This is a genomic window from Acetobacter senegalensis (assembly GCF_001499615.1).
Taxonomy (GTDB): domain Bacteria; phylum Pseudomonadota; class Alphaproteobacteria; order Acetobacterales; family Acetobacteraceae; genus Acetobacter; species Acetobacter senegalensis.
In genome coordinates this window covers 57,672-115,342 of sequence record NZ_LN606600.1, presented here as the reverse complement: position 1 = coordinate 115,342, position 57,671 = coordinate 57,672, and the positions used below count along the sequence as shown (strand labels likewise).

Annotated in this window: 48 protein-coding genes (1 of these 48 only partly in view); 20 read left to right on the top strand and 28 right to left on the bottom strand. The window is 58.5% G+C overall.

All coding sequences use genetic code 11. The annotated features are described in order from the left end of the window. From ASN_RS00485 to ASN_RS00470, 4 genes are all read left to right on the top strand, one after another. On the top strand, positions 1-517 hold the end of the coding sequence (locus ASN_RS00485; protein ID WP_058986912.1) for a CCA tRNA nucleotidyltransferase. It extends 707 nt beyond the left edge of the window; 517 of the gene's 1,224 nt are visible here — the last part of the coding sequence; its start codon lies beyond the left edge, outside the window; its stop codon occupies positions 515-517. Between the two features lie 66 nt (positions 518-583). Then, on the top strand, positions 584-2,455 hold the full coding sequence (locus ASN_RS00480; protein ID WP_231948311.1) for an ABC transporter ATP-binding protein: 1,872 nt from the start codon (positions 584-586) through the stop codon (positions 2,453-2,455). Positions 2,456-2,901: 446 nt separating this feature from the next. Further along, positions 2,902-4,077 carry an HlyD family secretion protein gene (locus tag ASN_RS00475; RefSeq protein WP_058986911.1) on the top strand — a complete coding sequence of 392 codons (1,176 nt, stop codon included), beginning with the start codon at positions 2,902-2,904 and terminating at the stop codon, positions 4,075-4,077. After that, a complete protein-coding gene (locus ASN_RS00470) occupies positions 4,074-5,651 on the top strand; it encodes a DHA2 family efflux MFS transporter permease subunit (protein ID WP_006559285.1) in 1,578 nt (525 codons plus the stop codon). Before ASN_RS00475 ends, ASN_RS00470 begins: the two co-directional genes overlap by 4 nt. Before the next feature lie 73 nt (positions 5,652-5,724). Here the strand turns inward: ASN_RS00470 and ASN_RS00465 are convergent, their stop codons facing one another. From ASN_RS00465 to gpmI, 5 genes are all read right to left on the bottom strand, one after another. Beyond that, positions 5,725-6,234 carry an RNA pyrophosphohydrolase gene (locus ASN_RS00465; RefSeq protein WP_058986910.1) on the bottom strand — a complete coding sequence of 170 codons (510 nt, stop codon included), beginning with the start codon at positions 6,232-6,234 and terminating at the stop codon, positions 5,725-5,727. A 3-nt stretch (positions 6,235-6,237) separates the two neighbouring features. Continuing rightward, positions 6,238-7,377 carry a divergent polysaccharide deacetylase family protein gene (locus ASN_RS00460; protein WP_058986909.1) on the bottom strand — a complete coding sequence of 380 codons (1,140 nt, stop codon included), beginning with the start codon at positions 7,375-7,377 and terminating at the stop codon, positions 6,238-6,240. A gap of 21 nt (positions 7,378-7,398) precedes the next feature. Then, entirely contained in the window at positions 7,399-8,841 is a 1,443-nt protein-coding gene (locus ASN_RS00455; protein WP_006559288.1) for a S41 family peptidase, read from the bottom strand. 167 nt (positions 8,842-9,008) lie between these two features. Beyond that, positions 9,009-10,517 carry a murein hydrolase activator EnvC family protein gene (locus ASN_RS00450; protein ID WP_058986908.1) on the bottom strand — a complete coding sequence of 503 codons (1,509 nt, stop codon included), beginning with the start codon at positions 10,515-10,517 and terminating at the stop codon, positions 9,009-9,011. Continuing rightward, a complete protein-coding gene (gpmI, locus tag ASN_RS00445) occupies positions 10,518-12,056 on the bottom strand; it encodes a 2,3-bisphosphoglycerate-independent phosphoglycerate mutase (protein ID WP_058989027.1) in 1,539 nt (512 codons plus the stop codon). A 6-nt stretch (positions 12,057-12,062) separates the two neighbouring features. Between gpmI and ASN_RS19365 the strand changes: the two genes are divergently transcribed. Continuing rightward, positions 12,063-12,443, top strand: coding sequence for a hypothetical protein (locus ASN_RS19365; protein WP_157765067.1), 381 nt, complete (start codon positions 12,063-12,065; stop codon positions 12,441-12,443). On the opposite strand, the gene ASN_RS00440 is transcribed toward ASN_RS19365, so the two are convergent. The 4 genes from ASN_RS00440 to carA all read right to left on the bottom strand — a co-directional run bounded on the left by ASN_RS00440 (position 12,440) and on the right by carA (position 19,022). After that, positions 12,440-13,636 carry a threonine ammonia-lyase gene (locus tag ASN_RS00440; RefSeq protein ID WP_058986907.1) on the bottom strand — a complete coding sequence of 399 codons (1,197 nt, stop codon included), beginning with the start codon at positions 13,634-13,636 and terminating at the stop codon, positions 12,440-12,442. The two genes, ASN_RS19365 and ASN_RS00440, sit on opposite strands and share 4 nt — an antisense overlap. 1 nt (position 13,637) lies before the next feature. Further along, positions 13,638-14,111, bottom strand: coding sequence for a transcription elongation factor GreA (gene greA / locus ASN_RS00435; protein ID WP_039903066.1), 474 nt, complete (start codon positions 14,109-14,111; stop codon positions 13,638-13,640). A gap of 142 nt (positions 14,112-14,253) precedes the next feature. After that, the gene (gene carB / locus ASN_RS00430) at positions 14,254-17,508 is read right to left on the bottom strand and encodes a carbamoyl-phosphate synthase large subunit (protein ID WP_058986906.1); all 3,255 of its coding nucleotides are present in this window, start codon (positions 17,506-17,508) and stop codon (positions 14,254-14,256) included. A gap of 107 nt (positions 17,509-17,615) precedes the next feature. Beyond that, a complete protein-coding gene (carA, locus tag ASN_RS00425) occupies positions 17,616-19,022 on the bottom strand; it encodes a glutamine-hydrolyzing carbamoyl-phosphate synthase small subunit (RefSeq protein WP_058986905.1) in 1,407 nt (468 codons plus the stop codon). Positions 19,023-19,202: 180 nt separating this feature from the next. On the opposite strand from carA, the gene ASN_RS00420 reads away from it, so the two are divergent. From ASN_RS00420 to ASN_RS00385, 8 genes are all read left to right on the top strand, one after another. Continuing rightward, positions 19,203-19,658 carry a GatB/YqeY domain-containing protein gene (locus ASN_RS00420; protein WP_058986904.1) on the top strand — a complete coding sequence of 152 codons (456 nt, stop codon included), beginning with the start codon at positions 19,203-19,205 and terminating at the stop codon, positions 19,656-19,658. 62 nt (positions 19,659-19,720) lie between these two features. After that, a complete protein-coding gene (dnaG, locus tag ASN_RS00415; RefSeq protein ID WP_058986903.1) occupies positions 19,721-21,553 on the top strand; it encodes a DNA primase in 1,833 nt (610 codons plus the stop codon). A gap of 149 nt (positions 21,554-21,702) precedes the next feature. After that, positions 21,703-23,673, top strand: a complete 1,971-nt coding sequence (gene rpoD / locus ASN_RS00410) for an RNA polymerase sigma factor RpoD (RefSeq protein ID WP_058986902.1) — start codon at positions 21,703-21,705, stop codon at positions 23,671-23,673. Next, a complete protein-coding gene (locus ASN_RS00405; RefSeq protein WP_058986901.1) occupies positions 23,663-24,247 on the top strand; it encodes a GNAT family N-acetyltransferase in 585 nt (194 codons plus the stop codon). Before rpoD ends, ASN_RS00405 begins: the two co-directional genes overlap by 11 nt. A gap of 156 nt (positions 24,248-24,403) precedes the next feature. Beyond that, positions 24,404-24,877, top strand: a complete 474-nt coding sequence (rpsF, locus tag ASN_RS00400; protein WP_006557019.1) for a 30S ribosomal protein S6 — start codon at positions 24,404-24,406, stop codon at positions 24,875-24,877. Between the two features lie 6 nt (positions 24,878-24,883). Continuing rightward, complete coding sequence (gene rpsR / locus ASN_RS00395; RefSeq protein ID WP_006557020.1) at positions 24,884-25,159, top strand: 30S ribosomal protein S18; 276 nt, start codon at positions 24,884-24,886, stop codon at positions 25,157-25,159. Between the two features lie 13 nt (positions 25,160-25,172). Further along, a complete protein-coding gene (gene rplI / locus ASN_RS00390; RefSeq protein ID WP_006557021.1) occupies positions 25,173-25,769 on the top strand; it encodes a 50S ribosomal protein L9 in 597 nt (198 codons plus the stop codon). A gap of 108 nt (positions 25,770-25,877) precedes the next feature. Beyond that, positions 25,878-27,092, top strand: coding sequence for an SAM-dependent methyltransferase (locus ASN_RS00385; protein ID WP_058986900.1), 1,215 nt, complete (start codon positions 25,878-25,880; stop codon positions 27,090-27,092). A gap of 455 nt (positions 27,093-27,547) precedes the next feature. Here the strand turns inward: ASN_RS00385 and rsmA are convergent, their stop codons facing one another. The 8 genes from rsmA to cysG form a co-directional block, all read right to left on the bottom strand. Then, complete coding sequence (gene rsmA, locus ASN_RS00380; protein ID WP_058986899.1) at positions 27,548-28,414, bottom strand: 16S rRNA (adenine(1518)-N(6)/adenine(1519)-N(6))-dimethyltransferase RsmA; 867 nt, start codon at positions 28,412-28,414, stop codon at positions 27,548-27,550. Next, positions 28,386-29,747, bottom strand: a complete 1,362-nt coding sequence (locus ASN_RS00375; protein ID WP_039903107.1) for a peptidylprolyl isomerase — start codon at positions 29,745-29,747, stop codon at positions 28,386-28,388. Before ASN_RS00375 ends, rsmA begins: the two co-directional genes overlap by 29 nt. A gap of 80 nt (positions 29,748-29,827) precedes the next feature. Continuing rightward, entirely contained in the window at positions 29,828-32,155 is a 2,328-nt protein-coding gene (locus ASN_RS00370; protein ID WP_058989026.1) for an LPS-assembly protein LptD, read from the bottom strand. A 6-nt stretch (positions 32,156-32,161) separates the two neighbouring features. Further along, positions 32,162-33,277 carry an LPS export ABC transporter permease LptG gene (lptG, locus tag ASN_RS00365; protein ID WP_006557026.1) on the bottom strand — a complete coding sequence of 372 codons (1,116 nt, stop codon included), beginning with the start codon at positions 33,275-33,277 and terminating at the stop codon, positions 32,162-32,164. Between the two features lie 17 nt (positions 33,278-33,294). Beyond that, complete coding sequence (gene lptF, locus ASN_RS00360) at positions 33,295-34,443, bottom strand: LPS export ABC transporter permease LptF (protein ID WP_006557027.1); 1,149 nt, start codon at positions 34,441-34,443, stop codon at positions 33,295-33,297. Positions 34,444-34,641: 198 nt separating this feature from the next. After that, positions 34,642-35,469: an aldo/keto reductase gene (locus ASN_RS00355; protein WP_006557028.1), complete on the bottom strand. Its 828-nt coding sequence runs from the start codon at positions 35,467-35,469 to the stop codon at positions 34,642-34,644. A gap of 172 nt (positions 35,470-35,641) precedes the next feature. Then, the gene (locus ASN_RS00350; RefSeq protein ID WP_099048270.1) at positions 35,642-37,300 is read right to left on the bottom strand and encodes a porin; all 1,659 of its coding nucleotides are present in this window, start codon (positions 37,298-37,300) and stop codon (positions 35,642-35,644) included. Between the two features lie 431 nt (positions 37,301-37,731). Beyond that, complete coding sequence (cysG, locus tag ASN_RS00345; RefSeq protein WP_058986898.1) at positions 37,732-39,129, bottom strand: siroheme synthase CysG; 1,398 nt, start codon at positions 39,127-39,129, stop codon at positions 37,732-37,734. 246 nt (positions 39,130-39,375) lie between these two features. Here cysG and ASN_RS00340 point away from each other — a divergent pair, with 246 nt between their 5' ends. Together ASN_RS00340 and ASN_RS00335 are read left to right on the top strand one after the other, a co-directional pair. Beyond that, entirely contained in the window at positions 39,376-41,166 is a 1,791-nt protein-coding gene (locus ASN_RS00340; protein ID WP_058986897.1) for an ABC transporter ATP-binding protein, read from the top strand. Then, positions 41,163-41,852 carry a GntR family transcriptional regulator gene (locus tag ASN_RS00335; protein ID WP_006557034.1) on the top strand — a complete coding sequence of 230 codons (690 nt, stop codon included), beginning with the start codon at positions 41,163-41,165 and terminating at the stop codon, positions 41,850-41,852. The genes ASN_RS00340 and ASN_RS00335 overlap by 4 nt, the downstream gene beginning before the upstream one ends. Positions 41,853-42,063: 211 nt before the next feature. On the opposite strand, the gene minE is transcribed toward ASN_RS00335, so the two are convergent. From minE to minC, 3 genes are all read right to left on the bottom strand, one after another. Then, positions 42,064-42,384 carry a cell division topological specificity factor MinE gene (gene minE / locus ASN_RS00330; protein ID WP_006557036.1) on the bottom strand — a complete coding sequence of 107 codons (321 nt, stop codon included), beginning with the start codon at positions 42,382-42,384 and terminating at the stop codon, positions 42,064-42,066. Continuing rightward, positions 42,381-43,196: a septum site-determining protein MinD gene (minD, locus tag ASN_RS00325; protein WP_006557037.1), complete on the bottom strand. Its 816-nt coding sequence runs from the start codon at positions 43,194-43,196 to the stop codon at positions 42,381-42,383. Before minD ends, minE begins: the two co-directional genes overlap by 4 nt. A gap of 146 nt (positions 43,197-43,342) precedes the next feature. Then, on the bottom strand, positions 43,343-44,041 hold the full coding sequence (gene minC / locus ASN_RS00320) for a septum site-determining protein MinC (RefSeq protein WP_058986896.1): 699 nt from the start codon (positions 44,039-44,041) through the stop codon (positions 43,343-43,345). A 169-nt stretch (positions 44,042-44,210) separates the two neighbouring features. On the opposite strand from minC, the gene ASN_RS00315 reads away from it, so the two are divergent. Further along, positions 44,211-44,879 (top strand): glutathione S-transferase family protein, encoded by a 669-nt coding sequence (locus tag ASN_RS00315; protein WP_058986895.1) that lies wholly within the window; start codon positions 44,211-44,213, stop codon positions 44,877-44,879. Between the two features lie 85 nt (positions 44,880-44,964). Continuing rightward, positions 44,965-46,104 (top strand): BaiN/RdsA family NAD(P)/FAD-dependent oxidoreductase, encoded by a 1,140-nt coding sequence (locus tag ASN_RS00310; RefSeq protein WP_231948529.1) that lies wholly within the window; start codon positions 44,965-44,967, stop codon positions 46,102-46,104. An 82-nt stretch (positions 46,105-46,186) separates the two neighbouring features. Here the strand turns inward: ASN_RS00310 and rsmI are convergent, their stop codons facing one another. Next, positions 46,187-47,152 (bottom strand): 16S rRNA (cytidine(1402)-2'-O)-methyltransferase, encoded by a 966-nt coding sequence (gene rsmI, locus ASN_RS00305; protein ID WP_058989023.1) that lies wholly within the window; start codon positions 47,150-47,152, stop codon positions 46,187-46,189. Here rsmI and ASN_RS00300 point away from each other — a divergent pair. Continuing rightward, a complete protein-coding gene (locus ASN_RS00300) occupies positions 47,121-48,551 on the top strand; it encodes a penicillin-binding protein activator (RefSeq protein ID WP_231948310.1) in 1,431 nt (476 codons plus the stop codon). The two genes, rsmI and ASN_RS00300, sit on opposite strands and share 32 nt — an antisense overlap. Before the next feature lie 101 nt (positions 48,552-48,652). Here ASN_RS00300 and ASN_RS00295 read toward each other — a convergent pair whose 3' ends face one another. The 3 genes from ASN_RS00295 to ASN_RS00285 all read right to left on the bottom strand — a co-directional run bounded on the left by ASN_RS00295 (position 48,653) and on the right by ASN_RS00285 (position 51,945). Then, a complete protein-coding gene (locus ASN_RS00295; protein ID WP_058986894.1) occupies positions 48,653-50,272 on the bottom strand; it encodes a tetratricopeptide repeat protein in 1,620 nt (539 codons plus the stop codon). Between the two features lie 117 nt (positions 50,273-50,389). Beyond that, a complete protein-coding gene (locus ASN_RS00290; RefSeq protein WP_039903072.1) occupies positions 50,390-50,980 on the bottom strand; it encodes a CarD family transcriptional regulator in 591 nt (196 codons plus the stop codon). A gap of 89 nt (positions 50,981-51,069) precedes the next feature. Beyond that, positions 51,070-51,945 carry a bestrophin family protein gene (locus tag ASN_RS00285; protein WP_039903074.1) on the bottom strand — a complete coding sequence of 292 codons (876 nt, stop codon included), beginning with the start codon at positions 51,943-51,945 and terminating at the stop codon, positions 51,070-51,072. A gap of 318 nt (positions 51,946-52,263) precedes the next feature. Between ASN_RS00285 and fghA the strand changes: the two genes are divergently transcribed. Further along, entirely contained in the window at positions 52,264-53,118 is an 855-nt protein-coding gene (gene fghA / locus ASN_RS00280) for an S-formylglutathione hydrolase (RefSeq protein ID WP_058986893.1), read from the top strand. A gap of 47 nt (positions 53,119-53,165) precedes the next feature. Here fghA and ASN_RS00275 read toward each other — a convergent pair whose 3' ends face one another. The 3 genes from ASN_RS00275 to ASN_RS00265 are packed head-to-tail and all read right to left on the bottom strand — an operon-like array spanning position 53,166 to position 55,444. Next, complete coding sequence (locus ASN_RS00275) at positions 53,166-53,729, bottom strand: YdcF family protein (protein WP_058986892.1); 564 nt, start codon at positions 53,727-53,729, stop codon at positions 53,166-53,168. Positions 53,730-53,785: 56 nt separating this feature from the next. Then, positions 53,786-54,769 (bottom strand): cell division protein FtsX, encoded by a 984-nt coding sequence (locus tag ASN_RS00270; RefSeq protein WP_058986891.1) that lies wholly within the window; start codon positions 54,767-54,769, stop codon positions 53,786-53,788. Between the two features lie 3 nt (positions 54,770-54,772). Beyond that, positions 54,773-55,444, bottom strand: coding sequence for a cell division ATP-binding protein FtsE (locus ASN_RS00265; protein ID WP_006557051.1), 672 nt, complete (start codon positions 55,442-55,444; stop codon positions 54,773-54,775). 274 nt (positions 55,445-55,718) lie between these two features. On the opposite strand from ASN_RS00265, the gene ASN_RS00260 reads away from it, so the two are divergent. Next, positions 55,719-56,999 (top strand): zinc ribbon domain-containing protein, encoded by a 1,281-nt coding sequence (locus ASN_RS00260; RefSeq protein ID WP_058986890.1) that lies wholly within the window; start codon positions 55,719-55,721, stop codon positions 56,997-56,999. 118 nt (positions 57,000-57,117) lie between these two features. On the opposite strand, the gene ASN_RS00255 is transcribed toward ASN_RS00260, so the two are convergent. Next, on the bottom strand, positions 57,118-57,528 hold the full coding sequence (locus ASN_RS00255; RefSeq protein ID WP_039903077.1) for a hypothetical protein: 411 nt from the start codon (positions 57,526-57,528) through the stop codon (positions 57,118-57,120). Positions 57,529-57,671: the final 143 nt, after the last annotated feature.

The following is a 57,671-nucleotide window of genomic DNA, read 5'->3' as shown; positions in this document are numbered from 1 at the left end:
TGCGCTCGGCCGATTTATACATCTTGTTCAGGCAGGGGCACCGGCAGATGCCGTGCTCCGGCTGGCGGCGTTGGTGGAGGGCAGCAAGCTTGATGTGGCGCAACACCTCAAGCTTTCCCGAGCGGATACGGCGTTTCTGCTGGCTGTATCGGAAGGTCCCGTGCCGGAAACAGATGCCACGGATGCGGCTTTGCGGCGTTTTCTGGCAGATGAGCCAGCACGCCCTCTGATCGGGCGGACATGGCTGCGGCAGGCCACGCTTCTGGCGCATGCTGAGGCCCGGCAGACAAAAACCGCGCGGCCTGATGCTCGGGCATTTGAAGCCTTGCGTAAACGCCTTGAGGGAATGCCGCGTCCCGTTTTTCCGGTGGCGGGGCGGGATATTGTGGCTGCTGGCCATGCACCGGGCCCCGCAGTGGGGCAGATACTTGCGCGTGTGCGGAACTGGTGGATGGCGGAAGGGTGCACGGCATCACGAGAGGCCTGTCTGGACCGTCTGCGGCATGGGTTTGAGTGACCTTCAGCAGGGAAAAGACGGCCTCTCTCTTTTACGTGGCGGCAGGAGGCTGGTAGAGGGACGGGCATGACGTCATCTCATCCGGCTTCCGTTCGGCCTGCTCAGGCCCCCATTCCAGCGGCTTCATCCAAGACCACGGCTCCTGTCAGTGTGCAGGAAGCCGGGCAGACGACTGGTGGCAAGAAACCGCGTGGTGGTCTTGTGCCGGATGATACGCGCGTGCTGCTGAAACGCCTGTGGCGGGATCAGGTGCGCAAACATCCGGGCCGGATTGTTGCGGTTATTGGGCTGACGGTGCTGACAGCCGCATTGACGGCTCTCTACCCGCTGGTGATCCAGCGCGCGCTGGACATGTTTTCAGCGCATGATTCCCGCATTCTGTATCAGGTGCCGCTGCTGGTGGTGATGATTACGGTCTCCAAGGCGTTGGCTCAGTATGCGCAGACACTGGCCGCCCAAGGGTTGGTGCTTGTGGTGATTCGCGGCTTGCAGGGTGAGATGTTTGACCATCTGGTGCAGACAGACATCACCCGGATTGAACGTGAACCTCCGGCCAAACTGGCGGCCCGCTTCACCACCGATGCTGTTTCCATCCGTGAAGCCATGATCCGCGCGGTCAATTCGCTGGGGGATGTGGTGACGGTCGTGGGGCTGATTGCGTCCATGTTCTACATGGATTGGGAACTCAGCCTGATTGCGGGCCTGCTGTATCCTATTGCGGCGGTTCCCATTCAGAAATTGGGCAAGCGGGTACGTCGCGCTTCTGGCGGGATGCAGGAGAGAATCGGGGAGACCGCAGCGTTTCTGACCGAGAGTTTTGCGCAGGCCCGCACCGTGCGTGTTTATCGTATGGAGCAGCGGGAACAGGCGCGGGCAGCACTTTCTTTTGATCATCTGTATCAGGCCATGCTGCGTATTACGCGGGGCCGCGCGCGTGTTGATCCGCTGCTGGAGGCTCTGGGTGGGTCTGCGGTCGCCGCCGTTCTGGGGTTTGCAGGGTGGCGTGCCGCCATGGGCGGTGCCACGCTGGGCGACTTCTCCGGTTTTGTGGCGGCCCTTCTGCTGGCAGCCCGACCGTTGCGGGCGCTGGGCGCGCTGAATGCGGCTTTGCAGGAAGGCCTGGCGGGCCTTGTGCGCGTATTTGACGTAATTGATGAAAAACCCGCCGTAACGGAACAGGCCGATGCCGTGCCTCTGCCGCCGGGCCATGGGGAACTGGTGTTTGAGAATGTGGGGTTTGTGTATCCCGATGGCCGCGTTGGGTTGGACGGGCTGAGCTTCAAGGTAAAGCCCGGGCAGACGGTTGCGCTGGTCGGTCTTTCAGGGGCGGGTAAATCCACAGCGCTCTCGCTTATCCCGCGCCTGCATGATGTGACATCGGGCCGTATTCTGCTGGATGGGGAAGACCTGCGGACTCTGACACTGGATAGCCTGCGGGATGCCATTGCCTATGTGAGTCAGGACCCATTGCTGTTTGATTTTTCCGTGCGCGATAACATTCAGATCGGTAAACCGGGCGCACCGGATGAGGCTGTAGAGGCAGCGGCGCGCGCGGCAGCGGCGGAACCCTTTATTCTGGCCTTGCCCAATGGGTATAAAACGGGTGTGGGGCCGGGTGGGCAGCGTCTTTCCGGTGGTCAACGGCAAAGGGTGGCTCTGGCGCGGGCTCTGCTGCGAGACCCTCGGCTACTGCTGCTGGATGAAGCAACCAGTGCGCTGGATAGCGAAAATGAAGCCGCCGTGCAGGATGCTCTGGCCCAGATGCGGCATTCCCGCACCACGATTATTGTAGCGCATCGCCTCTCCACCGTTCGGTCAGCAGATCTTGTGGTTGTCATGAAGGACGGCCGCGCCGTGGAATGTGGTACGCATGATGATCTGATTACGCAGGACGGATTGTACGCCCGCCTTGTGCGCACGCAGGGGCTTGAGCGCTAAAAAGTGGTTCCAGCAAGGTATTCAAAGGGCGCGCCTTCGGACGTCTGACAATGTTGTCTCTTCGCTTTTTAGATTGCCGGACTGTCTGCCATAGGGGACGCAGCCCTTTCGGCTATAAAAACGCGTGATCCGCTCTCAATACCCGATTTTAGAAATGGTCTCGAAGGCCGCTCTGCTGATCGTTCTGGAAGTTTAAAATCAGTTTTAAACAGGCTTTGTGGAGCGGGGCCGTCCGTGCTGCATGGCCTTGTGATGTGGCCGGGAATTTCTTTTTCTCTGATGATCCTCTCATCCGGTTTTTTGCTCAAAGGCTCTTCCTCTGCGTGAAGTCCGCTTGATGCTGTCTCATGATCGTGTCACATACTGACCGAACCGATCGGTCAGCCGATACCCCTGCGGGTGAAGTGGCTGCTGAATGAGTATGCGTTTGATGGACAGGGAACAGGATGGCCGACGACCATAACGAACAGGCTGAAGCCGCATCTGAAACCGGCGCCAAGCCATCCGAGAAAAAGAAAAGCGCGCGCGGCAAGATTATTCTGACAATCGTGATTGTGGTTCTGGCGATTGCTGCGGGCGTGTACTGGTTTTTGACCCGTAACGAGGTGGAAACTGACGATGCCTTTACCGCTGGCCGTTCCATTTCCGTAGCGCCCCATGTGGCTGGATACGTGACCGAACTGCTGGTGAACGATAACCAGTTTGTCCGCAAAGGCCAGTTGCTGGCCCGGATTGACCCGCGTGACTGGAAAGCCGCACGGGACAAGGCTGCGGCGTCCCTTATCCGGGCGCAGGCCGCCAAGCAGGGTGCGGACATGCTGCATCAGGTGGCCACGCTGGAATTCCCCGGCAGGTTGATTGAGGCACAGGGTAATCTTGCCGCCGCCAAGGCTCAGGTGTTCAAGGCGGAAGCTGATTACAAGCGTCAGCGCTCCGTTGAACGGGCAGCAACGTCCCAGCAGGATATTGATTACGCCCGTGCAGCGCTGGATGCGGCCAAGGCGCAGGTTATGGAAGCACAGGGTGCGGTGCAGACCGCCACACCGGTTCTGCCAAACGTTGAAAACACAAAAATTCAGGTCAGCCAGCAGGAAGGGCAGGTGCGCTACGCTCAGGCCGAACTGGACAGTGCTGACCTGAACCTTGAATGGACGGAAATTCGCGCGCCGCATGATGGCTGGATCTCCCAGCGTAATGTGGAGCAGGGAAATTACGTTTCAGCCGGTCAGCACATTTTCTCCATTGTGGAGCCTGAAGTGTGGGTGGTGGCCAACTACAAGGAAACGCAGATCACCCGCATGCGGCCTGGCCAGAAGGTTGATATCAAGGTGGATGCCTATTCCTCCATCAAGCTGCATGGCCATATTGATTCCCTGCAAAAGGGAACTGGTGCCACGTTCAGTGCCTTCCCGCCTGAAAACGCGACGGGCAACTACGTGAAAATTGTGCAGCGCGTGCCGGTGAAGATTGTGATTGATGATGGGCTGGACCCTAACCATCAGCTTGCTCTGGGGCTTTCCGTTGTGCCTGTTGTGCATGTGGACACGGCCGGACAGCCGGATGGCGTGCCGCACGATAACGCAGCCACCCGTACGCCAGAGCATGAGCCCGCCGCACAATGAGCGGACAGGCCGACGCCGCAGCCGCGGGGTGGAAACCCACCCATAATCCATGGACAGTCGCTTTTGTGGTGACAATGGCGGCGTTCATGGAAATTCTGGACACCACCATCGTCAACGTCTCGCTGCCGCATATCGCGGGTAGCCTGTCCAGCACGTATGATGATGCAACGTGGACGCTGACGGCCTATCTTGTTGCCAATGGCATTGTGCTCACCATTTCCGGGTGGTTAGGAAAAGTCTTCGGGCGCAAGCGCTACTTCATGATCTGTATCGTGATGTTCACGGTCTCCTCCTTCCTGTGCGGTATGGCGACCAGTCTGGTGGAACTGATCCTGTTCCGCATGATGCAGGGCTTTTTTGGGGGCGGCCTTCAGCCCAATCAGCAGTCCATCATTCTGGACAGTTTTCCGCCTGAAAAACGGGCGGCTGCGTTTGGCCTGACCGCCATTGCCGCCGTGGTGGGGCCGGTTATCGGCCCGACGCTGGGCGGCTGGATTACGGATAATTTCTCCTGGCGCTGGATTTTCTTTATCAACGTGCCCTTCGGTTTTCTGACAACAGTTGGGGTTGCGACCGTTGTGGAAGATCCACCCTGGGCACAAAAGCGCAAAGCGCCGATTGATATTATCGGTATCAGCCTGATCACCCTGGGGTTCAGTTGCCTTGAAGTGATGGTGGACCGTGGTGAAGATGCTGACTGGTTTGGCTCCAACTTCATTCGTGTCATGGGCGTTCTGGCGGTTGTCGGGCTGGTGGGTGCGGTCTTGTGGCTTTTGCACACAGACCGGCCTGCGGTGGATCTGCGCGTGTTCAAGGATCGCAATTTTGCAGTCGGCACGGCGCTGATGGGGGCCATGGGGGCATTGCTTTATGCCTCCGCCATTATTGTTCCGCAGTTTGCTCAGCAGGTGATGGGATACACCGCCACGCTCTCCGGCCTGATTCTCTCGCCCGGTGGTATTGCGGTGATTGTCCTCATTCCCATTGTAGGCAAGCTCATGACGTTGATGAGCGTGCGTAGTGTGATTGCCCTGGGGTTTGGCTTGATGGGGCTGGCGCTGTTCAGTTCCGCCAATCTGGTGCCCATGCTGGACTTCAAGCATCTGGTGCTGTTCCGCATGAGCCAGACGGCCTGCCTGGCCTTTCTGTTCGTGCCGCTTTCAACCATTGCGTATTCAACCATTCCGGAACGCCTGAATGCGGATGCATCGGCTCTTTTCAGTATGTCCCGAAATGTGTTGGGGTCTCTGGCTATTTCGGGCGCCACAGCCTTGCTGATGGAGCGGAAGCAGGCACATCAGGCCCATATGGTCCAGTGGATGACCCCGTATCATCAGCCCTATAATGATTACTTTGATCAGGCAAAAACAGTGGCGCAGGCGCGTGGTGCAACCGAGCATGCGGCAGAAGGCATTGCCCAGCATGTGCAATATCTGGAATTCAGCCGTCAGGTCGCGATGCTGACCTACAATGAAGTGTTCATGATTCTAGGGATTGGCGCGTTCTTGTGCATCCCCTTCTGCTTCCTGTTCACCCCGATCAGGGGTGGAGGCAAACCCGGAGCCGCGCACTAAGTGCTGTTTTGAAAAACCCGTCAGATCAAGTCTGGCGGGTTTTTTTATAGACGCACGAGAAGGAGAGAGTGCCTCAAATCGCGTGTGTGAAACACGCGAAGTCCCGCACCAGTTTTTCATAAATAGGCTTTTTGAAGCCCACGTTCCGTTGGGGCAGGGACGCGAGGTCTGCCCACTGGAAGGCATCAAATTCCGGCGGGTTTTGCAGGTTCAGATTGATGTCCTGATCTGTGCCGGTAAAGGCAAGCGCAAACCATTTCTGTGTTTGCCCGCGATACTTGCCACCCAGCGCCTTGCCAATCAGATTTTCAGGCAGATCATAGGCAATCCATTCTGGATGTTCTTTCAGAATGTGCAGTTTGTCCGTGCCAATTTCTTCCTGCACTTCACGCAGCACAGCAGCTTCAGGTGTTTCGCCTTCGTCTATGCCGCCCTGCGGGCATTGCCATACGCCTTCTGAAAGGGGACCGCCCACGCCGGGCATATCCGTGCGGCGGGCGATAAAGACTTTGCCGTCTGCACGGAAAATAAGGGCTCCTACATTTGGACGGTAGGGCAGGGTATCAGGAGAAAGGGTTGTCATGGCTCAGAATCGGGGCTGCTGGGAGTTCTGCTGGTTCCAGTTGGGCGCGGACAGGTGAACATGCATGCCACCATCGGCCTGAGCAGGACCTGTAGAGGGTGCTGGCGTGGTAGAGGACGGTGCCGCAGCCGGTTGGGGCGCAACAAGCATGCTGACAGGCACCAGTGTAATGCCCACATCTTTCAGGTGCGGAATCCACGCACGCAGGCAGGCCAGAGCCACAGGGCGCAAAGGCCCCATCACCCCAATGGCACGGCCATTCCGGCGCGCCGCCTGCTGAAGTTTCAGCAACTGGATATCAATATTGACGATATCTGTATCGGTATTGATGCTGACATCCGCTGTGCCAATGGCACCCGGCCCCTGCACGGCTGTTCCCGGCGTTGCGTTCAGGTAGAGAAGGCCGCGCTTATCAATATCAGTCAGAATAGGCGTGAAAGCAGGAGAATGAGGGAACGCCCCACCATTCTGGCCGGAAAAGGCGTTGGTTACACCTGCATAGCCCGCAAGGCTTGAAAGCGCCCAGCTATAGTTTTCCATATTTTTAGATGCGGAAAGCCCAGCCCCCAGGGCTCTGGGGCCAGCATTGTTCGCAGCCTTGGCGTCTGCTCCGCCTGCGGCTTTATCGTCCTGAACCGGCAGGGACAACAAGGTTTCATGCTTGTGGGCACGCGCCTGCTGGATAATGTCATCCGCATCAGAGACATAGGGAGAAATGGCGAGAGAAACCGGACCGGGCAGGGAGGTCATGGCTTCCTGCGTCAACGCCTCAGAATCTCCTACGCCGTCAATCAGGAGCGCCACCTGGGCGGAGCCTGCGGGCACATCTACCACAGGGGCGGCATATACCTGGCGCGCCATACGCCCATGCTGGCCGCGTTTGGGCAGTGCGTAGCCATTCGGGCCGCTATGGTTTTCAAGCAGGTCCGCCTGCAGGCCGGGAATATCGATTTTGGCCGCCTGCGGCTGCGCAGAGTCTGCTGAGGGTAGATCAATGTCCTGACCGCCAATTTCCGGACGCGGCGGCCCCATGATCTGCAAGGTGATCGCCAGCACGCCAACTGCGGCGGCGGTGCCTCCCCAGAAGCGGACAAAGGCCCGGCCAGAAGGTGGCATCTGCTGCCACAGGGACGTGCTGTGCATGATGGCTGTTCCTGTCACGGATTAATGGTGCGGGGCTTCGTCCTTGGTCACCACTTTTGCAGGCGGCAGGGCGGCTGCCGGATCAGGTGCAGGCAACCCGGCCATGGAGCGCACAACCCGCAATCCCTGCTGAAGCTGGAAATCCGTTTTGGGTTTTGTGTAGTCAAATTCAGGCCAGTTGGCCGGAGGCTCCGCCGGAATATCCTTGGCAATGGCTGGCAGGTCCGTGCGGGGCACGGCTTTGGTCTGGTTGCCGCCCTGATTTTTCAGAATATGTTCAAGATCTGCTTCATGCAGGCTGAAGCCGGGGTCTTCGCGCGTTTCCCGAACGGCAATATCGGGCGTAATGCCCAGCGCCTGAATGGATCGGCCGGAAGGCGTATAGTAGCGCGCCGTGGTCAGGCGGATGGCACCGTTGCCCGGAATGGGCATGATGGACTGCACGGACCCCTTGCCGAAGGATTTTGTACCCACCAGCACGGCCCGATGATGATCCTGCAATGCGCCGGAGACAATTTCAGACGCCGAAGCAGACCCACCGTTGATCAGCACCACAACGGGCAGACCATCGGTAATATCCGTACCGTGGGCATCCCAGCGCTGGCTGTCCTTGGGGTGGCGGGCGCGGGTGGAGACAATCTCGCCAGACCGGATGAAGCTGGAAGACACATCAATGGCCTGATTCAGCAGGCCGCCGGGGTCATTCCGCAGATCAAGCACAAGCCCGGCCAGCTTGCCGCCTGCCTGCTGCTTCAACTGGTTGTAGGCTTTGAGCAGCCCTTTTTCCGTTTCCTCATTGAACTGGGCAATGCGGATATAGCCGATGCGATCATACAGCGCGGATTTGATCACTTCGATATGAATGATCTCACGCGTCAGCGTCAGGACGATGGGCTTGGGTGTTTTTTCACGTACCAGCGTCAGGGTGATCTTGGTGTTGGGTTTGCCGCGCATTTTCTTCACGGCTTCATCCAGCGGCGTGCCATCAACGGGGTGGCCATCCACAGCGATGATATAATCACCCGGCTTGATGCCAGCGCGGAAGCCCGGCGTGCCATCCACAGGCGAGACAACGCGGATATGGCCGTCCTGCTGCTGAAGCTCCAGCCCAAGCCCGCCGAACTCGCCTTTCATCTGCACCATCATGTCTTCGTACTGCTTTTCAGTCATGTACGAACTATGGGGGTCCAGCCCGGTGAGCATGCCGTTCAGGGCGTTGGTGATCAGATCCTTGTCAGAAACAGGTTCAACATAATCTGCACGGACAAGATCAAGCACGGTGCCAAACAGGGTCAGCAGCCGGTAGGTTTCCGCATGGTTGGCGGTAGGGGAGGCATCGGGCGCTTTCTCAGCCAGCGCGGGGGAGGCGAGCATGCCTGCGCCAGAAAGCACTCCTGAGTGGGAGGCCACGGCAAGGCCTGCCAGAAAGGTAGCGCCGAGCATCAGACCTGTGCGGAACTTCATGCGATCTCGTCTCCTGTCGCCGGGCGTGGCCCGTGCGGTCGTATCCTGTACTGTTGTATTGCACATCGTGCGGCCAAACCGGAGCAGTGCCTGCCTCTTGCCACCACTCTGCGGCAACGGAGAGTAGCGGCTTCTGCCGCTCAGGAAAACTGCCTGTGCGCTTTTCCTTACAGGAATGGCGCAGGGTTGACAGCCTTCTGACCATGGCGAAGCTGAATAAACAGGGTGCCGGAGCCCCCCATATGCCCAACGGGTGCGCCTTTTGTGAGGCTTTGCCCGGTTTCAACATCCAGTCCACCCAGTCCCGCCATGACAAAACGGTAATGCTGCCCGCAGTTGAGGATGATCATCTGGCCATAGGTTCGGAACGGGCCTGCAAAATCAACGCGCCCCGAACAGGGGGTGCGTACGCTGGCACCCGGCGGGGTACGGTAGGTCACACCCGTTGCCGGACCAGATTCGGTGGCGGAACCCCATGTTGTTACCAGTGCGCCCGCCACGGGGCGCGTGCCGCCACCCGTTGGCGCACGCTCACTCAGGCCCGGACCTGCTGATGTCTGAATAGCTTGCATCTTCCGGCGTGCGGCATCGGCCTGCTCCTGCGCGCGGCGGCGGGCGGCCTCATCTTTTGCCGCCTGATGGGCGCGCTCGGCTGCGGCAATTTCCTTTTGCAGGGCGGCTTCTGCATTGGCTTGCAGCGCATCCAGACGGGAGACGGCATCCTGAAGGGTGGACGCCTTTTTTGTGGCGTCTTCCAGCCGTTGAGAGGCTGCGCGGGCGGCGGCGTTGGCTTGCCGCTGGGCATCACGCGCTTTGAGGGCCTGCTGCTTTACCGTATCACGCTGCCGGGTCTGGGTCTGTTGCAGGGTGGCAAGCTGGGTAAGGTGGGTTGAAAGTTCGGTATCAAGGGCTGTCAGTTTTTCCTGTCTGGCCCGCATATCCTCGGCCTGATGCTCCAACTCGCGTGAGAGGCCACGCAGAACCAGAAACCCTGTTACAGCTTCACCTTGAGGCACGGGGGCAGCCAGAAGGGTGTCTGAGGGGTAAAGGGACAGGCGTTCGGCCAATGGTAGAACGGGGGAGAGCGCTTTTGCATCTTCCCCCAATGCGGCATGCAGGCTGGTCTGCTCTTTCCGGATATCTGCAATACGGGAATCGAGATCAGCAATCTGCTGTTCCGTGGTTTGCAACTGCGTGGTGGCGCTAACGGTCGCGGCGGAAAGCGCGGTGGCTTTGGCGGCACTTTGTACGGCCAGCGCCTGAGCCGCCGCATTCCGTGCGCGGGAGGCTTCCACCGCCGCAGCTTGTGCCGCTTTTTGCCGGTTTATGGCATCCCGTTGGGCCTGCGTGGTTTGCAGCGCCTGCCGCGCCTGCTGCACAGATTGCTCGGCCTGCTGTTCCGCTTTTGTCGTTGGACTACTGCTGCCGGAGGCTTTGGAGCTTCTGGTGTGGCTGCGTGAGGATGTGGCGTGATGGTGGCTGGCTGAGGACTGGTTGCTTGCATGCCCAGCGCTATGGCTGCTTTTGGCCGCTCTGGTTTTTTGCGAAGCGGCTAGCGCCGTGCCGGGGGATATTCCAGCCCCTACAGTCAGAAGCACGGCGGCAAGGCCACACACTCCCCCCGCCAGAAGGCGGCGCTGGGCAAAGGGGGGAGAGGGTGGCAGCGTAAAGAGCATTCAGTCCGTTAACAGGGATACGCCGGTCATGTCATCCGGTTTGGGCAGGCCCATCATATCCAGCAGGGTTGGGGCCAGATCTGCCAGCCTGCCATCTTTCAGTTTTCGGTCGCCCACATTGAAGGCCACCAGCGGAACAACATTAAGCGTGTGGGCCGTGTGAGGCACCCCGGTATCCGGGTCTCTCATGGTTTCGCAGTTGCCATGATCCGCTGTAACCAGCAATGCACCATTCTGCTTTTTCAAAGCCTCCAGAATACGGCCTACGCCCGTATCAACCGTCTCAACCGCTTTGATGGCTGCTTTCAGAACCCCCGTATGTCCCACCATGTCCGGATTGGCGAAGTTCAGCACAATCAGATCATATGTGCCGCTTTCAATGGCATGCACGGCTTTATCCGTCAGTTCCGGCGCGGACATTTCCGGCCGGAGATCATAGGTGGCGACTTTGGGGGAAGGGACCATGATACGGTCTTCTCCCTCAAACAGCGTTTCCCGACCGCCATTCAGAAAATAGGTAACATGCGGGTATTTTTCGGTCTCCGCCATGCGCAACTGTTTGCGGCCTGCGCGGGAGACAACTTCACCCAGAATATTGGTGAGTGTTTCCGGCGGGAACAGGATGGAAATACGTTCCACCAACGTATCGCTGTAATGGGTCATACCCAGTACGGCCGCGAAGGAAACCACCTTATGGCGTGCAAAGCCGTCAAAATCGGGCTCCACCAGCGCATCAAGAAGTTGCCGGATACGGTCTGCACGGAAATTGAAGGACAGAATAGCATCTCCATCCTTCATGCCGGTGTAGCCTTCAAGCACCGTGGGGAGAATGAATTCGTCCGTGGTATTGGCCTTGTAGGCGTCTGCAATCACATCCTGCGCGGTTGCGGCTTTCGGCCCTTCGGCAGTGACAATGGCGTTGTAGGCTTTTTCAACCCGTTCCCAACGCTTGTCGCGGTCCATGGCGTAATACCGGCCGCTGACAGTTGCGAGGGTGACACCAGCTGGTAGTTCAGCCTGCAACTTTTCCAGATACCCCTGAGCGGATTGCGGTGGTGTGTCTCGCCCGTCTGTAAAGACATGAAACGCGACGGGAATGCCCGCTTTCGCCACAATACGGGCAAGTGAAACCGCATGATCCTGATGCGCATGCACCCCACCCGGGGAGACAAGGCCCATCAGATGACAGGTGCCTCCGGTTTTTTTCAGCGTAGCAAGAAAAGCCTGCATCACCGGACTACGGGCAACAGACCCGTCCCGCAGGGCGGTAAAGATCCGGGGCAGTTCCTGCATGACCACGCGACCGGCCCCGATATTCAGATGCCCGACTTCCGAATTACCCATCTGGCCTTCTGGCAGGCCCACATCCTCGCCGCAGGTGCGCAGAAAGCTGCGCGGCGCATTGGCCCAAAGCGCATCAAAAACGGGCGTGTTGGCAAGCTGGACTGCGTTATCTGAGGAGTCTTCTCTCCAGCCGAACCCATCAAGAATAACCAGCATGACGGGACGTTTGTGCTGCTGCGGCGCGGAGGTGCTCATGGGGGCATGCCTTCTTATGTTTTTGTTGGAAAGATCATGCCACCAAATGCCTTTTTTCACAAAGGGGACAGGCGTTTTCTTCCTGGAAAGCGCATGGGGCTTCTTGAGGTGGATTTTCAGGACAAACTGACGCAAGCGCTGTTTCGGGCCGGAAGAGGGCCTGACAATACCGGTTCAGAGTGCCGTGGAAGGTTTCCGGCGAAAAATTCTGCTCGGAACGAAGTTCTTTTCGTCAGGACAACCTATGTCAGGAAAACACTCTCAACAGCAGCGTGCCGCATTTTAATGGGGACGCGCCTTATGCGGAGAGTGAGAAGGACGAAAGAAGGGTGTGTTGAGAAAAAAGACGGGGAGGCAGTGTGCCTCACCCGTCGAAAAGTGTTTTAGGCGCGGCGCACAATATAGGAGTGGCCGAGCGCTTTGGTAATCAGCGCGGCGTGTTCGGGGTCGCGCGCTTCAATCATGACTTCCAGTTCTGCTGCCTGAACGGAGGGAGCCGCAAACAGGCGCTGGTGAGACACTTCTATTATGTTGCCGCCTGCTTCCCCAATGGTCTTGGAAATATCGGCCAGAACGCCAGGGCGGTCTGGAATTTCCATGATCAGGCGGAGAATGCGCCCATCGCGCAGCATGGCGCGCAGAAGGGTGTTGGCCAGAATACGGCTATCAATGTTGCCGCCAGAAATAGGTAGCGCCACCTTTTTACCCCGGAACAGGTCCGGGTAAGTCAGCACCGCCGCTAGTGCCGCAGCACCAGCACCTTCACTGATCTGCTTTGCCCCTTCTGCCAGCAGAGTGATGGCGGTCTCTACCGCACATTCGGGCACGACCAGAACTTTGGAGACCAGCTTGCGGATGACTTCATCCGGTGCTTTGCCAATCTGCAGAACTGCAATGCCTTCTGCAATGGTCGAGCCACCATTGGGATGGGTCGCAGGGCCGGGGAAGGCTGAGAGGGAATCATACCCTTCCACTTCCACGCCAATCAGTTCCATGTCCGGGCGCATGGCGCGCGTGGCGACAGCACACCCGCTGAGCAGCCCACCGCCGCCAATGGGGGCGACCAGCATATCCAGCGGGCCGGCATCTTCCAGCAGTTCCAGCGCGCATGTGCCCTGGCCTGCCATAATGGCAGGATCATCATACGGATGGATGAAGGTGCGGCCTTCCCGTGCCTGAAGATCCTGTGCGAACAGCAGGGCTTCTGCAAAGCTTTCGCCTTCCAGAACCACGCGGGCGCCCCAGTTGCGGGTACGCACCACCTTACCGGCGGGCGTGAATTTGGGCATGACGATTACGGCATCAATACCCAGCAGGCTGGCATGACGTGCCACGCCCTGCGCATGGTTGCCGGCCGAAACGGCAATCACCCCGCGCTGGCGTTCTTCAGGTGTCAGCAGGGCCAGCTTGTTGGCGGCCCCCCGTTCCTTGAAGGAGCCAACGGCCTGAAGGTTTTCAAGCTTCAGGGTAATGTCCGCGCCCGTGGCCTTGGACAGCGCGTGAGAGGAAATCGTGGGCGTGCGGAGAACATTGCCCTTGATTCGCCCCGCCGCTGCGGTGACGTCCTCAAACGAGATCATGTCAGATGAATTTCACGGAAAGGATTTCATACGTCCGGTCACCGCCCGGAGCAGGCACGGAAATGCTGTCTCCTTCATGCTTGCCAATCAGAGCCTTGGCCAGCGGGGAGGAAATGGACAGCAGGTTCTGTTTGATGTCGGCTTCATACACGCCAACAATCTGGTACGTGGCTTCCTTGTCCGTGTCTTCATCAACCACGGTTACGGTTGCGCCAAACTTCACCTGATCGCCAGAAAGGCTGGTGGGGTCGATCACCTCGGCGGTGGAGACAATTTCTTCCAGCTCAAGGATACGGCCTTCGGTAAAAGACTGCCGTTCACGGGCTGCATGATATTCCGCGTTTTCGGACAGATCCCCATGGCTTCGGGCTTCCGCAATGGCGCGGATAATGGCCGGACGTTCCTCGGACTTGAGCCTGCGGAGTTCGTCTTCAAGACGCTTCAAGCCTTTGCCCGTCATTGGAGTTTTCTGCAAGGCGTATCCCCAAAGTGATTTTGCCAGCACACTGGCTGGCATTAAAGTGACACAGATAAGCGGGCACGCACCGCGCCGCTAAAAAAGCGGGCAGCCACCCGTCCGGAACAGCCGGGCAGGCTGTAACGCCTGCCCGTTCTGATCAGAATGTTCCGCTAAAGTATGACTGAAGCGGCGCAACATCAAGCGGTCCTTCCCGCATTGCCGCAATCGCATGGATTGCAGCGCGGGCTCCGGCCATGGTTGTGTAGTGCGGAATACCCAACACCAGAGCTGAACGGCGGATGTCAAAACTGTCCGCAACGGACTGTGCGCCCTGTGCCGTGTTGATGACCATCTGCACCTCACCGGATCGAATGGCGTCCACACAATGCGGGCGGCCTTCCAGCACCTTGTTCACCACGGAAACCTCTATTCCGGCATCCCGCAGCTTTTTGGCTGTGCCGCGTGTGGCCAGAATTTTCAGGCCCATCTTGGCAAGCTGGCGGCCCAGCGCAGGCAGGTGTGGCTTGTCGCTTTCCCGCACGGAAAGGAACACCGTGCCTTCAGTCGGCAGGCGCACGCCAGCCCCAAGCTGGGATTTGGCAAAGGCGCGTTCAAAGGACGTATCAAGCCCCATCACTTCACCCGTGGAGCGCATTTCCGGGCCAAGGATGGTGTCCACTTCTGCAAAGCGGTTGAAGGGGAACACAGCTTCCTTCACTGCCACGTGCGGCGTGACGGCGCGGTCATCCAGATTGAAGGCGGTCAGCTTTTCACCGGCCATCACGCGGGCACCAATCTTGGCGACCGGAACGCCAGTGGCCTTGGCCACAAACGGGACCGTGCGGGAAGCACGAGGATTGACCTCCAGAACGAAGATTTCCTGATCCTTGATGGCGTATTGCACGTTCATCAGGCCCACAATGCCCAACTCGCGCGCCATGGCTTCGGTCTGGGCCTTCAGTTCCGTCACAATGGCGGGGGAGAGCGTGTAGGGCGGCAGGGCGCAGGCGCTGTCACCCGAATGGATGCCCGCTTCCTCAATGTGCTCCATAACACCGGCCACATACACTTCCTCGCCATCGGAAATGCAGTCTACATCGGCTTCAATGGCTTCGTTCAGGTAGCGGTCAATCAGCACGGGGCCGGAGGCAATTTCGTGCCCGGCTAGTTGCAGGGCCACACGCATGTAGCGTTGCAGAGAGGCGCGGTCATACACGATTTCCATGGCGCGGCCGCCCAGCACGTAGGACGGGCGAACAACCACGGGGTAGCCAATCCGTTCCGCCACATCTTCCGCTTCCTGCGGGGATCGGGCAATGCCGTTGGCGGGCTGGCGCAGGCCAAGCGTGTGCAGCATGGTCTGGAAGCGTTCGCGGTCTTCCGCACGGTCAATGGCGTCTGCCGGGGTGCCCAGCAGCGGAATGCCAGCCTTTTCAAGCGCATGAGACAGTTTGAGCGGAGTCTGCCCGCCATACTGCACAATGCAGCCTTTGATTTTGCCTTTCTGCTGCTCACACCGGATGAGGGCGATCACATCTTCCGCCGTAAGGGGCTCGAAATACAGGCGGTCAGACGTATCATAATCGGTGGAGACGGTTTCCGGGTTGCAGTTGACCATAATGGTCTCAAACCCGGCTTCACGCAGCGCATAGGCTGCATGCACGCAGCAATAATCGAACTCGATCCCTTGCCCGATCCGGTTGGGGCCACCGCCCAGAATGATAATCTTTTCACGGTCCGTCGGGTCGGACTCGCACACCGGCGGCGCAAACATGCCTTCATAGGTGGAATACATATATGGCGTGCTGGAAGCGAACTCGCCCGCGCAGGTATCAATGCGTTTGTAAACGGGGGTTACGCCTGCTTCCGTGCGAAGTTCGGCCACTTCGTCCGCCTGCACACCGGAAAGGCGGGCAAGCTGCACATCCGAAAAGCCAAGCGCTTTCAGGCGGCGCAGGCTCTGGGCGTCACGCGGCAGACCGTGGTTTTCCACTTGCCGTTCTGCATGAACGATCGTTTCAAGCTGACGCAGGAACCACGGTTCAAAGCGGCAGGCTTCATTGATCTCTTCAACGGACAGGCCAGCACGCAGCGCCTGAGCCGCCATGAGAATGCGTTCCGGGCGCGGCTGGGAAAGGGCAGCGCGGAAGGCATCCACGCCGCCATCGCCGGGTACGTCCACAGGGTCCAGCCCATGCAGGCCGGTTTCCATGGACCGCAGGCCCTTCTGCAAGGCTTCCGGGAAGGAGCGGCCAATGGCCATGGCTTCCCCCACGGATTTCATGGAGGTGGAGAGCAGGGCAGGTGCACCGGGGAATTTTTCAAACGTGAAGCGGGGGATCTTCACCACAACGTAGTCAATGGTCGGCTCGAAGGAGGCCGGGGTGGTTGTGGTGATGTCGTTCTTCAGTTCGTCCAGCGTGTAGCCCACAGCCAGCTTGGCCGCGATCTTGGCGATCGGGAAGCCGGTAGCCTTGGAGGCCAGTGCGGAGGAGCGGGACACACGGGGGTTCATTTCAATCACCACCATGCGGCCATCTGCCGGGTTCACGCCGAACTGCACGTTCGAGCCCCCGGTTTCCACGCCAATGGCGCGCAGGCACGCAAGGGACGCATCACGCATGCGCTGATATTCCTTGTCGGTCAGCGTCAGTGCGGGAGCCACGGTGATGGAGTCACCCGTATGGATGCCCATGGGGTCAATGTTTTCAATGGAGCAGACGATAATGCAGTTGTCCGCCTTATCGCGCACAACTTCCATTTCGTATTCTTTCCAGCCCAGAAGGGATTCTTCAATCAGCACTTCCGTGGTGGGGGAGGCATCCAGACCGGAGGCCACAATCTGCTCAAATTCCTCACGGTTGTAAGCAATGCCGCCGCCAGAACCGCCCATGGTGAAGGAGGGGCGGATAATGGTGGGGAAGCCGATGTTTTTCAGCGCTTCCCGTGCTTCATCCATGGTGTGGGCAATGAAGCTGCGCGGGCTTTCAATGCCGATGGCATCCATGGCTTCACGGAATTTCTGACGGTCTTCAGCACGGTCGATTACTTCCGCATCGGCGCCAATCAGTTCCACGCCATGTTTTTTCAGGAAGCCGGAGGCATCCAGAGCCATGGCGGTGTTCAGCGCGGTCTGGCCACCCATGGTGGGCAGCACGGCATCCGGCTTTTCCTTCAGGATGATGCGTTCAACACACTCTGGGGTGATGGGCTCCACATAGGTGGCGTCCGCCAGACCGGGGTCGGTCATGATGGTAGCGGGGTTGGAGTTGACCAGAATGACCCGGTAGCCTTCTTCCCGCAGGGCCTTGCAGGCCTGTGCGCCGGAATAGTCGAACTCGCAGGCCTGCCCGATCACGATGGGACCAGCGCCAATAATGAGGATGGAGCGAATATCTGTCCGTTTGGGCATGATGCGTTCAGTCCTGACAGGCAGCCCGCAGGGGGCTGAAAAAGCGGGAAAAAGAAGGATGGATGCGGGGTGTTGCCGTGCTGAGGCGCACGGCGGGCCGGGGCAGATCAGTTCTTGCTGGCATGAGCATCAATCAGCGCCACAAAGCGTTCAAACAGGTAATAGCTGTCAGACGGGCCGGGGCTGGCTTCCGGGTGATACTGCACGGAGAAGGCGGCATAACGGTCCGAGGCCAGACCTTCGTTGGAGCCATCGAACAGGCTGACATGCGTGACGTGCGCATCGGCGGGCAGGCTGTCCGCATCCACGGCAAAGCCATGGTTCTGGCTGGTAATTTCCACGCGGCCGGTTGAGAGATCTTTCACCGGCTGGTTTGCCCCACGGTGGCCACGGGCCAGCTTGTAGGTCTTGCCGCCGAGCGCCTGCGCCAGAAGCTGGTGGCCAAGGCAGATGCCAAACAGCGGAATACCGGCGTCAAGCACATCCTTGATGGCAGGCACGGCGTAGCTGGCGGTGGCTGCCGGATCACCCGGACCATTGGAGAGGAAAACGCCTTCAGGTTTCAGGTCCAGAATTTCTTTCGCCGAGGAGGTGGCTGGCACGACCGTTACGTCACATCCGGCGGCGACAAGGCAGCGCAGGATGTTGCGCTTGGCACCGTAATCAACGGCTACAACCTTGCGGCGCTTGCCGGATACCGCGCGAGTGCCTGCGGGCCATTCCCACACGCTTTTGTCCCAGGTGTAGGGGGCTTTGCAGGTGACTTCCTTTGCCAGATCCATGCCTTCCAGGCCTGGCCACGCCTTGGTGGCGGCCTGAAGGGCATCCAGATCGAACTTGCCGTTTTCAGGGTAGAACAGGGCGGCGCTCTGCGCACCCTTGTCACGGATTTTCAGGGTGAGGGAGCGTGTGTCCACGCCCGCAATGCCGGGCACGTTGCGTTTTTTCAGCCACGCATCAAGGCTGGCTGTGGACCGCCAGTTTGCGGGTTCGGTCACATCTTCCTTGACCACAAGCCCGCGGGCGGCCACCTGATCGGCCTCGTCATCTTCCGCATTGGTGCCCACATTGCCGATATGCGGGAAGGTGAAGGTAATGATCTGCCCGGCAAAGGAAGGGTCTGTGAGCGTTTCCTGATAACCCGTCATGCCAGTGGAGAAGCAGATTTCCCCGATGCTGGGCTGCTGGGTGAAGGCGCCAAAGCCCTTGCCCCACAAAATGGTTCCATCTGCAAGAACAAGGGCGGCTGTTGCGCCATCCGGGCGGGCATCGGGCATGGATGATCCTGTTGTGCTGCCTCCCGTAGGGGAGGATTTGTCCTGAAGCGTGGGGTCTGCGGGCTGGAGATCAGCCAGGGAAAGGCCGGTGGCCTGTGCAATGACAGGCCAGTGACGGGAGGGGATGGCCTGCGCCTGCCGCCATTTGCGAATGGCCTCCGTGCCAACGCCGGTAAGCCGGGCTGTTGCTTCGGGGCCGCCTAATCGGGCAATTATGGTATCGATTGACATGGGCATGGCTTACGTTGTTCCTCCCGTGGCGTCCCTTCTAGCAGTCCGTGAGAGAGGTGGGAAGAAATTTCCCACGTGCCGGATTGGGTTTGGTGGGTGAGTGGGAAATTTCTTCCCACAGGATGACTGTCCGTCACGTGTCCTCAGGGAACCGTGCGCGGCATGATAAAGGGAGTATGAGGGATCATGTCTTTACGTGAACGCCTGATGGCTGATCTGAAAACGGCAATGAAGGCCGGAGAAAGCGCGCGTGTGGCGGCTATCCGCATGATCACCGCCAAGCTGAAGGATGTGGAAATTGCTGGCCGCGCCAAAGGGGCGGAAGGCCTGAATGAGGATGAAGCCATTTCCGCCCTGCGCGGCATGGTGAAGTCCCGCACCGAATCCGCCACCATGTATCGGGATGCCGGGCGACCGGAACTGGCCGAGAAGGAAGAGGGTGAAATTGCCGTTATCCGTTCCTATCTGCCTGCCGAGATGGATGATGCCGCACTTGAATCTGCCGTGAAGGAGGCTATTGCCGCAACCGGGGCCGCTGCCATGAAAGACATGGGCAAGGTGATGGGTGCGCTGAAAGCCAAATTTGGTGCAGGGCTGGATATGGGCCGCGCCAACGCGGTGGTGAAGACGCACCTGAGCTAACGGGAGCAGGCAGGGATACGGGGCGCGCAGCGTGATTCAACAGGCAGGAGGGCTGGCATAATATGGCGATCGAGCCGGGCTTTCTGGACGAACTGCGTGCGCGTACCCCTCTGACATCCGTTATCGGGCGGCGGGTCAAACTTGTTCGCTCCGGCAAGAACTGGAAGGGCTGCTGCCCCTTCCATGGTGAAAAAACGCCATCGTTCTATGTGTATGATGATCACTTCCACTGCTTTGGCTGTGGCGTGCATGGAGATGTGATCTCTTTTGTCATGCAGATGGAGGGTAAGAACTTTCCCGAAGCGGTTGAGGAGCTTGCGACCTCGGCCGGGATGGAAGTGCCCAAAGATACCCGCCGTTCTCACGAGGAGGTGGCGCGTAGCCAGTCTCTGGAAGATGTGCTGGCGCAGACGCAGGCGATCTGGTCCAGCGCATTATATGCTCCTGCGGGCAAGGCAGGGCTGGATTATCTGCTGGGACGCGGCCTGACACGCCAGACCATTGAGGATTTCGGGCTGGGCTGGGCGGGCGATGGTCGTGGCGGCCTGAGTGCGGCGCTGGCGGCCAAAAACATCACCCCCCAGATGATGGCGGAAGCCGGCCTGATGCGGCTGGATGATGAGGGACGACCAAAGGGCGAACTGTTCTGGGGCCGGGTGACCTTTCCCATTCGGGACAGGAAGGGGCGGCTTGTTTCCTTCGGGGGGCGTATTCTTGGCGATGGTCAGCCCAAATATCTGAATGGGCCGGAAACAGCCCTGTTTTCCAAGCGGCGTCTGCTGTTTGGTCTGGACAAGGCGCGGGCCGCCGTCAGGGCGCCTCATCCCAAAGGCACACCTCCCACTGATCTGATTGTGGTGGAAGGGTATATGGACGTGATCGGCCTCCATCAGGCCGGATTCAGGGGAGCCGTCGCGCCGTTGGGAACCGCCCTGACCCCCGAACAGTTAGAGGTTTTATGGCAGGTCGATCGGGCACCCATCCTGTGTTTTGATGGGGATGCAGCGGGGCGGCGCGCAGCAGCGCGCGCGGCTGAGGTGGCGCTGCCTTTGCTGAAAGCCGATCACACCCTCCGGGTATGTCTGTTGCCAGAGGGTGAAGACCCGGACAGTCTGGTGCGTAGCCGGGGCCAGCAGGTGGTGGGGGAAATGTTCGCCACGGCCGCGCCTCTGGCGGATGTGCTGTTTGATCTTCTTGCCGGGGGTATCAGCAACCCGGGGCCGGAAGAGCGGGCGGCTCTGCGCCACAAATTGGTTGAGGCGGCAGGCCTTATACCGGACAAGGCTCTGGCGTCCGAATACCGTTCGACTCTGCTGGACCGTTTTTTTGAGACGTTCCGGCGTAGGAAGGGAAAGGGCGGAGGCGGGGCATTTACCCCGGCGGCGCGGCCAAGTATCGGTGATGGAAAGCCGGTGGTGCTGGATGCCATGCAGGAACGGCAGCGTATCCTGCTGGCGTTGCTCCTCCGTTATCCGGAAGTTGTGCCGGAGGTGGAAGATGCTCTATGCCGCCTGAGTCTCCCTGATGCCTTCTCCGAGGTGCGGGGACTCCTGCTTGATCTCTCGGCCGAGGGAGCATTGCCGGAGACAGGCGAGGCTCTTCTTTCAGCCCTTGAGGGGGAAGAGGAAGAAGAGATGGTGCAGCAGGTGTTGAGGGGAGGTCCGCTTCCGCTTTCATTTGAGGAAAAGGACTCTTCTCTGGCTGTGGCGGTAAGAACACAGTGGTGGCATTTTTACGGTTTGCTGAATTTTTCTCAATTCCAGCAGGAGGTTGAGCAGGAAGTGGCCCGCTTCTGGCAGAAGGGCGGAGATTCGGCGGAATGGAAACGATTACAGCCCCGTCTTGAGGCGCTGGCACGCCTCAAACGAGGCGAAATGGAAGAGCATGGGCTCTAGGGCGCAGGAACATTCAGGGAGTGTTCCCCTTGACTTCGGAGGCAGGATATCCCACGTCCTGCCCGCCCTGGAAAACTGAACAGTATGTATGGTGAGCTGGTCGTTCTGCATTCCTGTCAGAATGCAGGCGGGGAGGGAGCAGGTCTGGCATGGCGACAAAAACGGCATCAGGTAACGTAGCGCAGGCAGAGCAGGATGGTGACACCACCCTGCTTGATACGCAGTCTGCCGCGGTCAAGAAACTGATCGCGAAAGGGCGCGAGCACGGGTGCATCACGTTTGATGAACTGAATGCTGTCCTACCGCAGGACAAGATGTCTTCAGAGCAGATTGAAGATATCATGGCCATGCTCTCCGAAATGGGCATTCAGGTGGTGGAAAGCGAGGAAGGCGAAGACGCTGAAACCGCCAAGGCAAATACTGCCGAAGGCGAGGAAGCGGCTGAAGAAGACGCCGAAGAAGCGGAAACCCCGACAGGGAACGTCAACGCCGAGAATCTGGGCCGCACGGATGATCCTGTGCGGATGTATCTGCGCGAGATGGGCACCGTTGAGCTGCTCTCCCGCGAAGGCGAAATTGCGATTGCCAAACGGATTGAGGCTGGCCGCGATGAAATGATTGGTGGGCTGTGCGAAAGCCCGCTGACGTTCCGCGCCATCATCTCCTGGCATGAGATGATCCGTAACAATGAAATGCTGCTGCGTGACATTGTGGATCTGGAAGCCATGCAGTCTGGCGGCAACCCGCCCGGCGAAGGTGAGGAAGGTTTCGAGAGCGACGAATCGGAAGAGTCAGACGAGGCGGAAGCCGAAACTGAAACCGAAGGCGAAGTAGAAGGTGAGGGCAGCGGTCTCTCCCTGTCTGCGCTGGAAGAAAAACTGAAGCCTGAAATCCTCGCGCATTTCGAAGAAATTGAACCGCTTTACGAAAAACTGCGTCAGTTGCAGGTGCAGCGCATTGAAGCGCTGACCGCAGGGGAAGCAGTGGAAGACCAGTCCGAGCTGGTTTATGCCCAGTTGCGCGATGAACTGGTGGGCAAGGTGGAGCAGGTTCATCTGCACAACAACCGGATTGAAGATCTGGTGATGCAGTTGAAAGAGATGTTCCGGAGCCTGAATGTTCTGGAAGGCCGCATGCTGCGTCTGGCAGAAAGCTGCCGCGTCTCCCGTGAGGACTTCCTGCTCAAGTATCGCGGGCGCGAACTTGATCCCTCATGGATGGATATGGTCTCCGCGCTGCCGGGCAAATCCTGGAAAAACTTTGTCGCCAAGCATAGCGATACCGTGGTGGACCTGCGGAATCAGGTTGCCCAGCTTGCGCAGGATACGGGCCTGCCCATTGGCGAGTTCCGTCGCGTCTATGCAACGGTGGCTCGTGGTGAACGTGATTCTGCGCGCGCCAAGAAGGAAATGATTGAAGCCAACCTGCGGTTGGTGATCTCCATTGCCAAGAAATACACCAATCGTGGCTTGCAGTTCCTTGACCTGATTCAGGAAGGCAATATCGGCCTGATGAAGGCGGTGGATAAATTTGAATACCGCCGTGGCTACAAATTCTCCACCTATGCCACATGGTGGATTCGTCAGGCCATCACCCGTTCTATCGCGGATCAGGCGCGCACCATCCGTATTCCGGTGCATATGATCGAAACCATCAACAAGCTGGTGCGGACGTCCCGCCAGATGTTGCATGAGATTGGTCGGGAACCTGCGCCGGAAGAACTGGCTGAAAAGCTGGGTATGCCGCTTGAAAAAGTTCGCAAGGTGCTGAAGATCGCCAAGGAGCCGATCTCTCTTGAAACCCCGATCGGGGACGAAGAAGACAGCCATCTGGGTGACTTCATTGAGGATAAAACGGCTGTTATTCCGCTGGATGCAGCTATTCAGACCAACCTGCGTGAAGCTACAACCCGCGTTCTGGCCTCCCTTACCCCGCGTGAAGAGCGTGTGCTGCGCATGCGCTTCGGGATTGGCATGAACACGGACCACACGCTGGAAGAAGTTGGCCAGCAGTTCAACGTGACGCGTGAACGTATTCGTCAGATTGAAGCCAAGGCCCTGCGTAAACTCAAACACCCGAGCCGTAGCCGCAAGCTGCGTTCCTTCCTGGATGATAACTAAGATCAAAATTACGCCGCTTGAACCCGTAACCCGCATGAAGGTGACCGTCACCTTCATGCAGATGACCAGCCCTCCGCGTGGGACGCCCCTTTCCCTGCCGGAGGGCTGGTTCATTGAGGACGATGTAAAGCCCACCATTGCAGAATACCGCATGCTTCAGGACCGTGTGGGGCGGGACTATTGCTGGTGGATGCGGCAGGCGGCTTCTGATGCCACCTTGGGCACATTTCTGGCGACGGCTCCTGTGCAGATCGGTCTTTTGCGCCAGGGCGAGGCCGTTCGGGGTTTTTTTGAACTCGATCTGACCAACCCGCTTGATATCAACCTTGCCTATTTCGGCCTGTTTCCTGATGCGGTCGGGCACGGGGTAGGGCGTGCCTTTCTGGATTCCGTCGTGCGGAAGGCCTGGGGGCAAGGGACGCTCACGTTGCGGGTGAATACCTGCACGGCAGATCATCCGCGCGCCTTGCCGCTGTATCAACAGGCTGGTTTTGTGATTGTGCGGGCGGTGGAAGAAGTGTGGGATGTGCCGCAACGCCTTGGTCTGACCATTCCGGAAAAATTTCTGGTCTGATTTTCTTGCTATTTTGCGTGGAATGTGGTTAGCACGCCATCTTCCCTGCCGGATGCGTGGCATCGCACCGGCTATACCCGTGCTTTTGTAAAAGGAAGCGCTGCCTGCCGGAATGGTTCGGCGCAGTCGGGTTGACCTTATCCGAAGGGAGACACAATGCCGCTTTATGAAACCGTGCTGATTGCGCGGAATGACATTTCCCAGCAGCAGGTTGATGCCATTGTTGATGGCATCGTCGCTCAGATCGAAACCGACGGTGGTAGCGTTCAGAAGCGCGAATACTGGGGTCTGCGTACTCTGGCTTACCGTATCAAGAAGAACCGTAAGGGCCATTACGTGCTGCTCGGTCTGGATACGAAGTCTGAAACGCTCAAGGAAGTCGAGCGCCAGCTTTCCATCAATGAAGACATTCTGCGTCTGCTGACGCTGCGTGTTGAAGAAATTGACGAAGCACCGTCCCCGATCCTGTCCCGCAAGGGCGATGATCGTGGCGAACGCGGTGGCTTCCGTGGGCCCAAGCCCGCCGGACGCTTTGAAAGCGGCCGTGGCCGTCGTTCTTCCGAAGACCGTGAAGAATACCGCGCCCGTGATGAAAAAGCAGCCGATACGGCTGGCAACGAAGCGGAGTGATGCAGCATGTCTGACACGATGGAAATCAATCCCGCCGCCCGCCGCCCGGCTGTAGGCGCCCGTCGCCCGTTCTACCGTCGCCGCAAGTCCTGCCCGTTCTCCGGCCCGAACGCGCCGAAGATCGACTACAAAGACGTGCGTCTGCTGAGCCGTTTCCTGTCCGAACGTGGCAAGATCGTGCCCAGCCGTATTACGGCCGTTTCCGCAAAGAAGCAGCGTGAGCTGGCACAGGCTATCAAGCGTGCCCGTTTCCTGGCCCTGCTTCCCTACGTGATGAGCTGAGAGGGACGAGATCATGGCTGCTACAGAAGTGATCCTGCTTCAGCGCGTTGAACATCTGGGACAGATGGGCGATGTGGTGAAGGTTCGTCCGGGTTATGCCCGTAATTTCCTGCTGCCGCAGGGCAAGGCCATTCGTGCAAACGAAGCCAACCGTTCACGCTTCGACCGTGAACGTGCCCAGCTTGAAGCACAGAACATCAAACGTCGTGAAGAAGCCGAGCGTCTTTCCGAACGTATGGATGGTCTGGCAGTGATCCTGATCCGTCAGGCTGGTGACAGCGGCAGCCTGTATGGCTCCGTTTCTCCGCGTGATGTGGCTGAAGCTGTTACGGAAGCTGGTTTCACCATCTCCCGTCAGCAGGTTTCCCTGGCTCATCCGATCAAGTCTCTTGGTCTGTATGAAGTGAAGGTTTCCCTGCATCCGGAAGTCACCGTGCCGGTTATCGTCAACGTTGCCCGTTCTGCTGAAGAAGCTGAACGTCAGGCACGTGGCGAAGCGACCAGCGTGGAAGAAGAAGCCGAACTGGCTGGCGATGAAGCCGTTATTGAAGGCGAAATCGTCACTGACGAAGCTGAAGTCGCTGCAGAAGAAAAAGATACGGTTGCTTAATCGTTTTTTTTCTTGTTGCTGACAGGAAAGAGGGTCCGGAAGTAATTTCCGGACCCTTTTTTTTGGCTTATGGTGCCCCGAAAATTGGGCATGAAGGAGCCAGCACGGATGAACCGACTTCTTGACCGGATCTTGCGGCATTTTATCTCGTCCGGCCGCCTGCACGTGGCGTGGCCTGATGGGGCGCAGACTGTGTATGAAGGCAGCAAACCAGGGCCGGAAGCCGGTATGGAGCTACTTGATTCGGCCAGTGCAAGGGCTTTGGCGCTCAACCCAGGGCTTGCCTTTGGTGAGGGGTATATGAATGGCGGCATTCGCCCAAAGGGATGCACGCTGTATCAGCTACTTGATCTGCTGATGCTCAACGCCATGTCTCCCGGCCATCTGCCGGAGCAGATTGCCGCCAGCTTCCGCTATGCCTGCCGTGGCTGGATTCAGTTCAATCCCGTCAAGCGCGCACGGCAGAATGTTGCCCATCATTATGACCTTGATAGCCGGTTGTATGATCTGTTTTTGGATAAGGATAAGCAGTACTCCTGCGCCTATTTCCGCCGTGGGGACGAGACGCTGGATGAAGCACAGGAAGCCAAGAAGCGGCATATTGCGTCCAAGCTGCTGCTAAAGCCCGGCATGGAAGTGCTGGATATCGGGTGCGGCTGGGGCGGCATGGGCCTTACGCTGGCGCGGGATTACGGTGCCATTGTCACCGGTATCACGCTTTCCGAGGAGCAGTTGACCATTGCCCGCCAGCGTGCGCGCGATGAAGGGCTGGAAGGGCGTGTGCGCTTTGAGATGCTGGATTACCGTAATCTGCATCGCCGGTTTGACCGTATTGTCTCCGTAGGCATGTTTGAGCATGTGGGCGTGCGTCACTACGGCGAATTTTTTGATATTCTGAAAAACAGCCTTGTGGATGATGGGGTGGCCCTTGTGCATTCCATTGGGCGGAATGACGGGCCGGGCACGACAAACCCCTGGATCAACAAATACATTTTCCCCGGTGGCTATTCTCCTTCCCTAAGCGAGGTTTTTACCGCCGTTGAGAAATCAGGCTTGTGGGTCACGGATTGTGAAATCCTGCGCCTGCATTATGCAAAAACCATTGCCATCTGGCGGGAGCGGTTTGCGGCCAACCGGGCGCGGGCCGTGGCACTGTATGATGAGCGTTTTGCGCGGATGTTTGAATTCTATCTGGATGCGGCGGAACTTTCCTTCCGGGTTCAGGGGCATATGAATTTTCAGCTCCAGATTTCACCGGGCATTGATGCCGTGCCTCTGACACGAGATTACATGGCCGAAGCCGAAGGGCCTGTGTCCCAATAGGGCGATTCTTCTTCTGCCAAAGGCGGATGAGAGATGACTCTTATCCGCCTCATGGCAGTGGTCAGAGGAAAAGCACCCGAGTGGAGGCTTTTGAAACAATCTCTGGATATCTAGGTCACGCCTCTCACGCTCTGCATGATGGACGAATTCCTGCTCATACGGGCTGGTATCAACCGACCAAATATTTTCTGTTTTCGACGAGATGGCCTTCCGCGCCCTGCCTCAATAGGTTTCTGACATTGTGAGGCGAGGGAATGAGGTTGGCGCGGCAAGGCAGGTTCGTCCTGTGTGGGCAAGGACGCAGACAACCTTGTTTCGCTTCTGCATGGCTGCTTTCATGTCCAAGGGCAGTGCCCAGGAACCATTCGTGCCTAAATAGATGAGCCCTGCGGTATATCAGAGCCCTCTCAATGACTTTTTTCACACCAGCTTTTTGTAGATGCAGAAAGGCAGCGTCAGGCTTGGCGGGACAGAGCCAGATGCGCTTTGGCGAGGTGATCGAATTCAGCCACGCTCAGCGTTTCAGCCCGACGGGTGCCATCAATGCCTGTTTCGGCCAGAAGTCGTTCCCCTTGCAGGCTTTTCAGGGAACCACGCAGCATTTTTCGGCGCTGTCCGAATGCTGCGGCTGTTACCCGCTCCATCGCCTTGAACAAGGCGGGCTCAGGCTGTTCTGGATGAGGAATAATGCTGGCCACGGCAGACCATACGGCTGGCGGCGGGGAAAACGCGCCCGGCGGCAGCTTCATGACAATGGCGCATTGTGCACACCATTGGGCCAGCACCCCCAGACGACCATAATGCTCGCTGCCCGGAAGGGCGCAGATGCGTTCTGCCACTTCCAACTGGAACATCAGTGTCAAACGTTCCCACGCTGTTCCCTGACGCAGCCAGCCAATAAGAAGCGGAGTGGCAACATTGTAGGGCAGGTTAGCGACAATATGGCGGGGTGCCGGGCACAGGCGTGTCAGATCCTGCTTCAGGGCGTCCGCTTCCACAACGGTGAGCCGATCGGGGAAGTGAGTGGCGAGTTCCGTGATGACCTTTACGGCACGGGTATCAAGTTCCACTGCGGTGACAGACGCTGCAGGCGTGGCCAGCAGAGCGCGGGTCAGGCCACCGGGGCCGGGGCCAACTTCCACCACATGCCGCCCATCCAGCTTGCCAGCCAGAGAGGCGATACGGGTTGTGATATCGGGATCAAGCAGAAAGTGCTGGCCAAGAGCCTTGCGCGCATCCAGTCCGTGTCGGCTGATAACATCACGCAGGCTCTCAAGGGCAGGGAACAGGGTCTTAAACTCCCCGAGGCTTGCCGTGCACATCCACGATCATGGCGCGACGGTGCAGATCACTATCAAGCTGGCGGGCTGTCTGTTCCACACGTTCGTTCATGAGCTGATCCGCAATTTCACTGGGGGGACGGTCAGCAAAGTTCTTTTCTTTTTTCGAGCAGACCATGATCAGGTCGATCCCGTCTGAGGAAACCAGAGGGCGCGAGAGCTTGTTGAGCGGCATGGACAGCATCAGGTCACGCATTTGCGGGTTCAGGCGTTCAAGCTGAAGCTCACCGGGGTCAGTCGGGCGTTTTTCACCATTCTGCTTATTGATTGCCTCAACCTCGGCACAGGAAGAAACCGTCTGCGTGTAGTGCATTGCCTTTTGCAGGGTCTGCTGCTGCTGGGGGGTAACCTGCGCGGGGTTCAACTGGGTATCAAACGGCAGGAAGGCCTGCCGGATGGTCGCCACATGGCCGGGCTGATGCCCGATAACACGCTTGCCGTTCACGCTGATGATGACAAAGCCACCGGGAACCGTAATGGGGTTGGAAATGGCCCCCACGCCAACCGGCATCTGCTTGACCATGGCGACCACGGCAGGGTCAAGCTCATCTTCCTGAACCCAGCCCATGGAGCCGCCATCAAGTGCTGTCTGGCTTTCAGAGAACTGTGCAGCCACAATCGGGAAAGGTGCCCCTTTGCGGAGTTCCTGAATGACGGTGTTTGTAAAGGCCAGTTCTTCTTCCGCGTGGCGGGGATCTTCCACCCGTACAAAGATTTCACTCAGATTGTATTCAATCCGCCCGTCTTCCCGTTTCAGGGCTTCTTCACGCTGGGCAATTTCCCGCGCTGAAACACGGCCACGGGCACCCAGTTCCTGCCGCAGCACCTGCACCCAGCCAATCTGCACCCGAATCTGATCAATCAGGGTGGTCAGAGAAACGCCGTCTTCAGCCAGTTTGTCCCGCAATGCGTTTTCAGGCATGCCGTTGCGCCGTTCAATGCCTGCAATGGCGGCAGCGATCTGTTCCGGGGCAACATTGATATGACGGCTGAGAATTTCCTGTGTGCGCAGGCGTTCATCAATCAACTGACGGATGATCTGGGGCCGGAGGCGGTCCATCAGCTCCGCGTTAACGGGCAGGCCGGTGGAGAGTGCGAACAGTTTGCCACGGTTATCAACGTCCCGCTTGGTGAGCGGAATGCCGTTGATAACCCTGATGATCATATCGTCAGGCTCAGGCGCGGCAGGCTGTTTGGCAACAGTTTTCTCTTTTTGGGCCGCATGATGGGATGTAGCGGCCAGGGCCGCCCCACCAAAAGCAGGAACAGTCAGCGCGGCAAGAGAGCACGCCAGAGTAAGAGAGCGCAGACGCATGCGGGACAGTCTTTCAGCTTTCTGCCGGAAAAGGAGCACAGTTTCTGATAGCGGAGAGAGCACGATTTTTGAAGCAGTTCTTATTTCAGGCCGAACGCTCCAAGCGTTTTGAGGCTGACTGTAAACAGATAGGTGGAGTTACGCTGCTGGCCACCGATGGAGGTGTATTGTTTGAGATACATGAAATCAATGCCGAAGCAGTCATTATTGTATCCGATATCTCCACCCAGAGATACAAACTCTTTGCGCGAGAGGCTGCGCCGCGCAAAGCCGGACAGATGCCAGTTTTCCCAATCGGTTGAGAAACCGCCGCTCAGCTCACTGGTTTTGACGTAGTAAAGAGCAGGCGGGTTACTGTCCCGATAATTGGTGGCGTAATAGTAGTACGGGGTTACGGGTTCATACACATAGCCACCGCGAATACGGAAATGCGGCACGCCAGCGCTGAACAGCGCATCACCGAAGTTGACCTTGGTGGTGTAGGGGTCAAGCCGCATGCGGGCGTTGAAATCAAAATACTGGTTGGGTGAAACGCGCGCCCGCATCACGAGGTCAGACGCATGGTGGTCCAGCCCGGAATAAGGGATGCGGTCATGCGTGATGTGTTCCTGAAAACTCTCCCCGGCCAGAAGATCCACTTCATGCCCGTCCCACGTCCAGTTGGCATGGATACCCACATTGCCGCGCAGGCCGCCGTCCAGCCGGTCCGTGCCCTGATAGCGGTTGAGCGAGAACAGGGTGGAATCTGTGAATTCATACGCCAGACTGTCTTCGTTCGGGATCAGATCATTGGCGCCAGCGCCCGTGTTGGGGGCGTAAATGCCTTGCACAATGGGTTCAATGATCTGGGAACCGCGACCGTGCTCAAATGTGCGGACAAATGGCCAATTGGTTTTGAGGGCAATGGTCGGCAGAACCTGCCCGCTCGTAAGGGTTTTATGGTTCTGATAATAGTTGGGCTGCTGGTAAAGCTTACGGGCCCGGTAGACCATGGAATCCAGATGCAGGGTAAGCAGGAACTGCTGACCCAGACGGTTACGGAACGGGCGGTCCCAGTTAAGGGCCATCTGGCTGCGGATGTCGGACGTGCCGTTATTACGCTTCACGTTGAAGTCTGTGGTGGACACACCAAAACGCCCACCCCATGCATCGGGCTGGCCGAGGAAGCTGTAGGTATAGCGGGGCAACACGAACGGCAGATCGGTATTGCGGATAACACCCTGGTTCAGGCCCTGATAGAACTGGCCATCCACACGGCTGTAAGATCCTGTGCCAAATCCTTCCAGATAGGCGTTGGAGTTCAGGGTGTCTGACCCATAGCCCTGAATACGGTAATCACGCATGTAATCGGCGGATGTCGCCACATTAACGTTGGCTCCGGCGCGCCAGTATTTGTTGATGGCAAACTGCGCGTTGGCAAACAGATAGCCCTGTACACCATGACCGCCGCCGCCTTCCACGTCGTGACCAAAATCGTTGGTGTAGGAATCGGCGCGGTGGGTGTCATACGCCAGCCCGCCCTGAATGTTCAGGGACCCGAAATTGAAGCGGTTACGATACTGCGCGCTGATCTGTGGCCCTGTCTTGGTAGAGAACAGGCCCTGCATCGTCATGTCCGACTGATCATCAATGACCCAGTAGTAGGGGATGGTGAAATACGTACCCAGATAGCGGTCATGAGGGGTGATGCCGGGCATGAGGAACCCGCTGTGCCGTTTGGCTGAGGGGTCCGTCATGGAGAAATAGGGCAGGTAGATGACCGGAATGCCCAGAATATCCAGATAGGCATCCCGGAAGTCGATTTTTTGGTGTTCCAGATCCTGCGTGGCGTCAAAGGCGCGGAACTGCCAGAACGGCGCGCGCGTTTTGTCTTTTTCGCAGATTTCACAGGCCGTATAGACGGCGCGGCTCATGTCATTGAGCTTGCCGCCGGTGCGGCGCATGCCATTGGCAGCCAGTTTGGCGTTTTCAGGCAGAACGGCGTTGACATGCTGCATGATACCATCGCGCATGTTGCCGCTGAGTTCAGCATAATGGGCATACAGCACGGAGCCATCCGGCTGCACTGTGGCCACGTTGCCCCGTGCCGCAACAACGCCTGTATCGCGGTCATAGACAATCTTGTCCGCCCGCATCACATGATCGCCCTGCCAGACCTGTACGTTGCCGGTCCAGGTTACGGTGTGCTCGTTATCATCATAGTCCACCTTGTCGGCCTGGAAGGTGGCGGGATCATCAGAGGACGTCGTGCGGCCCGTGTTCAGGTGCATGGGCTGCGGCCGAAACTGGGCGTGCGCTTCTCGTGGCGGTTCAATGACCGCATATGCCGCCACGCTGCCCAGCGCCGTTGCGGCGGCCAGTGCATGCCTGCGGCGTAGCCGCCGCGCGCGGGAAGGCCGATAGGCCACGGTCAATCAGCCATCCTCCAGATGAAGCAACAACGAAATAGCAAGACACAACCCGGCGACTGTGGGTGCCCAGGCCGCGAGTACGGGGGGAAGGGCGCCGGAGTTACCAAACTGCTCTGCAACTTTTGATACTGTGAAAAGCAGAAATCCCGCTGCAACGCCAGACCCGATCATCTGCGCAACGCCACCTCGGCGGGTTGGGCGCATGGAAAAACCGGCGGCAACCAGCGCCATGGTGCCCGCCAGCATGGGCAACGCCAGCAGGGACTGGAAGTGAATTCTATGACGAATTGAGGAAAAACCTGAGCGATCCAGCAGCTTGATAAAGCTGGGAAGCGCCCAGATGGAGAGGGTCTCGGGCGAGGAAAAACTTTCCTGCACGCGGCTGACGGTCAGATCTGTCGGCAGATTAAATTGCCCGACAGAACGGAGAATGTCGTAAGGTCGCACGGTCTGGGCATTTTGCAGCACCCACGCGCGGTCTCCCAGATAGCCTTCCGGAGATTCGATTCGCAGCATCAGTTTGTCGTTATGGTCGAGCCGGAACACGCTGATCTCACGAATACGGATAATGTTGTCCTTGCCCAACTGCACACCGCGGGCATGGAGAATGGCCACGCCGTGAGGATCATACTCCGCATCTGACTGCCGCAGCCAAAGGGAGCCACTGGACAGGCTGAGTGGGCCGCCCCCGGTGCGGAGATATTGCTGATCCAGCTCTTCCGCCCGGCGGTACATGGTGGAGGAAACGGGGGAAATAATGCCGGTGGCTGTAGCCCCAATCAGCATGGCGCAGGCCAGCGGACCTGCCAGAAACTGCCAGGCCGAAATGCCCGCCGCACGGGCCACAATCAGTTCGGAAGAGCGGGTTAACCGCCAGAAGCAGACAATGCCCCCCAGCAGGATGCCAAAGGGCAGGATCTCAATGGCGAAGTAGGGAACGTGGAGGGCCGCAATTTCCGTCACCACATTGGTGGAGACATCTGGCTTTGTTGCCACGCGGCGCAGCAGGTCAATGAAGTCAAAAAGGCACACAATGCCTGTGAGCGAGGCGATCATGGCCAGCACGGAAAAGACGAACTGGCGCGCGATGTAGAGAGAGAGCGTAACGGAAACAACCATGATGGCGCGTTTTTCCCTCAGGCCGAGCGGGTCTGGCTGCGGCCAGCCCGGAATTCCGCCCCGAACAGGATAGCCGAACAGACAAGGCCGGGCAGAAGGGCAACAAGGGGGATGAGCGGAATGAGTGCCATATTACGGCTGGCGAGGTTTTGCAGCAGAAGATTGATGGCAAGCAATCCCACCACACTCAGCACCGCAGCCAGAGGACGTTTGATATTTCCGTGGCGGGAAAAGACACCGCGTAGCACGGCAAACAGGCCGACCATGGCAAAGGAGAAGCAGGTAAGGGGGGAGGTCAGCCTGCGCCAGCCCTCAACCTTGAATTTCCCTGTATCGCGCGCGGAGACTTCCTGCGGGTTTGGGTGAAGCAGTTCGTGCAGGGACATCTCGGCAGCATCGCGGAAGCGGGCGTCTTCCTGATGGGTGGAAGACAGGTCCATGGAATCCTGTTGGAACACCAGCATGTCGAGCCGCCCCGTTTTATGGTCAATCACCTGACGGGAGCCGTCATACAGCACCACGCGCGGCGTGTCGTTGACGATCATCATGGTGCCGTGGTTGGCCAGAATGGTGGCGCGACGGTCCGGCTGGCGATCATCCTGCACAACAATGCCGTGCAGCGTACCATCATGCGTGCGGGACCGGATATAGACCGTCATGACATCCGAAACCTTGGTGAACACGCCCTCCTGCAACATGAAGGCGGCCATTTTGTTGCGGATCTGGAATTCATACTGCCGGAAGGCATGGTAGGAATGGGGGACAATCCACAGATTGAGCAGGAACCCCGCAAAGGTGGCCATGATGGCGCAGGCCAGCCCCGGTCGCGCCAGCGCAAAGGGGGAAAGACCGGCTGCCCGCATAACCGTCAGTTCCCGGTCGCCTGCCAGACGTTGGTACACGAACAGGCTGACCACAAACGTGGTGATGGGGAGCACCACAGCCACAAAGGAGGGAATGAGCAGGCTGGTGAGTTCAATAAACACCCGCAGAGACAGCCCGCGGTCCACCACCAGAGAAACAAAACGGAGGGATTGCATGAGCCAGATAAGAGCCGCCAGCCCTCCTGTTGTTGCCAGAAGGGCGACCAGAAGCTGATGAAACACGTAGCGGTCCAGAGTAGGAACGCGGGCCTTCAGCCAGGATGAAAATGAACGGGCGGTCATGTGCCTTATCTACGCCCTCCTGTGGCAAGGGCAACACCCCCTGGCCAGGAAGATGTGCGGGAAAGGAGGGGGTGTAGAGACGAGATGAGGCTTTAACGTGGCGTTAGCCTGTCAAATGGACAAAAAATTATTTTCCTCCGCACGACAGGGCCCCAACGGGAGACTCTGCCGTGGTAGAGGAAAAGACAGTTTCAGAAATCAGAACTCTTCATAAGTGTCAGGATTTCCACCTAGACGATTACCGGTGTTGAGCGTGGCAATCTCGGCCATATCGGTTTCATCCAGAGTGAAATCGAATACTTCCAGGTTGGCGCGCATGCGGTCCGGATTGCCTGATTTGGGAATGGGAATGATATCAAGCTGGGTCGCCCAGCGCAGCATGATCTGGGCCGGGTTGCGGTTATGTTTTTCGGCAATCTGGTCAATGACAGGATTTTTCATCAGGTCTTTGCCAAGGGGGCGCCAGCCTTCAGTCAGAATGTTGTGGCGTGTGTTGAAGGCCACCAGCTCTGTCTGTGGAAAATCGACATGGATTTCAATCTGGTTGACGGCGGGGGTCACGCCGGTTTCCTGAATAAGGCGTTCCAGATGAGCCGGCTGGAAATTGGAAACACCTATGGAGCGGATCTTGCCGTCTTTCTGAGCCGCAATCATGGCTTTCCAGCTTTCCACATACAGATCTTTTGCCGGAAGCGGCCAGTGGATGATGTAGAGATCAACATACTCCATGTTCAGCCGTTGCAGGCTGGCGTCCAGCCCGCGGAGGGCGGCGTCATATCCCTGATCGGCTCCACGAAGCTTTGTTGTCAGGAAAATATCCTTGCGATCGATTTCTGAGGCCTGAATGGCATTGCCAACACCAGTTTCGTTTTCATAGCTCGCTGCCGTGTCAATCAGCCGGTAGCCCGTAAGGAGCGCGGCCTGCACGGCCGTTTCTACTTCCTGATCTTTCATGGGGTAGGTGCCAAAGCCCATGGCAGGAATTTTGTGGCCATCGTTCAACGTCAAAAGAGGTGCGGTGGGCATTACGTCTCAAACCTTTCCGAGCGTGCAAAAGCTGCCCGTGCCTCAGAAAATCACGCTCTGGGGCAAGGGCAGCGTCTCTTTTGCCAACGTGTGGGGGAGTGAAACGTTCCAGCCCCCGCCTGACGTGAAAGGGGGCTTGGAACGCTGCTGAAACAGCCTTTCCGGGAAGGGATCAGAACAGCAGGATCACCCCTGCGGAGCCGGAATTGTCGCTGTTGCGATTGGGGCCGTGGGCCGCGGACTCTGTATGGGCAAATTCCCCAACAAGGTTCAGCCAGTCTGTCAGGCTGTAATAAGCGGCCCCAACTTCAGACTGGTTGCGGCGCACCAGTTCCGTGCTGTTTTCGCCGGGTGCCTGATACAGGTTACTGACACCGTAGCTGCCAACCAGCTTGAATTTCTTGGTGAAGTTATACATGGCCTGCACGTAATAGCCCTCTGACGCACGCTTGCGCCCGTTGGCCGCAATGCCGTCAAAGAACAGGCCGGTGGTGCCAAGCCCGCTGCCACGGTAGTAATAGGCCACGCCCTGAAAGCCGTGATAGGTGAATTTGGTGCCAATTTCGCCCGCTTCCGCCATGGCCCCCCGACGTCCGCTATCTTCTTCCGTCAGCAAGGTGCTGGTAAGGGACTGCTGATGCTGAATCAGGAAGCTGGCCCAGATGCGGGTCTGAACGCCGCCAATCTTGAAATCATATGTGCCTTTGCCCTGCACCATGGGGGAGGAATGCTGTGTGGATTCCGCTGAATAGCCACCACCGGCAAAGTTGAATTCATCCAGCGGCTGAAACACACCCACTGAGCCCTGAAAGCCGTGATAGGTGGGGGACACGTAGGAAATCTGCGGAATCCAGTCGGCATAGACATAACCTACGCCAATGCGGCCCAGCGATGTATTGCCGGGAGCAGCATTGCTGCCGGTGGAGCCCACGCTGAGCAGGGTCGCATCGTTCAGGATGGCGTCGCTGCCAAAAATAGCGAGGTCTCGGCCAACCTTGAATGTGCCCACGTCCTTGTTGCCGAAGGTGACGTAAACCTGTCGCAGATCGATCCCGGCTGTGCCCAGCCCAACCGGGCTACCACCGGTATTGGCGTTGAACGCGCCATTCTTGGCGTTGTTGATGCCTGGATACATGCCCACCACGGCAGACATATCAATGCCAGACTGCGTAGTGCTCAACTTCAGGATAAAGCCTGCGGGCAGCAGGCCGTTACGCACAGCCGAAGAGTCAAACCCGCTGGAACCGGTGGAGACACCGCCCGCCACAGGTCTGCCGCCAGCAGGGCTGTTGTACGTGTAGAAACCGTTGATAAACCCGGAGAGATTGATGTCTACCGGACCAGCCTTGAAAGTCAGCCCCTTGCCGGGCACGTATTTTGCCACGCGCACGATACTGTTGCTGTTGAGGGCATCCTGCGTGGAGAGCATGGCCTGCTGTGCGGAGCGGGCACTGGCTTCCGCACGGTCTGCGGCCTGCTGGGCGCGCAGGCTGGCGTTGTCTTCCGCACCCGGATCAAAGCGGATGCCATCTTCATATCCCGCCTGAACCGAGTGTGTGACATGCGGCGTAACGTGATGGGCACCGCCAGTGGAGGCTGAGGTATGCACGGCATGGGCCGGGCCGCTGCTCCGCTGGGCGGGGGCAGCCGTGTGGCGTAAATGCTTTGAGAGCAGCGTATCGTATTCGTGCTGGGTCAGGCTGCCTTTGGCGCGCAAAATATCCAGCAGATCGCTGTAATCATCGGCCAGAGCCGCAGGAGCTTCAAAAAACGGCACGCAGGCGGAGGCAGCAAGTAAAAGAGTGTAAAAAGCGTGCTTCTTCGACGCCATGAATATCCGCTCCTTGGAATGGAACTCTCTCTGTGGAAGAAGCGGGGGGCTTGCGTCAACACCTTCATGACAGGTGTTTTTGGCGCAGGAGAGGGTTGTTTTTTCTGTATATTCAGGAGGATGGCGCTTCCCATTCGGGTGGGGAGCGCTGCGTTTTCAGGGCGCGTGATGAGCTCTCGGTTGGATCAATTGGAAGCAGGGTAGGGAACGAAATATTTAAAAACAAGGAGTTGCGAGAGTATTGTTTTGATCAAAAAATGTTATAACAGAACGAGATAATCCTGCTTTTGTTCTATGGTCTTATCAGTAATGATGAGGTGAGATATGTGCAGATTATGGATTGCCAATCTGAATAAAGTTTGAGGGCGTTCTAAAAACGCCCTTTAGCGATGGTTGCAAAGAGAAACTATCACGAAATTTTTATCTCGCTTTTAGCCCGGAATAACGCGGTGACGCACGACTTCCCCAATAATGACCAGCGTCGGGCTGATCACATTATGGGTGGTTGCAAGGTCAGGCAGCGTATCCAGCGTGCCAGTGAAGACACGTTGCTGCGGGGTTGTGCCCCGTTCCACAAGGGCAGCGGGCCAGTCACCCGGCAGGCCGTGCGTTTTTAGTTGAGTGCACAAAAAGGGCAGCATGTTCAGGCCCATGTAGATCACAACCGTCTGGCTACGCAGGGCAATGGTTTCCCACGCCAGTTCAAGTGTTCCGTCCGCGCGGGCATGGCCGGTAATGAACAGGCAGGCCTGCGCGCAATCACGGTGGGTAAGCGGGATGCCTGCATACGCTGCACATCCATTGGCAGCGGAAATGCCCGGCACAATACGGAAGGGAATGCCCGCTTCCATTAGGGCTTCCATTTCTTCCCCACCACGCCCGAAAATGAACGGATCTCCGCCCTTCAGGCGCAGAACACGTTCCCCAGCTTTGGCGCGGCGCACCAGTTCATTATTGATCTCTGTCTGCGGCAGAGTGTGCCGGTTGCGGCGCTTGCCCACAAAAATGCGCTCGGCATCCCGCCTGACATAATTGAGAATCTCGGGGCCGATGAGGTTGTCATACAGCACCGTATCGGCATCCTGCATCAGCCGGAGGGCTGCAAGGGTCAGCAGGTTCGGGTCACCGGGGCCAGCGCCAACCAGCCAGACTTCGCCCTTGAGCGTATGGCCATCAAGAAGGCGCTCTAGTTCCTGCTCGGCGCCAGCCATGTCACCATTGAGGGCAAGGTGGCTGCCGCGTCCGTCCAGAAAGCGCTCCCAGATTTGCCGTCTGTCTGATGAATTGGGGAGCCTGTCGCGCAAGGGCAGGCGCATGGCCTGCATGAAGTCCGCCAGTCTGTGCAGCCCTGCAGGAAGAATTTCTTCAATTTTTGCCCGTAGACGGCGGGCAAGCACAGGGGCCGCACCCCCTGTTGAGACAGCAACCTGCACCGCGCCGCGGAGGGTGAGGGCTGGCGTAATGAAGCTGGAAACGCCGGGGTCATCCACTGCACAGACTGGCACATTGGCTTGCTGGCACAGTGCTGCCACTGCCCGGTTCAGCCCGGTATCATTGGTGGCGACATACACAAGCCGGCAACCGGGCAGGCGCCCGGCCATATCTGTCGGCGTAACATCCATCTGTATGTGCGTGATCGCGCCGTCTTCAGCCAGAGTCTGAAGTTCCGGGCTGAGGGTGGGGGAGAGGACTTCCACCTTTGCCCCGGTAGGAACAAGGAGCTGTACCTTGTTGGCCGCCACATTCCCGCCGCCGACCACAAGCACGCGCGCGCCCTCCAGATGGAGGACAACAGGGAACCAGCCAGATTTCTGTGAGGGAGGTTGCATAAGATAAGGAGCAAGCAGTCTTCACGCCCGGATGCAAGAGTGCGTTTTCTCCGTAAGCGCACTTTTTTCATTTTTCTGCACGTCTGGAGGGCTCTTGCCATGATAGAGCCCTGATAACAGACAAGAGAAAGCGCCGTGCGGGCCTGAGCGCCGCGAGAGTGGAGGAGCGTGAAGAATGTGCTGCCAGATGCCTTGGGGTGAGAAAACGGTCCCCACTACCTGTTTGCCGTGCAGGGTCTGAGGCGCATGAAAGAACAGCTTGCCATTATGGTGCCAGACAAGGATCTGCCCCGTTATGCAGGGCATCCCGTCCGGTTTCTGCTGCGGTACATGCGGTGCAGGGGCTTTGCTCATTGCATGGTGTTTGGCGCAGTGGCGGCCGCTATTGGGTGTTCGGTCATGTCCTCCTACGGCATCCGGCATCTGGTGGATATCATGACCAGCATTCCACACGGCGCGCCCACCAAAGCCGCGTGGGGTGCCGTTGGCCTGCTGATTGGCCTGATTGTGGCGGATAACCTTTCATGGCGTGTGGCAGGCTGGTTTGCATCTGGCACTTTTGTGGCGGTTACAGGTGATATCCGGCAGGATCTGTTTCGTTTTCTTACGGGGCATTCTCCCGCCTATTTTGCAGACCGTATGCCGACATCGCTGGCAACCCGTATCGCCACGGCAGGCAATGTCAGCTTTATTATTGAAAACATGCTTGCGTGGAATGTGCTGCCTCCTGCGCTGAATGTGGTGCTGTCCGTTACGCTCATGCTGTCCGTCAGTTGGGTGATGGGGGCTGCTACCGTCATCACAGCTTCTGGTCTGTGTTTTCTCATGTTCCGGCTGGCGGTGCGGGGGCGATCCCTGCACGGGCTGTATGCGGAGGCCGCGGCCGGACTGGAAGGCGAGACGTTGGACGTCATGGGCAACATCGCGCTTGTGCGGGCATTTGGCATGCGCTGGCGGGAACGCCAACGCTTCAATGCGTTGGCTCAACGGGAAATGGGGCAGCGGCTCAAGTCTCTGCGTTACATGGAACGCCTGCGGATGGTTCACGCGGCCCTGACTGCCGTTCTCACAACTGGGTTGCTGATCTGGGCGGTGTTGCTGTGGCAGTGGGGGCAGGCCACTGTGGGGCAGGTGGTCATGGTCATTACGCTGGGGTTTGCCATTCTGCACGGCACGCGAGACCTCGCCATGTCTTTGGTAGAAACCATCCAGCATAACGCCCGGCTTTCTGAAGTGCTGTCAGCGCTGCTGGTGCCGCATGACATGCCTGATGCTGAAGACGCCACCGAGATGGAAGGGCCAGTGAAAGGCGATGTGGCCTTTCGGGATGTGGATTTTGCCTATCCTGGTGGGACGGCTGTGCTGTCGGATTTCAATCTGCACATCACGGCTGGCAGCCGCGTAGGGCTGGTGGGGCGGTCTGGTTCAGGCAAAAGCACCGTGCTGGCGTTGTTGCAGCGCCTGCGTTTTGTGCAGTCTGGCAAGATCCTGATAGATGGGCAGGATATTCGCGGTTTGACGGATGATGCGTTGCGCGCTTGTCTTTCCATTGTGCCGCAGGATGTGTCGCTGTTGCATCGGTCCGTGTTGGAAAATATTCGGTATGGCCGACCGGATGCGACGGATGAGCAGGTGCGCGCTGCAGCCATGGCGGCGGGATGCGCCGGATTTATTGAGGCTATGCCGGAGGGGTTTCAGACCATTGTAGGGGATCGGGGCGTAAAGCTTTCGGGCGGGCAGCGCCAGCGTATTGCCATCGCGCGCGCCTTTCTACGCAACGCACCCATCCTTATTCTGGATGAAGCCACCAGCGCACTGGATACGGAAAGCGAAGAGCATGTGCAGAAGGCGCTGGACCGGCTTATGATGGGCCGAACCGTGATTGCCGTGGCACACCGGCTTTCCACCTTGCGGAACTTTGATAGAATTGTCGTGATGCAGGACGGCAGGATTGTGGAAGATGGACCTCCCGCAGTGCTGGAACAGCAGGATGGTCCTTACAGGTATTTTCTGAGCAAGCAGGTAGCGCACGCATGATATTGCAGGATGAAGCTCTTACTCCCCTTACGGAACGGCGGACTGGCCGGGGAGCCCTTGCGGCCTACGCCTATGAGCAGATACGCGAACGGCTTATTCACAGCCAGTATCGTGGGGGGGACCGGCTGGTCCTGCGGCCGCTGGCGGCCTCTCTCAAGCTCAGTCCGACGCCGGTGCGTGAGGCTCTGCTGCGGCTGGTGTCCGAACAGGCGTTGGAACTGGATGAGCGCAATACGGCGCGTGTGCCTGTTATTTCCCGCGCGGTGTTTGTGGAAATCCATGCTCTGCGGGCAGATATTGAAGAGCGACTGGCCCGGAACGTGGCAGAGCGTATTACGCCAGAGCAGATTGCCGCGCTGGAAGAATGCCATAACGACTTCATCCGTGCGTATGAGGCTGGAGACCCGCATGGCACGGCCGTTGCTAACGCGGCTTTCCATAGTGCGGTGGCAGACTTTGCCAGCCTGACGCTGACAGCAGGCTTCATGCACGGGTTATGGACGCGGATCGGACCGATCTATGCAGCGGCCAATGGTCTGCCGGACATTAGCCCGGCGGATAAAAATCACCCGCATCTGCAATTATTGTCGGCCTTTCGTGAGCATGACGTTACAAAAGCAGCGGAAGCCATGCGGCGCGATTTTGCACAGGCTCAGTCCTGGCTGGAGCCGTTACTGCCGTCATAAGATGGCGGGCGGGTGTCAAATTCTGTCCGGCCTCTATGGCGGAACAAGAGGCCACCCGTTTTCGCGCACTAGATGGCCGACCGGATTGAAAAATCCGTTCTGGCTATTTTTGCTGTAGCGGCAGAGCGGGACGTTAATTTTTAAGAATGAAAAAGCCAGCAAAGGAGGTCCCTCTGCTGGCTTTTTCATAAACACTCATGCCCGTGTCTGCTCAGGCTGGTTTGGCCTTGGCTTTATCCGGTGCAGGCTTGGCAGGGGCTGCCGGTTTGCCGTCTGTCAGGCCCGGAACTTCCACATCAATTTCCAACGTGGAATATTGCGCACCCCGATCCAGTTTGATCTGAACCTTGTCCTGATCAACGGCAACATGGCGTTTGATCACTTCCATGATTTCGCGGTGCAGTTGGGCCAGCAGATCGTCCTTGCCATCCCCCACGGAAATACGTTCATGCGCCAACAGGATCTGCAAGCGATCCCGCGCAACCGGAGCGGAAGAGCGGCGCTTGAAGATGTTGGAGAGGAAGGAGCTCATGCAACTCTCCTTTTGAACAGCCAGTCAAACAGGCCTTTGCGTTCGGTCGGAATGGTCACTTCCAGTTTTTCACCATTCAGGCGGCGGGCTGCATCCGTGTAGGCACGGGCGGGCGCGCTGTCCGGCTCGGCAATGGTGACGGGTGCGCCTACGTTGGAAGCACGCAGAACGTCCCCGCTTTCCGGAATGATGCCCAGCAGCGGGATGGAGAGAATATCAAGCACGTCATCCGTGCCCAGCATGTCTCCCTTCGCGGCGCGCTGCGGATCATAGCGGGTGATGAGCAGGTGCTTCTCCAGCTTCTCGCCCTTTTTGGCTTTGGCGGTCGTGCTGTCGAGCATACCGATGATGCGGTCACTATCACGCACGGAAGACACTTCCGGGTTTGTGACAATCACCGCCACATCGGCATGATACATGGCCATCTGTGCGCCGCGTTCAATTCCCGCCGGGCTATCGCAGATAACCCAGTCAAACTTCTTGCGCAGTTCATCAATAACCTTGGCGACACCTTCTGAGGTGAGGGCATCCTTGTCCCGTGTCTGGGAGGCAGGCAGCAGGGAGAGGTTGTCTACCCGCTTATCCTTGATCAGCGCCTGAGCCAGATTGGCATCGCCCTGAATAACGTTGATGAGGTCAAACACCACCCGGCGTTCCGCCCCCATAACCAGATCAAGGTTACGCAGGCCGACGTCAAAATCCACCAGCACAACAGACTGACCTCCCTTGGCCAGTGCGGCGCCCAGGGCTGCGGTTGTGGTGGTTTTACCCACCCCACCTTTACCTGACGTGACGACCAGAACCTTTGACATTCGTCTTATTCCTCTTTCGTCTTAGTCCATTCTTGCCATCAATCAGGGTGTGACGGCCGTGTTGGCGGCAAGATTACAATCTGCGGTCAAAAATGGAATGCAGAATATTCACTCAATCAACATTCTTTTTAAGGAAAATGCCGTAATTATGCCATCGGGTGGAAAGTGAGCGTCTCTCCGGAGAGCACAACCTGCGTGGGTTTTCCGCTCCGTTCAGCGTCCATTTCCTCGGCTGTGGCGTAAAATCCATCAATCGCCACCAGTTCCGCTTCCAGATGGCGGGTGAAAATACGGGCGTCCGCGTGGCCCCCAATGCCTGCAATGGCTCGCCCACGCAGTGCGCCATAAACGTGAATGGAGCCACCGGCAGAAACTTCCGCCCCGGAGGCCACGGAGCCGAGAATGATCACGTCCCCATTCGGCCAGACAATATGCTGGCCAGAGCGGATGGGCTCTTCAAGCAAAAGTGTGCTGGGGGCAGGTGGGACGGGAACATCATCTTCCGGAATATCGATGTTGCCGGAAGACCGTCCACCAATAAAGCTCTCGGGCCAGTTCCATCCGGCAAGGGCGGGCCAGGAGCGGTCTGCTCCTTCAATGCCGATCAGGCGTACGCCCCGCTCTTCCAGCGCCTGTTGCAGATACGCCAGATCCGGGGTCTGGGCGTCCACCAGGCTGAGATCAAGGATGATGGGTTTGCCGGAGAAAAAACCGGCGGAGCGGGCCAGTTGCAGGTCAAGTGCGTGCAGCCAGTCTGCCAGAGGTGCCTCAGGCGTGAGCGTGAGCGCCAGAAAGGATCTGCCAGAAAGACGGATACGGGGAGGGGAGGATGGCGTGCCGGACAAGGGTTGGGGATCTCGCTGGGTAAGGTCAAACGGGATGGCGCAAGGAGTATAGCGGGGAGGCCGATCTGTCGAGCGTATGCCACACAAGCAGGGTGGCCGCGCATATTTGATGATAAAAGATATGATTTATCCTCTGGTGCAGGCGCAGACAATGTCATAAATCTGCGTCATGCGTACCCTTTTTCATCTCCCCATTTCTCCCTATTGCCGCAAGGTCCGTCTTGTGTTGGGCGAAAAACGCCTGCCGTTTGAAGCGATTATTGAACGGGTGTGGGAGGTGCGTCCGGAATTTCTGGCCATGAACCCGGCAGGTCAGGTGCCTGTTCTGGTGGAAGACAATGGTCTGATTGTTCCAGACTCTCACGTGATCTGCGAGTATCTGGAAGAAGCGTATTCCGATACCCCGCTGCTTGGCCGCACGCTGGCTGAGCGGGTTGAAGTACGCCGCCTTGTGGCGTGGTTTGATGGCTATTTTGCTGAAAAAGTGACCAACCGCTTTATTGGCGAGCGTGTGATGAAGCGCCTGAGCGGTCGGGGCAACCCCGATGGTACGGTGCTGCGTGAAGGTTACGCGGCCATGAAGCCGAACCTGAAATACGTGAACCATCTGGCGGAAAACCGGAACTGGCTAGCCGGGAATTTCCTGTCTCTGGCGGATTTTGCCGCAGCGGCCCATCTATCCAGCCTTGATTTTATTGGGGACATAGATTGGTCCCGTATCCCGGCGGTGCGAGACTGGTATGCCCGCATGAAGTCCCGCCCGTGTTTCCGGCCGCTGTTGACGGACCGTGTGGCGGGCATCACGCCGCCCGACTATTACGCCAATCTTGATTTCTGAGCGGCTGGTGACCCGACCTGAACGGCGTGAGGCCACATGGCGCACGCCGGATGTGGTGGTGATTGGCGCTGGCGCAGCCGGGCTGATGGCCGCCTTTACCGCAGCCCGACGTGGCAGCCGGGTTGTGGTGCTGGATCATGCGCCTGAGCCGGGACGCAAGATTCTCATTTCTGGCGGAGGCCGGTGCAATTTTACCAACCGGGATGTCAAACCTGAATGTTTTCTGTCCCAGAACAGGCACTTTGCCCGTTCTGCTTTGAGCCGCTACACCCCAGCGGATTTTCTGGCGCTGCTCGCAACCCATAAAATTCCGTGGCATGAAAAAAAGCTTGGCCAGTTGTTTTGCGACAATTCTGCCAGTGACATTGTCAAAATGCTGCTTGCCGAATGTGATGCGGCAGGCGTGCGCTTGCTGACGGATGTGCGGGTGGCTGACGTCAGCCGTGCCGAGGCATTTCGGGTCAGGACGTCAGCAGGAGAGTTCACGTCTGCTGCACTTGTTGTGGCAACGGGGGGCCTGTCTATCCCCAAGCTGGGGGCATCCGGGTTTGGGTATGACGTGGCACGGCATTTTGGTCTGCCGGTCATCACGCCAGAACCTGCACTGGTCCCATTGGTATTCGGCGCTGGCACGGAAAGCTGGGTAAAGGAACTGGCCGGGGTTTCCCTACCGGTCAAGGCATCCTGCGGCAAAGTGGCGTTTGAAGAAGCGCTTCTGTTTACCCATCGCGGCTTGTCCGGCCCTGCTTTGTTGCAGATTTCGTCCTACTGGCAGGCGGGGCAGCCCGTGCGGCTTGATCTATTGCCTGGGCAGGACAGTGGCCGCCTGCTGGCGGAGGTCAAGGCCAGCAAAGGCAAAATGCGCGGGCCTGCTGTGTTGAGCCGGTGGTTCCCGCAGCGTTTGGCGCAGGAACTGGCGCGCCAGTTCGCGCCTGATCGCCCAGTGGTGGAGTGGCCAGATAAAACCATTCGCGCTTTGGCCGAGCATATTCATCGGCTGGATATGCACCCAACGGGCACGGAGGGCTTCGCCAAGGCGGAAGTCACGCGCGGCGGAGTGGATACGCGCGCGCTTTCCTCCAAAACCATGGAGGCCCAACAGGTGCCCGGCCTGTATTTTATCGGCGAAGCGGTGGACGTTACCGGCTGGCTGGGCGGCTATAATTTCCAATGGGCATGGGCCAGCGGCCACGCTGCCGGGGAAGCTGTAGCCGCGAACCGCTAAAGGCGGCTTGTTTAGGGGCCGCAGGGGGCCACGGCTGCCTTTGTTGGATGTTCCCTCGCCGATGGGTCTTTCGTTCCCCTTGTTAGGGTTGATTTTGGGCTTTTCGTTCTGCGGCCAGTTCTAGTGCGCGGGCGTAAACCGTGCGGCGGGGCAGGCCTGCGGCGGTGGCAGCAAGGGCGGCTGCGTCTTTGACAGAGTGGGTTTCCAGTAGGGAGCGCAGTGTCGTGTCCAGATCATCCGCGCTGGTTTCTTCGGCCTCGGCGGGGCCAAGCAGGACGGTGATCTCACCCCGTGGCGGTGTTTCGGCATAAAAGGCGGCCAGATCAGCTACCGGCGCGCGCCTGACTTCCTCAAACCGTTTGGTGAGTTCGCGTGCCACGGCACAGGGGCGGGTAGGACCAAAAATCTCGGCCATGTCCGCCAGCGTTTCAGCCAGCCGGTGGGGGGCTTCATGCCAGATAAGGGTGGCGGTCAGCCCGGCGCGCTCGGCGGCATGCAGTTTGGCGAATGCCTCCTTCCGGGCAGCGGAGCGTGGTGGCGGGAAGCCGACAAACATGAACGGGTGCGGGGGCAGGCCGGAGAGCACCAGCGCCGTTAATGCCGCATTGGGGCCGGGAATGACGGTCAGCGGAATATCGGCCTCAATGGCGGCGCGCACCAGCCGGTAACCGGGGTCAGACAGCAAAGGCATGCCGGCGTCGGAAACAAGGGCAATGCGCGTGCCGTTTTGCAAACGCTCTATCAGTGCAGGCACGCGCTGGCGTTCATTATGCTCGTGCAGGGCTTCCGTGCGGGCGGAAATGCTGTTTTCGGAAAGCAGGCGGGCTGTGGTGCGGGTATCCTCACACAACACCAGATCAGCTTCCGACAGCGCTTGTGCCGCGCGGGGGCTGAAATCTCCCAGATTACCGATGGGCGTTGCCACCAGAGTCAGGCTGAACGCACGCGGGGCATGACTTGAGGCTTTTCCTTCGCTATGGAGGAGACTGTCCCGGTCGCACTGTGCCTCAGACCGGTTGTTTTCGGAGGACGAACTGGATGATGACACGCGCCTATTCTTTCCTGTCTGGAGCACCCACGGGTGGTCTGACGGCAAACCGCGCGGCGCGCAAGGCCGGAATCGGCTTGTTTTGGGCACAGTGGGGCTTATGCTGGCAGGCTGCGCGGATCAGTCTGGCTCGGCAGGATCGGGCGCGCAGGCTCCAAAAGCAAGCCATAAGGTTGGTGTATTGCTGCCGTTGACCGGCCCTAACGCAGGTCTGGGGCGTGAACTGCTTTCCGGCGCTGCCCTGGCGCTGACTGACACGCCTGCGGCTACAACCGGTTCCACGCCTGCTCCGGCTGAGGGTGCTCCCACCATGGATGTGCACGATACTGCAGGCGCAGGCGGCGCTGCCGCTGCGGCTTCTGCAGCGCTGGCCGCAGGGGATGGCATTCTGCTTGGCCCGCTTACGGCGGGTGATACGGCTGCGGCGGCGCCTGCTGCCCAGAATGCGGGCGTGCCCGTGTTGGCTTTTACCAGTGATGTCTCCCAGGCCCGTGCAGGCGTATGGGTCATGGGCATTACGCCGGAAGATCAGGTGGAGCGGCTTGTCGCACTCGCCCGCAAGGAAGGGCGTCATCGTTTTGCGGCATTGCTGCCGGATAATCCGCTAGGGCACGCGTTGGGGAATGGTCTTGTCACCGCGTGTCAGGATCAGGGGCTGAATGCGCCCGCCATTCTGTATCACACAGGAAGCGTGGACAGCATTACACAGAAAATGCGTCAGCTTTCCTCTTATGACAGCCGTCTTTCCGAGGCACAGGCCGCATCAGGCACCACACCGCCTGCTACCGGTGCCCCTCCCGCAGATGCCGTGGCAGATGCGGAAAAACCTTTGCCATCTGATCTCGCTGCTGCGCTTAAACCGGAAAATGGTGCGGCGACCACGCCAGCGTCATCCGCAACGGCAGGTGCGTTTTCTCCGCCGCCCTTTGATGCCCTGCTGCTGGGTGACACGGGCCTTGGGCTGAAGAACATCATTACCGCCCTGAATGACAGTCAGGTCTCCGCCAGTAATGTGCGCATCATGGGGCCGGGGCTGTGGTCTGCTTTTGCAACAAAGCTGGGTGCCCTGAAAGGCGCGTGGTACGCTGCGCCAGATCCGTCATCACGGCAGAGTTTTGCGAGCCGTTTTCTGGCGCGGAATCACCATATGCCGCGGCCTCTGGCTGATTTGTCGTATGACGCCGCCATGGTGGCCAAAACCGTCTCTCAGGTTGCCCCATCGGGCTACCCCGCAGATGTGCTGACACGGCCGGAAGGGTTTGCTGGGGTGGATGGTCCGTTCACCTTGCAGCCCAATGGACGGACGCGCCGTGCGTTGGGTGTGTTTGAAGTGATTGGCAATGGCAGCGGCGCCAAGCTGATTGCACCTTCCAGCCTGAAAACGGATGTTTCCGGCTAGGGCTTGCGTAAAAGTCAGGCAGAGATTGCTTCTGGCAGAATGAAAAAAGGCGCTTCCTTATCGGGAGCGCCTTTTTCGTTTCCAGCAAGAGGGAGGGAGCGTTACCGCCCAGCTTTCCGCTTCTGTTTAACCATTTGTTCCAAGGTGTGGGTCACTTCCTGCACAACGCCGTCCCACGCGCGGGGAGCTTTTTGACGAATAATGCGCAGTTCCGGATACCACGGGCTGGTTGTCTGATTATGGAGCCACCGCCAGCAATTATCATAGCGGTCCATCATCAGCACGGGTTTGCCGAGCGCACCCGCAAGATGCACGCAGGAGGTATCCACCGACACCACAACATCCAGTGACATGATAAGCGCTGCTGTATCATCCATGCTGTGCAGATCATCTGTCGGATCATACAGAACCATATTTTCCGGCGGGTCCATCATCTGCTCTGCGTAGGGGCCTTTTTGCAGGCTGATAAGGTTGATGCCGCGCACAGAGGCAAGTGGCGCCAAGGTGCTCAGGTTCATGGATCGGCGGCGGTCCACCATGTAGGGGCCCACCAGATTGGGGCGCGGGGCACCGCCCCATACCAGCCCGACATTCAGTTTGCGGTTACGTGGCATAAACCCGGAAAAATATCTCACCTTGTCCGGATCAGCTTTCAGATACGGGACGGCAGCGCCCATAGCATCTTCCGTGGCGGCAAAAACGCGGGGCAGGCTGATGAAGGGGCAATGCCAGTCGTACTCCGGCGTGGAGCCACCAACCTGCACTTCCAACGCTCCGGTTACGCGACGGCACAGATCTCCGAGCGTGTCGGGCACCCACAAGTGAGGAATAGCGCCCCGCCGGGCCAGAGGTTCGATGTAGCGCAGATACATTAATGTATCGCCCAATCCCTCTTCCTGCGTGATGAGAATGCGCTTGTCTCGGATATCCGTGTTCGGCCCCAGAGAAGGCATGAGTTGTTCGGGGGGCAGGCTGGTATGGCCGGGTAGCTTGAAGCGCCATTCATGTTCGGCCCATCCTTGGGCATAACGGCCAGCCTTAAGCAGCGTAATGGAGTGGTTCAGGCGGATTTGCGCATTGGTGGGGCGGTAGGTAATGGCGCGGCGGTAGAAATCCAGAGCCTCTTCCAGTTGCCCCATGCCAGAAAGAACGCACCCGATATTGGACAGCGTTCCTGCATGATCCGGATGTTCTTCCTTTACGGTGTGCAGAACATCCAGCGCTTCTTCCATATTCCCTTTTTCTGCCAGCACCATGGCCAGCAGGTTGGCGGCAAGCGTGTTGTTGGGGCGCAGGGCAACGGCCTCACGCAGAATCTCCAACGCTTCATCAAACTGGCCCATTTGCCCCAGCATGCCACCGAGAGTTTCATGCACGCGGGCATCCTTGGGCGTAAGCTTCAGGGCCTCCCGGCAGACTGGCAGCACATCTTCCCGGCGGTCCAGCGCGACCATGATCTCGCTAAGGTCCTGCAATGGATGCTGGGCCAGCGGGTTCTTGGTGGCGGTTGCGCAGAAAAGCTCCGCCGCCTTCCGGGGTTCGTACGTTCCTGCGTAACACAGGCCAAGAAGGGTCTGCACCTGCGGATCATCCAGCTTGGCGTAAGGGCGCAGAACGGCCAGCATGGGCTCGAAGCGACCGGCTTTTATCTCGCTCAGGGCGCGGCGTAGCGTGGTCTGGTCAGGGTGAGTCTGGGTGGGGGGAGAAGCTTGGCGCGTCATGGTTCTCTTATGTATCGTCCAGATGCGGTGCAGGAAAGCAAAACAGAAGCAGGTATGAAAAAACCCGGCAAAGCGTAACGCCAGCCGGGTTTTTTCAGAATAATGATGGAGGCCCTATCAGGCTGCCTTCATAACTTCTGTCAGGGAGGAGAGAACGTCTGCCGGGTCTTTCTTTTCCAACACGGCAACTTCGGCCACAAAACGTTCCTGCGCGGCTTCAAACAGTTTACGTTCACTAAAGCTGCCGTCCAGGCTGTCCACGTTGCGGCGCAGATCACGCAGTACTTCCGCAATCTGGACCAGATCACCCGAGTTGATTTTTTCCTGATAGGCTACGGCACGGCGTGCCCACATGCCTTTGCTGACATGCGGCTTGCCCTTGATGATGGCCATGGCCTTGTCAACAATTTCGCGTGAGACAATCTTGCGCAAACCGGCCTTGCGGGCCTTTGTTAGCGGAATACGCAGGGTCATCTGGTTGCCGGGGAATGAAATCTGGATCACTTCCAGCTTCGTGCCCGCAATTTCATCAACGCCAATACGGTCCACACGCCCTACGCCGTGGGCCGCATAGACAATGGCGTCACCTTCCTGGAAGGGGTCGTCGTCCTTGATTTTGGTTTTGGCCTGGGCTGCGGTGGTTGCTGCGGCCGTGCGTGCCATTGCATCTGTCACGCCGCCTTTGGGGGTGGTTCTGAATGTGCTCATGATCAAGGCTTATAGCATAAATTCGTGGCCCTGTCTTCCATAACGGCAGAAGGGCCCCAGTGGGGCCCAGGAGTGTTATCGCGTCGCGTTCAGGATTGGATGCCCTTGATGGTGGGCAGCGGCGGCGGAGACGCAAGGCCGGTAGGCTGCACGGCATCAATTTCAATGGTGCGGGCCATGGTTGCCATAGGCAGGGCATGGGGCGTGCTGGCGAAGGGTTCCTGAAGATCATTCGCGCTTTTGTCCAGCACCAGAAAGAGCATACCCACAAGGGAGGAACCCAGTGGCGTAATCCATTCAAGCGTCTGAACCATGGAGATGGGCAGGATGATGCAGAAAATGTTCACCAGTGCACGTGGCAGGGCGGAAAACTGCATGGGAAGAGGCGTATTGCGAATACGTTCCAGACCACCCTGTGCATTGGCGAGATCAGACAGAATGCGGTCTATCTGGCCATGCACGGCACCATCAATGCCTTTCTTGGTGACTTCCTCGGTCACGCCCAGCCCCAACTGATAGAGAATGGCGTTGGGCTGATTGCGCCAGCCTTCAATGCCCTTGGCCATGTTGGGTGGCAGCAGACGTTTGACATCGGCTGAAACATCCACATTCCCCAAAGCGCCGCGCAGGGCATGGGGGTAGGCGGCAATGCCGAACATCAGATCAGGCCGGTCTCCTAACAATGTGCCAGCCTGACGGCTAAAAGAGCGGCAGTTGTTGGTAATAGACCCCCACAAGGTACGGGCTTCCCACCAACGGGCGTAAGCGCTGTTGCTGCGGAACCCCATGAACAGGGCAAGGGCCGAACCAATCAGGGATGTGGGAAGGCTTGGAAGTTCCATCCATTCCTGATGGAACACCTGAAACAGGATAACCACGACACAATCCCATGCAGCCATGAGGAGGAAAACCCCCAGGATCTCTTTGCTGATAATCCGCAAGCCGATCCTTTGGTCAACGATCATCCAGATAGTCTCCGTTATGGTTGGTGTGGTTCAGGGAAGACACAGTAACTAGGAAGGACGCTTACGGTTTCCTGCCTGATGGCGCGCATTCTGTCCATGTTACAGGTTTGTCATGCGTCCGACAGCATTCAGGTCCTCGTTACTTTGCGGGCAAGTAAGGACGCGATGTGACCAGATTTTCCGCTCTCCCGCTACAGTGAAAAAGGTAGCAATGGCTCTTCTTGTTTGGGGCAGGAAGCGCAACGGTGTTGACGGAACGGCCAGCACCATTGACCATGACGGAACGGTTCAGATGGCGAGCAGAAGGGAAAAAGCAGGGTGCCTAATACAGTAAAGACGCGGTCGGAGCATGTATGCCACGGAGGGCGTGTTGGCTTCTATACGCATCAGTCAGACGTGTTGGGGCTGGAAGCGCGTTTTGCCGTCTTTTTGCCGCCGGGAGCAGACGCCCATAACCCCGTGCCCGTTGTGTATGTGCTGGCTGGCCTGACCTGCACGGAAGAGACATTTTTCATCAAGGCGGATGCGCTGGCGGAGGCTGCCCGGTTAGGAATTGCTCTTGTGGCAACAGATACGTCGCCGCGTGGGGCAGGCGTTGAGGGAGAAGACGCCGACTGGGATTTTGGTACAGGTGCCGGGTTCTATCTGGATGCCACGCAGGACCCGTGGCGCAAGCATTACAAAATGGGAAGCTATATTTCTGAGGAACTCCCCCGTCTGGCAGAAGCGCATTTTCCGCTGGATGGCACGCGACGTGGCATCACGGGACATTCCATGGGAGGCCATGGCGCGCTTGTGCATGGGTTGCGCGCTCCCCAGTTCTGGAAATCTGTTTCAGCTTTTGCTCCGATTGTGCATCCCACAGTGGTACCTTGGGGGGTAAAGGCCTTTACCAACTATCTCGGACCAGATCAGGCAACGTGGCGTGCCTATGATGCGGTGTGCCTGCTGGAAGATGGCCATAGCCACCCCGCTCCGTTGCTGGTGGATCAGGGAAAGGCCGATCAGTTTCTGGAGCGTGAACTTCAACCGTGGCATCTGGCAACCGCCGCGCATAATGCCGGACAGGCGCTCACGCTCCGCGAGCACGAAGGGTATGATCACTCATACTGGTTTGTGCAGAGCTTTGCGGCAGATCATGTACGCCACCACGCGGCCATTCTGAAAGCCTGACAGCAAAGCGATGCTTTGTTGAAAACAGTCAGGCATGGCTGCGCGTTTTATGCTCTGGAAGGGTTGTGCACCATGCCTGCCAGAGCGCCGAGCCATTTCAGATATTCTGTAAGCAGCAGCCGCAGGGTATCGCCCTTGAAGGGATGCTCGAGAGCCGGGGGTTTGACGGGATAGGCATACAGGGTCACGCCCGGCAGGGTGCGGCCCAGTTCCAGCATGGCGCGGCGCATGTGGTAGCCAGCAGTCACCACTGTCAGGGTGTAGATATGATTATCCGCAACCCATGCGGCGGTCTCGGCAGCGTTTTCAATGGTTGAACGCGCCTGATATCCCAAGGTGATACGGTCCTTCAGGCTGGCAGGCATGGGGGGCAGAAGATCGTTGCGTCCCGCTTGCGGGTCCACGCCTGAGATAAGCAGTTTTTCAGCCTGATTTTGTCTAAGCAACCGCAAAGACATGTCTATTCTGCCCTGCCCACCCGTAAGGGCTACAATGCCATCTGTGTGTGGAACAGTCTGGGCGGGTTGGAGTGCGTCATAAACAAACCAGCCGAACGTCACCCCCAGACAGATGAACAGCAGTAACCCAAGCCTGACCGCACTGCGGAGCATGCGGCTTGGGCGGGAGCGTCGGTAGTGTGCGGGTTGCTGCCGGGCCGGAGTACTTTTCATGGCATACGGCGGAGCCAGATGCGGACCATGATCTGTGTTGTCATCCAGCCGATAAAGGCGGCAACAAACGGGAGCCCCGCAAGGCCGATCAGCAGATCATGCGGCAACATGTCCGGGAGGGAACGCCAGTCTGGCATGGTCATGCTGGTGGTTTGAAGCGAGGAAACAGCAAACGGAGCTGCCATTCTGAACAGGAAAACAAGTGGCGCGATGGCGAGAAGCGTTCCCAGAATAGCCCCGCCCAGGGCAAGGCCACCGGTGCGTCCGGCAAAGCGACCGGCAATGTAGCTGTCTGTGGCGCCCAGCCCGTGCAGGATTTCAATAATGTCCCGTCGGGTGGAAAGGCCGGTACGGGTTGCAAGCCCCGTAATCATGGCGGCAATACCTCCCACGGTGGCAAGAGCCAGTGCCGCGCAGGCCAGTAGGCTATCCGCCAGCGCACGCAGCCGCGTGCTCCACTCGGCATTATGCTCAACAAATGTGCCCGGCACCTGTGTGTTGAGGGTCTGTTCCAGATCAGCCGGAGGTTCCGCCCCTTTGGGGAGACGCACTTCGATAACGGCAGGAAGAGGGAGCGCGCTGTTGCTGGCGTCCCCCAGCCATGGTGTGAGCAGATGCGCCAGTTCTTCCTTGCTTAACCTGTGAACCTGTGTTCCCGGCGGGAGGTCTGAAAGGCGCGCAAGGACGGCATCGGCGCGTGTTTGCGTTGAGGTGGACGTAACGGAGGACGACCCGGCGGCTGTTTTCTGGGGCGAGGTTGCCGTGGCGGGAGCCGGTTGATCCGGGGCGGAAACCTGAATGGTGAGCAACTGTGCGGCCCCTCCGGCCCAGCGGGCGGACAGCGCGCGGGCTCCCGTGGCACCGGTGAGGGTGAGAGCGGCGAGAAAACTCATCATGGCCACAAGAATGAACAGGCTTCTGTCCGGCAACGCTTCAGAAAGGGAGAGGCCATCCTTGCGGCCGGAAAACGGGAGCGCCATGGGTCAGTCTCCCTCACGCACAAGTCGGCCACGTTCCAGATAGAGCGAAGGCTGGGGCAGGCGGCGGATCAGCGCCTCATTGTGGGTGGCAACAATTACGGTTGTGCCCATGCTGCTAAGCTCGCCAAACAGGTCCAGCAGTTTGTGCGCCTGGGTTTCTTCCAATGCATTGGTTGGCTCATCTGCCAGAACAAGGCCGGGGCGGTGAACAATGGCGCGGGCAATGGCCGTTCGCTGCTGCTCTCCGCCCGAGAGGCGGGAGGCCCGTACGTTCACACGCTCTCCCAACCCGACCCATTTCAGGATGGCATGCACTTCATCCGTGATCTCATCTTCCGGGCGGTGTTGAAGGCGGAGGGGCAGGGCGACATTATCCGCCACGGATAAATCCGGCATCAGTCTGTAATTTTGATGCACCATGCCGATTCGCTGGCGCAAGCGCATCAATGTGGCCCGTGGGGCATCCGCCGTGACGCTCTTGTTCAGAATATCCATGCTGCCATCGGTAGGCAGGCTTTCCACATGCAGCAGGCTGAGCAGGCTGGTTTTTCCCGCGCCGGACGGGCCAAGCAGCCAGCGAAAGCCGCCCTGTGGCACCGAAAAGGACAGGCCGGAGAGAACTGGAGTTCCATTTTTGCGTTCCCGCCGCCATGAAACGTTTTGCAGACGGATCATGAGAGAAAGACGTGTTGGGCGCTGCGGCGCGGCGTGATCTGGGCGACGTGATGCATGGTCTGATAGTAGCGGAGAGCAGCCTGCACTGTCGATGATAAGCCGCAAAGGGAGTGGCCCAGACTGTTTTAACGGCGATTGTGCAAAATCCCCTCTGGCATGGTGGGCTGCCTCTTGTATTAAAGAGGGTGCTTGAAAAGCTGCTTTTCAGGCGGATGCGTTCGGTATCGGCTGAACAACGCGTGCCATGACAGCTACGGCAGGACAGAGAATACTGATGAGAATAGTTTGCCCCTCATGTGGCGTTGCCTATCAGGTGCCTGCGGCTCTCCTGGCCAAGCGGCACACGCTGAAATGCTCTGCCTGCGGGGTAAAATGGCGTGTGGAGCTTCCGGTGGAAGAAGCTACGGCCCCACCAGCACCTTCCGTTGAGCAGAACGCTGTTACCGCACGTGCGCCAGCGCCGGTGCCGGAGGGTGGCCTCATACCGCCGAAGCCGGACGTGCCCGCTCCTGCGGCTGCTCCCCCGGTATCCTCACCTCAGCCCGTGCCAGAGTCTGAGGCAGTTCCTTCCGCACCAACAGAGGCTGCGGCCACGGAACCACCAGCACCGTCTTCTGCGGCAGCCTTTGAAAAACTTTTTGGAACGCCAGCCTCGTCGGGGCCTGCTACGGCCCAGCCAGCGGAACCTGTTGAGCGGGAAGAGGCTGGAGCCGAAGAGCCCGAACCCGCAGAACAGCATTTCGCGAGCCAAACCGAGGCTGATGAGTCTGTAAAAAAGGGCGAGGATGCCTCACTCGCCCACCCGCCCGAGCCGGAGAAGAGTGAGCCCGCCCTTCAGGACGGTGCCGCGTCTCCAGTTGAGGCGCAGGTGGAAGAAAAGGAGGAGCCGTCAGCACAGCCGGTTTCTTCTGTTGCCTCGCCTTGGCCTGCTCCAGCGTGGGGGAAACCCCAGACTGAGAAAAAAGCGTTCGTTGAGGAAAAACCGGAAGCAAAGAAACCAGACATTCCTTTGCCCGCGGAGGAGAAGGTTTCTCAGTCTCTGCCGGAAGCTCCCCAGTCTGAGGCTGTCAGACCAGAAACGTCTGAAAGCGTAGAGCAGGTTGCTCCTGTCGCGTCGCCTGCGCCGGAAGCTCCATCAGGTCCGGTTTCCTCGGACACTGCTGCCAATGAGGAAATCGCCGGAAGCGAAGCTGCTGGTGAGCAGGTTGTTGAAGAGCAGACGACCGCAGAGCCGCAGGTCGAAACAGCTACCGCGCAGACGCAGCCAGAACAGACTGCGCGCGAACCTGCAAGCGCCACCCAGCAGCATGCTCACAAGCTCCAGGCAGGTATGTCTTCCGCTTATCAGCAGGTTCTGGCAACCGGAGCCGGGCTGGCCGAGCGCGTAGGCAGTAAGGGCAGCCTGCGAGACATGATGACGCAGGATATATTCTGGCGCCGGGCGTGGATTGGCAGCTTTATTCTGGCAATTGTGGTCTTGGTGGCAGGTTGGCACTGGTGGGGCGCTATTGTGCACGCGTGGCCTGCAGCAGGCCGGCTACACCAGCCCGGTTAAGCCAAACTTCAAATGCCGAACAGGGGGCTGGTGAGAAGACTGACGCCAGACCCTGCTGGCCGATTTCCGTCGGCCAGCCTTTACTGCTGGATATGGGGTTAACCAGCAGGAGAAAGGGTTAAATGCTTTTACCGGCCAGCGTGGCGAGTGTGGCGCCAGCGGCGGCAAGGCCCATCAGCAGGATACCATCCCAGATAAGACCACTAGCCGTCAGATCATGCCCGGCGACCACAATATGCTGCGGAATGGCGGCCGCAACGTTGGTAATGGCGTCTTTTGCCTGCGGATCAGCGGCCACGGCAGCGTGAGAAAGCGCACCCACCAGTGCAGGCAGAACTTTCCAGAGCACTCCCGCAATCAGAAGCAGGGGGGCAAAAAGCTCGGCCAATTGCTGGATGAAATAGAACGCGAAATAGCAGACAGACCAGATGCCGGTGCGCACCAGCCGGAATGCCAGAGGAGAGCCATCCGCAGCGCGGGAGGAAAACGCCAGAGGACGAGCGTAATTGGCGTTAGGGGGTTGATCCATGATCTGTATCGTTCCTTCGGGCCTAGTAAAGCGTGCTTCTGCATCAACCTGAACCCGCAGGCGCGCAGATGTGATGGCGCGAACTATACACCACCCTGCGTTCTGGTCACACCGCTGCGGCAATAAAGACAGTGGAGCGTGTT

Coding starts and splice junctions, on each gene's coding strand:
- ASN_RS00480 (WP_231948311.1), top strand. CDS start 584: ATGACGTCATCTCATCCGGCTTCCGTTCGGCCTGCTCAGGCCCCCATT.
- ASN_RS00475 (WP_058986911.1), top strand. CDS start 2,902: ATGGCCGACGACCATAACGAACAGGCTGAAGCCGCATCTGAAACCGGC.
- ASN_RS00470 (WP_006559285.1), top strand. CDS start 4,074: ATGAGCGGACAGGCCGACGCCGCAGCCGCGGGGTGGAAACCCACCCAT.
- ASN_RS00465 (WP_058986910.1), bottom strand. CDS start 6,234: ATGACAACCCTTTCTCCTGATACCCTGCCCTACCGTCCAAATGTAGGA.
- ASN_RS00460 (WP_058986909.1), bottom strand. CDS start 7,377: ATGCACAGCACGTCCCTGTGGCAGCAGATGCCACCTTCTGGCCGGGCC.
- ASN_RS00455 (WP_006559288.1), bottom strand. CDS start 8,841: ATGAAGTTCCGCACAGGTCTGATGCTCGGCGCTACCTTTCTGGCAGGC.
- ASN_RS00450 (WP_058986908.1), bottom strand. CDS start 10,517: ATGCTCTTTACGCTGCCACCCTCTCCCCCCTTTGCCCAGCGCCGCCTT.
- gpmI (WP_058989027.1), bottom strand. CDS start 12,056: ATGAGCACCTCCGCGCCGCAGCAGCACAAACGTCCCGTCATGCTGGTT.
- ASN_RS19365 (WP_157765067.1), top strand. CDS start 12,063: ATGCCTTCTTATGTTTTTGTTGGAAAGATCATGCCACCAAATGCCTTT.
- ASN_RS00440 (WP_058986907.1), bottom strand. CDS start 13,636: ATGATCTCGTTTGAGGACGTCACCGCAGCGGCGGGGCGAATCAAGGGC.
- carB (WP_058986906.1), bottom strand. CDS start 17,508: ATGCCCAAACGGACAGATATTCGCTCCATCCTCATTATTGGCGCTGGT.
- carA (WP_058986905.1), bottom strand. CDS start 19,022: ATGCCCATGTCAATCGATACCATAATTGCCCGATTAGGCGGCCCCGAA.
- ASN_RS00420 (WP_058986904.1), top strand. CDS start 19,203: ATGTCTTTACGTGAACGCCTGATGGCTGATCTGAAAACGGCAATGAAG.
- dnaG (WP_058986903.1), top strand. CDS start 19,721: ATGGCGATCGAGCCGGGCTTTCTGGACGAACTGCGTGCGCGTACCCCT.
- rpoD (WP_058986902.1), top strand. CDS start 21,703: ATGGCGACAAAAACGGCATCAGGTAACGTAGCGCAGGCAGAGCAGGAT.
- ASN_RS00405 (WP_058986901.1), top strand. CDS start 23,663: ATGATAACTAAGATCAAAATTACGCCGCTTGAACCCGTAACCCGCATG.
- rpsF (WP_006557019.1), top strand. CDS start 24,404: ATGCCGCTTTATGAAACCGTGCTGATTGCGCGGAATGACATTTCCCAG.
- rpsR (WP_006557020.1), top strand. CDS start 24,884: ATGTCTGACACGATGGAAATCAATCCCGCCGCCCGCCGCCCGGCTGTA.
- rplI (WP_006557021.1), top strand. CDS start 25,173: ATGGCTGCTACAGAAGTGATCCTGCTTCAGCGCGTTGAACATCTGGGA.
- ASN_RS00385 (WP_058986900.1), top strand. CDS start 25,878: ATGAACCGACTTCTTGACCGGATCTTGCGGCATTTTATCTCGTCCGGC.
- rsmA (WP_058986899.1), bottom strand. CDS start 28,414: ATGTGCACGGCAAGCCTCGGGGAGTTTAAGACCCTGTTCCCTGCCCTT.
- ASN_RS00375 (WP_039903107.1), bottom strand. CDS start 29,747: ATGCGTCTGCGCTCTCTTACTCTGGCGTGCTCTCTTGCCGCGCTGACT.
- lptG (WP_006557026.1), bottom strand. CDS start 33,277: ATGGTTGTTTCCGTTACGCTCTCTCTCTACATCGCGCGCCAGTTCGTC.
- lptF (WP_006557027.1), bottom strand. CDS start 34,443: ATGACCGCCCGTTCATTTTCATCCTGGCTGAAGGCCCGCGTTCCTACT.
- ASN_RS00355 (WP_006557028.1), bottom strand. CDS start 35,469: ATGCCCACCGCACCTCTTTTGACGTTGAACGATGGCCACAAAATTCCT.
- ASN_RS00350 (WP_099048270.1), bottom strand. CDS start 37,300: ATGGCGTCGAAGAAGCACGCTTTTTACACTCTTTTACTTGCTGCCTCC.
- cysG (WP_058986898.1), bottom strand. CDS start 39,129: ATGCAACCTCCCTCACAGAAATCTGGCTGGTTCCCTGTTGTCCTCCAT.
- ASN_RS00340 (WP_058986897.1), top strand. CDS start 39,376: ATGAAAGAACAGCTTGCCATTATGGTGCCAGACAAGGATCTGCCCCGT.
- ASN_RS00335 (WP_006557034.1), top strand. CDS start 41,163: ATGATATTGCAGGATGAAGCTCTTACTCCCCTTACGGAACGGCGGACT.
- minE (WP_006557036.1), bottom strand. CDS start 42,384: ATGAGCTCCTTCCTCTCCAACATCTTCAAGCGCCGCTCTTCCGCTCCG.
- minD (WP_006557037.1), bottom strand. CDS start 43,196: ATGTCAAAGGTTCTGGTCGTCACGTCAGGTAAAGGTGGGGTGGGTAAA.
- ASN_RS00315 (WP_058986895.1), top strand. CDS start 44,211: ATGCGTACCCTTTTTCATCTCCCCATTTCTCCCTATTGCCGCAAGGTC.
- ASN_RS00310 (WP_231948529.1), top strand. CDS start 44,965: ATGGCCGCCTTTACCGCAGCCCGACGTGGCAGCCGGGTTGTGGTGCTG.
- ASN_RS00295 (WP_058986894.1), bottom strand. CDS start 50,272: ATGACGCGCCAAGCTTCTCCCCCCACCCAGACTCACCCTGACCAGACC.
- ASN_RS00290 (WP_039903072.1), bottom strand. CDS start 50,980: ATGAGCACATTCAGAACCACCCCCAAAGGCGGCGTGACAGATGCAATG.
- ASN_RS00285 (WP_039903074.1), bottom strand. CDS start 51,945: ATGATCGTTGACCAAAGGATCGGCTTGCGGATTATCAGCAAAGAGATC.
- ASN_RS00275 (WP_058986892.1), bottom strand. CDS start 53,729: ATGCTCCGCAGTGCGGTCAGGCTTGGGTTACTGCTGTTCATCTGTCTG.
- ASN_RS00270 (WP_058986891.1), bottom strand. CDS start 54,769: ATGGCGCTCCCGTTTTCCGGCCGCAAGGATGGCCTCTCCCTTTCTGAA.
- ASN_RS00265 (WP_006557051.1), bottom strand. CDS start 55,444: ATGATCCGTCTGCAAAACGTTTCATGGCGGCGGGAACGCAAAAATGGA.
- ASN_RS00260 (WP_058986890.1), top strand. CDS start 55,719: ATGAGAATAGTTTGCCCCTCATGTGGCGTTGCCTATCAGGTGCCTGCG.
- ASN_RS00255 (WP_039903077.1), bottom strand. CDS start 57,528: ATGGATCAACCCCCTAACGCCAATTACGCTCGTCCTCTGGCGTTTTCC.